The organism is Streptomyces sp. NPDC001828 (assembly GCF_042892175.1).
GTDB lineage: Bacteria > Actinomycetota > Actinomycetes > Streptomycetales > Streptomycetaceae > Streptomyces.
Map to the genome: position 1 here is coordinate 223,861 of NZ_JBIATV010000010.1, position 56,875 is coordinate 280,735.

49 protein-coding genes (2 of these 49 running past the window's edge) are annotated in these 56,875 nt (G+C 72.1%); 22 read left to right on the forward strand and 27 right to left on the reverse strand.

Annotation, left to right across the window (positions count from 1 at the left end):
• From ACFYZA_RS26740 to ACFYZA_RS26760, 5 genes are all read right to left on the reverse strand, one after another.
• Positions 1 to 1,092 carry the 5' portion of a lysine N(6)-hydroxylase/L-ornithine N(5)-oxygenase family protein gene (locus tag ACFYZA_RS26740; protein ID WP_382588986.1) on the reverse strand. 318 nt of this gene lie to the left of the window's left edge, so the window shows 1,092 of its 1,410 coding nt (coding positions 1–1,092); its start codon is at positions 1,090 to 1,092; its stop codon lies off the left edge, out of view.
• A complete protein-coding gene (locus ACFYZA_RS26745) occupies positions 1,089 to 2,504 on the reverse strand; it encodes a pyridoxal phosphate-dependent decarboxylase family protein (RefSeq protein WP_388493124.1) in 1,416 nt (471 codons plus the stop codon). The genes ACFYZA_RS26740 and ACFYZA_RS26745 overlap by 4 nt, the downstream gene beginning before the upstream one ends.
• Before the next feature lie 213 nt (positions 2,505 to 2,717).
• Positions 2,718 to 5,246: an aminopeptidase N gene (gene pepN / locus ACFYZA_RS26750; protein WP_382588992.1), complete on the reverse strand. Its 2,529-nt coding sequence runs from the start codon at positions 5,244 to 5,246 to the stop codon at positions 2,718 to 2,720.
• A gap of 355 nt (positions 5,247 to 5,601) precedes the next feature.
• Complete coding sequence (locus ACFYZA_RS26755) at positions 5,602 to 5,910, reverse strand: chorismate mutase (RefSeq protein ID WP_382588995.1); 309 nt, start codon at positions 5,908 to 5,910, stop codon at positions 5,602 to 5,604.
• Positions 5,911 to 5,915: 5 nt separating this feature from the next.
• A complete protein-coding gene (locus ACFYZA_RS26760) occupies positions 5,916 to 6,803 on the reverse strand; it encodes a helix-turn-helix domain-containing protein (protein WP_382588998.1) in 888 nt (295 codons plus the stop codon).
• Between the two features lie 127 nt (positions 6,804 to 6,930).
• Here ACFYZA_RS26760 and ACFYZA_RS26765 point away from each other — a divergent pair, with 127 nt between their 5' ends.
• Positions 6,931 to 8,691: a beta-galactosidase family protein gene (locus ACFYZA_RS26765; RefSeq protein WP_388493125.1), complete on the forward strand. Its 1,761-nt coding sequence runs from the start codon at positions 6,931 to 6,933 to the stop codon at positions 8,689 to 8,691.
• Positions 8,692 to 8,868: 177 nt separating this feature from the next.
• Here the strand turns inward: ACFYZA_RS26765 and ACFYZA_RS26770 are convergent, their stop codons facing one another.
• On the reverse strand, positions 8,869 to 11,961 hold the full coding sequence (locus ACFYZA_RS26770; RefSeq protein WP_388493126.1) for an endo-alpha-N-acetylgalactosaminidase family protein: 3,093 nt from the start codon (positions 11,959 to 11,961) through the stop codon (positions 8,869 to 8,871).
• Between the two features lie 1,224 nt (positions 11,962 to 13,185).
• Between ACFYZA_RS26770 and ACFYZA_RS26775 the strand changes: the two genes are divergently transcribed.
• From ACFYZA_RS26775 to ACFYZA_RS26800, 6 genes are all read left to right on the forward strand, one after another.
• Complete coding sequence (locus ACFYZA_RS26775; protein ID WP_388493128.1) at positions 13,186 to 14,781, forward strand: pyridoxal phosphate-dependent decarboxylase family protein; 1,596 nt, start codon at positions 13,186 to 13,188, stop codon at positions 14,779 to 14,781.
• A 40-nt stretch (positions 14,782 to 14,821) separates the two neighbouring features.
• Positions 14,822 to 16,378 (forward strand): hypothetical protein, encoded by a 1,557-nt coding sequence (locus ACFYZA_RS26780; RefSeq protein ID WP_388493130.1) that lies wholly within the window; start codon positions 14,822 to 14,824, stop codon positions 16,376 to 16,378.
• 67 nt (positions 16,379 to 16,445) lie between these two features.
• Positions 16,446 to 16,955 (forward strand): hypothetical protein, encoded by a 510-nt coding sequence (locus ACFYZA_RS26785; protein WP_388493131.1) that lies wholly within the window; start codon positions 16,446 to 16,448, stop codon positions 16,953 to 16,955.
• Between the two features lie 43 nt (positions 16,956 to 16,998).
• The gene (locus tag ACFYZA_RS26790) at positions 16,999 to 17,799 is read left to right on the forward strand and encodes a hypothetical protein (protein ID WP_382589016.1); all 801 of its coding nucleotides are present in this window, start codon (positions 16,999 to 17,001) and stop codon (positions 17,797 to 17,799) included.
• A gap of 33 nt (positions 17,800 to 17,832) precedes the next feature.
• A complete protein-coding gene (locus tag ACFYZA_RS26795; RefSeq protein WP_382589019.1) occupies positions 17,833 to 18,270 on the forward strand; it encodes a hypothetical protein in 438 nt (145 codons plus the stop codon).
• 23 nt (positions 18,271 to 18,293) lie between these two features.
• Positions 18,294 to 18,848 (forward strand): hypothetical protein, encoded by a 555-nt coding sequence (locus ACFYZA_RS26800; RefSeq protein ID WP_382589022.1) that lies wholly within the window; start codon positions 18,294 to 18,296, stop codon positions 18,846 to 18,848.
• 94 nt (positions 18,849 to 18,942) lie between these two features.
• Here ACFYZA_RS26800 and ACFYZA_RS26805 read toward each other — a convergent pair whose 3' ends face one another.
• Both ACFYZA_RS26805 and ACFYZA_RS26810 read right to left on the reverse strand, forming a co-directional pair.
• Positions 18,943 to 20,103 (reverse strand): sensor histidine kinase, encoded by a 1,161-nt coding sequence (locus ACFYZA_RS26805; RefSeq protein ID WP_388493134.1) that lies wholly within the window; start codon positions 20,101 to 20,103, stop codon positions 18,943 to 18,945.
• 7 nt (positions 20,104 to 20,110) lie between these two features.
• Entirely contained in the window at positions 20,111 to 20,764 is a 654-nt protein-coding gene (locus ACFYZA_RS26810) for a response regulator (protein WP_388493135.1), read from the reverse strand.
• Positions 20,765 to 20,887: 123 nt separating this feature from the next.
• Between ACFYZA_RS26810 and ACFYZA_RS26815 the strand changes: the two genes are divergently transcribed.
• From ACFYZA_RS26815 to ACFYZA_RS26845, 7 genes are all read left to right on the forward strand, one after another.
• The gene (locus ACFYZA_RS26815) at positions 20,888 to 21,817 is read left to right on the forward strand and encodes a hypothetical protein (protein WP_388493205.1); all 930 of its coding nucleotides are present in this window, start codon (positions 20,888 to 20,890) and stop codon (positions 21,815 to 21,817) included.
• Between the two features lie 373 nt (positions 21,818 to 22,190).
• Entirely contained in the window at positions 22,191 to 23,402 is a 1,212-nt protein-coding gene (locus ACFYZA_RS26820; protein WP_382589031.1) for an ABC transporter substrate-binding protein, read from the forward strand.
• A gap of 10 nt (positions 23,403 to 23,412) precedes the next feature.
• Entirely contained in the window at positions 23,413 to 24,309 is an 897-nt protein-coding gene (locus tag ACFYZA_RS26825) for an ABC transporter permease (protein WP_382589034.1), read from the forward strand.
• Complete coding sequence (locus ACFYZA_RS26830; RefSeq protein ID WP_382589037.1) at positions 24,297 to 25,166, forward strand: ABC transporter permease; 870 nt, start codon at positions 24,297 to 24,299, stop codon at positions 25,164 to 25,166. The genes ACFYZA_RS26825 and ACFYZA_RS26830 overlap by 13 nt, the downstream gene beginning before the upstream one ends.
• Positions 25,166 to 26,215: an ABC transporter ATP-binding protein gene (locus ACFYZA_RS26835; RefSeq protein WP_382589040.1), complete on the forward strand. Its 1,050-nt coding sequence runs from the start codon at positions 25,166 to 25,168 to the stop codon at positions 26,213 to 26,215. The genes ACFYZA_RS26830 and ACFYZA_RS26835 overlap by 1 nt, the downstream gene beginning before the upstream one ends.
• On the forward strand, positions 26,212 to 26,859 hold the full coding sequence (locus ACFYZA_RS26840; RefSeq protein WP_388493138.1) for an HAD family hydrolase: 648 nt from the start codon (positions 26,212 to 26,214) through the stop codon (positions 26,857 to 26,859). The genes ACFYZA_RS26835 and ACFYZA_RS26840 overlap by 4 nt, the downstream gene beginning before the upstream one ends.
• 11 nt (positions 26,860 to 26,870) lie before the next feature.
• Positions 26,871 to 27,623, forward strand: a complete 753-nt coding sequence (locus ACFYZA_RS26845) for a GntR family transcriptional regulator (RefSeq protein ID WP_382589046.1) — start codon at positions 26,871 to 26,873, stop codon at positions 27,621 to 27,623.
• Between the two features lie 32 nt (positions 27,624 to 27,655).
• On the opposite strand, the gene ACFYZA_RS26850 is transcribed toward ACFYZA_RS26845, so the two are convergent.
• The 5 genes from ACFYZA_RS26850 to ACFYZA_RS26870 all read right to left on the reverse strand — a co-directional run bounded on the left by ACFYZA_RS26850 (position 27,656) and on the right by ACFYZA_RS26870 (position 31,711).
• A complete protein-coding gene (locus ACFYZA_RS26850) occupies positions 27,656 to 28,219 on the reverse strand; it encodes a phosphonate degradation HD-domain oxygenase (protein ID WP_388493139.1) in 564 nt (187 codons plus the stop codon).
• Positions 28,216 to 29,286: a TauD/TfdA family dioxygenase gene (locus ACFYZA_RS26855; protein ID WP_388493141.1), complete on the reverse strand. Its 1,071-nt coding sequence runs from the start codon at positions 29,284 to 29,286 to the stop codon at positions 28,216 to 28,218. Before ACFYZA_RS26855 ends, ACFYZA_RS26850 begins: the two co-directional genes overlap by 4 nt.
• A gap of 159 nt (positions 29,287 to 29,445) precedes the next feature.
• On the reverse strand, positions 29,446 to 29,868 hold the full coding sequence (locus ACFYZA_RS26860; RefSeq protein WP_388493142.1) for a ribonuclease domain-containing protein: 423 nt from the start codon (positions 29,866 to 29,868) through the stop codon (positions 29,446 to 29,448).
• 142 nt (positions 29,869 to 30,010) lie between these two features.
• A complete protein-coding gene (locus tag ACFYZA_RS26865; RefSeq protein WP_388493143.1) occupies positions 30,011 to 30,925 on the reverse strand; it encodes an SDR family oxidoreductase in 915 nt (304 codons plus the stop codon).
• Between the two features lie 12 nt (positions 30,926 to 30,937).
• On the reverse strand, positions 30,938 to 31,711 hold the full coding sequence (locus tag ACFYZA_RS26870) for an SDR family oxidoreductase (RefSeq protein ID WP_382589060.1): 774 nt from the start codon (positions 31,709 to 31,711) through the stop codon (positions 30,938 to 30,940).
• A gap of 56 nt (positions 31,712 to 31,767) precedes the next feature.
• Between ACFYZA_RS26870 and ACFYZA_RS26875 the strand changes: the two genes are divergently transcribed.
• The 5 genes from ACFYZA_RS26875 to ACFYZA_RS26895 are packed head-to-tail and all read left to right on the forward strand — an operon-like array spanning position 31,768 to position 36,211.
• Positions 31,768 to 32,574, forward strand: a complete 807-nt coding sequence (locus tag ACFYZA_RS26875) for an enoyl-CoA hydratase family protein (protein ID WP_388493145.1) — start codon at positions 31,768 to 31,770, stop codon at positions 32,572 to 32,574.
• A complete protein-coding gene (locus ACFYZA_RS26880; protein ID WP_388493146.1) occupies positions 32,571 to 33,437 on the forward strand; it encodes a CoA transferase subunit A in 867 nt (288 codons plus the stop codon). Before ACFYZA_RS26875 ends, ACFYZA_RS26880 begins: the two co-directional genes overlap by 4 nt.
• A complete protein-coding gene (locus tag ACFYZA_RS26885; protein WP_382589069.1) occupies positions 33,434 to 34,180 on the forward strand; it encodes a CoA-transferase subunit beta in 747 nt (248 codons plus the stop codon). Before ACFYZA_RS26880 ends, ACFYZA_RS26885 begins: the two co-directional genes overlap by 4 nt.
• 23 nt (positions 34,181 to 34,203) lie before the next feature.
• Positions 34,204 to 35,253, forward strand: a complete 1,050-nt coding sequence (locus ACFYZA_RS26890) for an NAD(P)H-dependent flavin oxidoreductase (protein ID WP_382589254.1) — start codon at positions 34,204 to 34,206, stop codon at positions 35,251 to 35,253.
• A gap of 55 nt (positions 35,254 to 35,308) precedes the next feature.
• Positions 35,309 to 36,211, forward strand: coding sequence for a tyrosine-protein phosphatase (locus ACFYZA_RS26895; protein WP_388493148.1), 903 nt, complete (start codon positions 35,309 to 35,311; stop codon positions 36,209 to 36,211).
• 235 nt (positions 36,212 to 36,446) lie between these two features.
• Here the strand turns inward: ACFYZA_RS26895 and ACFYZA_RS26900 are convergent, their stop codons facing one another.
• The 5 genes from ACFYZA_RS26900 to ACFYZA_RS26920 all read right to left on the reverse strand — a co-directional run bounded on the left by ACFYZA_RS26900 (position 36,447) and on the right by ACFYZA_RS26920 (position 41,338).
• Positions 36,447 to 38,156 carry a DEAD/DEAH box helicase gene (locus ACFYZA_RS26900; protein WP_382589075.1) on the reverse strand — a complete coding sequence of 570 codons (1,710 nt, stop codon included), beginning with the start codon at positions 38,154 to 38,156 and terminating at the stop codon, positions 36,447 to 36,449.
• Positions 38,157 to 38,287: 131 nt separating this feature from the next.
• Positions 38,288 to 38,491 (reverse strand): cold-shock protein, encoded by a 204-nt coding sequence (locus tag ACFYZA_RS26905; protein WP_053727847.1) that lies wholly within the window; start codon positions 38,489 to 38,491, stop codon positions 38,288 to 38,290.
• 262 nt (positions 38,492 to 38,753) lie between these two features.
• The gene (locus tag ACFYZA_RS26910; RefSeq protein WP_388493149.1) at positions 38,754 to 39,911 is read right to left on the reverse strand and encodes an acetyl-CoA C-acetyltransferase; all 1,158 of its coding nucleotides are present in this window, start codon (positions 39,909 to 39,911) and stop codon (positions 38,754 to 38,756) included.
• Positions 39,912 to 39,937: 26 nt separating this feature from the next.
• Entirely contained in the window at positions 39,938 to 40,552 is a 615-nt protein-coding gene (locus ACFYZA_RS26915) for a TetR/AcrR family transcriptional regulator (protein ID WP_382589082.1), read from the reverse strand.
• 21 nt (positions 40,553 to 40,573) lie between these two features.
• A complete protein-coding gene (locus ACFYZA_RS26920) occupies positions 40,574 to 41,338 on the reverse strand; it encodes an SDR family oxidoreductase (RefSeq protein ID WP_388493207.1) in 765 nt (254 codons plus the stop codon).
• A gap of 120 nt (positions 41,339 to 41,458) precedes the next feature.
• On the opposite strand from ACFYZA_RS26920, the gene ACFYZA_RS26925 reads away from it, so the two are divergent.
• A complete protein-coding gene (locus tag ACFYZA_RS26925) occupies positions 41,459 to 42,628 on the forward strand; it encodes an acyl-CoA dehydrogenase family protein (protein WP_388493150.1) in 1,170 nt (389 codons plus the stop codon).
• The gene (locus ACFYZA_RS26930) at positions 42,625 to 43,605 is read left to right on the forward strand and encodes an acyl-CoA dehydrogenase family protein (RefSeq protein WP_388493152.1); all 981 of its coding nucleotides are present in this window, start codon (positions 42,625 to 42,627) and stop codon (positions 43,603 to 43,605) included. Before ACFYZA_RS26925 ends, ACFYZA_RS26930 begins: the two co-directional genes overlap by 4 nt.
• 220 nt (positions 43,606 to 43,825) lie before the next feature.
• Here the strand turns inward: ACFYZA_RS26930 and ACFYZA_RS26935 are convergent, their stop codons facing one another.
• From ACFYZA_RS26935 to ACFYZA_RS26970, 8 genes are all read right to left on the reverse strand, one after another.
• Entirely contained in the window at positions 43,826 to 44,362 is a 537-nt protein-coding gene (locus ACFYZA_RS26935) for a pyridoxamine 5'-phosphate oxidase family protein (protein ID WP_382589095.1), read from the reverse strand.
• A gap of 115 nt (positions 44,363 to 44,477) precedes the next feature.
• Positions 44,478 to 45,014, reverse strand: coding sequence for a HutD family protein (locus ACFYZA_RS26940; RefSeq protein ID WP_388493154.1), 537 nt, complete (start codon positions 45,012 to 45,014; stop codon positions 44,478 to 44,480).
• On the reverse strand, positions 45,011 to 45,730 hold the full coding sequence (locus ACFYZA_RS26945) for a vWA domain-containing protein (RefSeq protein ID WP_382589101.1): 720 nt from the start codon (positions 45,728 to 45,730) through the stop codon (positions 45,011 to 45,013). Before ACFYZA_RS26945 ends, ACFYZA_RS26940 begins: the two co-directional genes overlap by 4 nt.
• 359 nt (positions 45,731 to 46,089) lie before the next feature.
• The gene (locus ACFYZA_RS26950) at positions 46,090 to 47,217 is read right to left on the reverse strand and encodes a hypothetical protein (RefSeq protein WP_388493155.1); all 1,128 of its coding nucleotides are present in this window, start codon (positions 47,215 to 47,217) and stop codon (positions 46,090 to 46,092) included.
• Complete coding sequence (locus ACFYZA_RS26955) at positions 47,214 to 47,432, reverse strand: hypothetical protein (protein ID WP_382589104.1); 219 nt, start codon at positions 47,430 to 47,432, stop codon at positions 47,214 to 47,216. Before ACFYZA_RS26955 ends, ACFYZA_RS26950 begins: the two co-directional genes overlap by 4 nt.
• A gap of 221 nt (positions 47,433 to 47,653) precedes the next feature.
• Positions 47,654 to 49,114, reverse strand: coding sequence for a glutamate synthase subunit beta (locus tag ACFYZA_RS26960; RefSeq protein ID WP_388493156.1), 1,461 nt, complete (start codon positions 49,112 to 49,114; stop codon positions 47,654 to 47,656).
• Entirely contained in the window at positions 49,107 to 53,672 is a 4,566-nt protein-coding gene (gene gltB / locus ACFYZA_RS26965; RefSeq protein ID WP_388493158.1) for a glutamate synthase large subunit, read from the reverse strand. The genes ACFYZA_RS26960 and gltB overlap by 8 nt, the downstream gene beginning before the upstream one ends.
• A gap of 414 nt (positions 53,673 to 54,086) precedes the next feature.
• Positions 54,087 to 54,818, reverse strand: coding sequence for a VIT1/CCC1 transporter family protein (locus ACFYZA_RS26970; protein WP_382589113.1), 732 nt, complete (start codon positions 54,816 to 54,818; stop codon positions 54,087 to 54,089).
• A gap of 238 nt (positions 54,819 to 55,056) precedes the next feature.
• Here ACFYZA_RS26970 and rbsK point away from each other — a divergent pair, with 238 nt between their 5' ends.
• A complete protein-coding gene (rbsK, locus tag ACFYZA_RS26975; protein ID WP_388493159.1) occupies positions 55,057 to 55,944 on the forward strand; it encodes a ribokinase in 888 nt (295 codons plus the stop codon).
• 119 nt (positions 55,945 to 56,063) lie between these two features.
• On the opposite strand, the gene lgt is transcribed toward rbsK, so the two are convergent.
• Positions 56,064 to 56,875, reverse strand: partial view of a prolipoprotein diacylglyceryl transferase gene (gene lgt / locus ACFYZA_RS26980; protein WP_388493161.1) — the 3' portion only. 154 nt of this gene lie beyond the right edge of the window; 812 of the gene's 966 nt are visible here — the last part of the coding sequence; the start codon falls outside the window, past its right edge; the stop codon is at positions 56,064 to 56,066.

Here is a 56,875-nt window from a genome sequence, read left to right on the forward strand (position 1 = left end):
GGCGAGCATGCGGCCGAGGGGGCGTTCGCGGTAGCCGGTGGCGAGGACGACGGCGTCGGTGGTGATGCGGTCGCGTACGCCTTGCTGGGTGTGTTCGAGGTGGAGTTCGACCTTGGTGGTGGCGACGCGGCCCGCGGTGCGTACGGAGACGCCGGGGGTCATGGTGATGTCGGGCCAGCCGCCGTGCTGGGTGCGGCGGTAGAGCTCGTCGTGGATGGCGGCCATGGTGTCGGCGTCGATGCCTTTGTGGAGCTGCCATTGGCGGGGCAGCAGCTGGTCGCGTACGGGTTCGGCGAGGGCGTGGAAGTAGCGGGTGTAGTCGGGGGTGAAGTGTTCGAGGCCGAGCTTGGAGTACTCCATGGGCGCGAACGCTTCGGTGCGGGTGAGCCAGGCGATCTTCTCGGCGCCTTCGGGGCGGTTGCGCAGGAGGTCGAGGAAGACTTCGGCGCCCGACTGGCCGGAGCCGATGACGGTGACGTGTTCGGCGGTGAGCAGCCGGGTGCGGTGGTCGAGGTAGTCGGCGGAGTGGATGACGGGGACGGTGGGGGCGTCGGCGAGGGGTTTGAGGGGTTCGGGGACGTGGGGCTGGGTGCCGACGCCGACGGCGAGGTTGCGGGCGTAGGAGCGGCCGAGTGCTTCGGCTTCGCCGTGGAGGTCGAGCTGGGTGAAGTCGATCTCGAACAGGGCGCGTTCGGGGTTCCAGCGGACGGCGTCGACCTGGTGGGAGAAGTGGAGGTCGGTGAGGTTTTCGCTGACCCAGCGGCAGTAGGCGTCGTATTCGGTGCGCTGGATGTGGAACTTTTCGGCGAAGTAGAACGGGAAGAGCCGTTCGCGGTGCTTGAGGTAGTTGAGGAAGGTCCAGGGGTTGGTGGGGTCGGCGAGGGTGACGAGGTCGGCGAGGAAGGGGACTTGGAGGGAGGCGCCTTCGATGAGGAGTCCGGGGTGCCAGTGGAAGGCGGGGCGTTGTTCGTAGAAGGCGGTGTCGAGTCCGCCGGGTACGGCGTGGGCGAGGGCGGCCAGGGAGAGGTTGAAGGGGCCGATGCCGATGCCGACGAGGTCGTGGGGTTGGTCTTCGGGGGTGTGGGTGGTCATCGGGGGGTGCCTTCCGTGGGGGGTGCGGTGGTGGCGTGGAGGGTGGTGTCGAGGAGGGTGTGCAGGTCGTGGGGGGTGAGGTGGGGGTTGAGGAGGGTGGCTTTGAGCCAGAGGCGGCCGTCGGCGCGGGCGCGGCCGAGGACGGCGGTGCCGTCGGTGAGCAGGGTGCGGCGGATGTGGGCGACGGTGTGGTCGTCGGCGCCGTGGGGGCGGAAGAGGACGGTGGAGATGGTGGGGTGTTCGTAGAGCTCCAACTGGGGTTGTTCGTCGATGAGTTGGGCGAGGGCCGTGGCGTGGTCGCAGACGGTGTCGATGAGGTGGGCGAGGCCGTCGCGGCCGAGGGCTCTTAGGGTGACGGCGATTTTGAGGGCGTCGGGGCGGCGGGTGGTGCGCAGGGAGCGACCGAGGAGGTCGGGCAGTCCGGCGTCGGTGTCGTCGTCGGCGTTGAGGTAGTCGGCGCGGTGGCCGAGGGGGGTGAGGCGGGTGGGGTCGGCGACGGCGAGGAGGCCTGCGGCGACGGGTTGCCAGCCGAGTTTGTGCAGGTCGAGGGTGATGGTGTGGGCGCGTTCCAGGCCGGCGAGCTGGGGGCGGTGGCGGTCGCTGAACAGGAGGGGCCCGCCGTAGGCGGCGTCGATGTGGAGTTCGGCGTGGTGGGTGGTGCACAGGTCGGCGATGGCGGGCAGGGGGTCGATGGCGCCGGTGTCGGTGGTGCCCGCGGTGGCGACGACGAGGGTGGGGTGGGGGCGCGGTTCGGCGAGGGCGGCGGCGAGGGCGGTGAGGTCGGTGGTGCCGGTGGGGGCGGGCACGACGACGGGTTCGGGCAGGCCGAGGAGCCAGGCGGCGCGGTGGATGGAGTGGTGGGTGTGGGCGCCGCACACGATCTGGACGGGTCCGTGGTGTTCGCGGGCCAGGAGGAGGGCGAGCTGGTTGGACTCGGTGCCGCCGGTGGTGACGAGGGCGTCGCCGGTGGTGCGGAGGGCGCCGCCGCCGTGGGGCCAGATCTCGTGGGCGATGGTCTGGGTGAGGTGGGCTTCGAGTGTGGCGGCGGCGGGTGCCTGGTCCCAGGAGTCCAGGGAGGGGTTGAGGGCGCCGGCGGCGAGGTCGGCGGCGGTGGCGAGGGCGAGCGGCGGGGTGTGGAGGTGGGCCGCGCAGTGGGGTTCGGCGGGGTCGGCGGAGCCTTCGGCGAGGGCGCGGACGAGGGTGGCGAGGGCTTCTTCGGCGCCGGTGCCGTGGGCGGGCAGGAGGGTGGGGGCGGCGGCGTGGACGCGCTGGGTGACGGCTTCGGGCCCGCCGGGGGGCAGGGGGCCGCCCCGGGTCTTCGCCCCTTGGTGGAGGGCGTCGAGGACGATGTCGAGCAGGGGGCGCAGGGCCGCGGGCCCTGCGGTGCCTCCGGCGAGGGGCGGCCTGTGCATGGGGTTCCTTCGGGGGTGCGGGCAGCGACTTCACCAGCGTGGTCCTGGACCGGCCGGTGAAGCCGCTGTGCACAACGATCTCAACCCGAAAGTGGTACTGCCTTGCGGTGGGGGCGAGTTGGGGAGGGTGGTTGCTGGTATGGCCGGTCGCCCGTTTCCCCAACTCGCCGGTGTGTCGGCCGAGTTCGGCCGGGTGTGCGGTGGTGTTCGGGCTCAGCGGGTGGTGTGGCCGCGTACGGTCAGGGCGCGGCGCAGGTCGTCGACCTGGTCGGCGAGTTTGCGGCGCAGGGCGGGCAGCAGGTCGGTGCGGGTGAGGGCGGCTTCGCCGAGGCGCAGGGCGGCGGCGTCGACGGGGGTCGGGAAGGCGTGGCGGCCGGCGGCCTCGGCGATGACGGGGCCGCGCCGGTCGGCGAGCGGCGGCGCGTCCTGGTAGTAGCGGGCGGTGTAGGCCGCCAGGAGTTCTTCCTGTTCGGGTTGCCAGAAGCCCTGGGCGGTGGCGGTGAAGAGGTAGTTGGACAGGGTGTCGCTGTGGAACATGGCGTTCCAGGCGGCTTCCTTGGCGGCGGGGGTGGGCAGGGCGGCGCGGCAGCGGGCGGCGCCTTCTTCGCCGGTGGCGCTGGGGTCGGCGGTGAGGTGGGCGGTGATTTCCCGTTCGTCGGTGGCGCCGAGGGCGGCGAGGCGGGTCAGGATGCGCCAGCGCAGTTCGGGGTCGAGGGCGGGTCCGCCGGGGACGTGGCCGTCGTCGAGCCAGCCTCGGATGGTGTCGGGCTGGGTGGCGGCGTCGATGAAGTGGCGTACGGCGGCGAGGCGCAGGCCGGGGTTGGTGCCGTCCTCGGTGCGGCGGATGAGGTCGCGGGTGAGGCCGGTGAGCAGGGCGAGGGCCGCGGGGCGTTCGACGGGGGTGAGGTAGCGGTCGGCGATGTGGGTGGCGGCGAAGGTGAGGACGCCCTGGACGATGGCGAGGTCGGCTTCTTCGGCGAGGTGGGCGCGGGCGGTTTCGAGGTAGGCGGCGGGGGCGAGTTCGCCGTCGCGGACCATGTCGCGCAGGGAGTTCCACAGGACGGCGCGGGTGACGGCGTCGGGGATGCCGGACAGGGAGCGCAGGGCGGTCTCGGTGGAGGTGTCGTCGAGGCGGACCTTGGCGTAGGTGCGGTCCTGGTCGTTGAGGACGAGGAGTGCGGGGCGTCGGCCGGGGCGTCGGGCCGGCTCGTCCTGGGGGACGTCGAGGTCGACGTGTTCGCGTAGGACGAGGGCGTTGCCGTGGCCGGGGTCGCGGTCGTAGGCGCCGACGGTGAGGCGGTGGGGGCGTTCGCCGTGCCGGGTGACGGTGAGGTGCCAGGCCCCGTCGGCTTCTTCGACGGTGGGGGTGAGGGTGTCGGCTCCGGTGGTGCGCAGCCACTGCTCGGCCCAGGCGTGGACGTCGCGGTCGGTGGCGCGGGCGAGGGAGTCGATGAGATCGGCGAGGGTGGCGTTGGCGAACTTGTGCCGGGCGAAGTGGGTGTTGATGCCGGTGAGGAAGTCCTTCTCGCCGAGCCAGGCGACGAGTTGGCGCAGTGCGGAGGCGCCCTTGGCGTAGGAGATGCCGTCGAAGTTGAGCATGGCGGACGCGGTGTCGGGGACGGCGTCGGGGGCGGGGGCGACGGGGTGGGTGGAGGGGCGCTGGTCGGCGTCGTAGCCCCAGGACTTGCGGGTGATGCCGAAGTAGACCCAGGTGTCGGTGCTGCTCCAGGCGGGGAGCGGGCCCGAACTGGCTTGCCGGGCGGCTTCGTTGAGGGTCTGGTAGCCCATGTATTCGGCGAAGGACTCGTTCAGCCAGATGTCGTCCCACCATTGGAGGGTGACGAGGTCGCCGAACCACATGTGGGCCATTTCGTGGGCGATGACCATGGCGCGGGTCTGTCGTTCGGTGGCGGTGACGGCGGAGCGGTACACGAACTCGTCGCGGAAGGTGACGAGTCCGGGGTTCTCCATGGCGCCGGCGTTGAACTCGGGGACGAAGGCCTGGTCGTAGGAGTCGAAGGGGTAGGGCTCGTCGAACTTCTCGTGGTAGCGGTCGTAGCAGTGCCGGGTGATCTCGAAGAGTTCGTCGGCGTCCGCGTCGAGGTGGGGGGCGAGCGAGCGGCGGCAGTGCAGGCCGAAGGGCAGGCCGGCGTGTTCGGTGGTGACCGAGTGCCAGGGGCCTGCGGCGACGGCGACGAGGTAGGTGGAGATGAGGGGGGTGGTGGCGGCCTTCCAGCGGCCGTCGGCCTGCCGCTCGGTGAGGCCGTTGGCCAGGACGGTCCAGCCGTCGGGGGCCTGGACGGTGAGGTCGAAGACGGCCTTGAGGTCGGGCTGGTCGAAGGCGGCGAAGACGCGCTGCACGTCGTCCATGAACAGCTGGGTGTAGGTATAGGTCTCGCCGTCGACGGGGTCGGTGAAGCGGTGGAGTCCCTCGCCGGTGCGGGAGTACGTCATGTCGGCGTCGACACGCAGTTCGTGCGGGCCGGCGGTGAGGCTCAGCGCGAGGCGGTTCTCGGTGAGGGCCTCGGGGTCCAGGGGTGTTCCGTCGAGGGTGACCGAGCGCAGCGTGGCGGGCTTGAGCTCGACGAAGGTGTCCCCGGCGGTGTGCGCGGTGAAGTGGATCGCGGTGCGGGAGGTGAAGGTGTCCTCGCCGCCGGTGGTGAGGTCCAGGTCGATGGCGTACCGCTGTACGTCGAGGAGTCGGGCTCGGGTCTGCGCTTCGTCGCGCGTCAGTACGGACATGGGGCCATGCTGCCCGACGGGCCGGGGGCCCGGAGGGGGTGGGGGCCGGAAGGGGCGCCCCCCAACCCCCTTTTTGGGCCTCGCACCGTGCGTGGCTGGTCGCGCAGTTCCCCGCGCCCCTGAACCCGTTCTTGTCCGCGGGCGGCGGTCGCTTCTCGCGCAGTTCCCCGCGCCCCTAAAGGCCCTGGTGCTGGCCCGCGCGAGCACCTTCAGCGCGCTCGCCTTGGTGCGGGCCCGCAGCAAGGCATTTCAGCCCGTCATGGGGGTCCCCCCTGGCCCTTGAGGCCTTGGGGGAGATTGAGGACGAGCGCCCTCAAGGCGCGAACGGGGGTCTGGGGGCGGAGCCCCCGGGGCTTCAGGACGACTTGGCGATGGTCTCGTGGTGCCTGATGACCTCGGCGATGATGAAGTTGAGGAGCTTCTCGGCGAAGGCCGGGTCGAGCTTGGCGCTCTCCGCGAGACGGCGCAGGCGGTCGATCTGCTCGGCCTCGCGCGAGGGGTCGGCCGGGGGCAGCTTGTGTTCGGCCTTGAGGTGGCCGACCTGCTGGGTGCATTTGAAGCGCTCCGCCAGCATGTGCACGACGGCGGCGTCGATGTTGTCGATGCTGTCGCGGAGCCTGCCCAGCTCAGCCTGCACGGAGGGGTCGATCGTGGTCATGGTCATCGAGCTTACGTGGCGTGGCCCGCGATGGTCGGGGGGTGTTCAGGATCCGGGATCCGGTGGCTCCAGCCGCCGGGTACGGCCCGGCCCTGCTGCTCGCGGAAGCGTACGGGTGCGATGCCGACGCGGCGCGTGAACAGGCGGGAGAAGTAGGCGGGGTCGTCGTAGCCGACGCGGCGGGCTATGGCCGCGACCGGCAGGTCCGTGGCGGCGAGGAGTTCCTTGGCGCGGCCCAGGCGGATGCCGAGGAGGTAGTCCTTGGGGCTGCATCCGGCGGCCCGGCGCACGGCGGTGCGCAGCTCGGCGGGGGTCATGCCGTGCCGGGTGGCGTGTTCGGCCACGGACAGGGGCTGGAAGGCGTCGCGGGCCAGGGCGTCGAGGACGGGGTCGCCGTCGGGGGCGACGTCGGCGCGGGCGCGGCGCAGCGCGACGAGGAGTTCGTGGACGGCGGCGGCGGTCTCGACCTCCAGGAGCGGGTTGCCGCGCCGGGCGGCCCTGGCGATGCGGCCGACGGCGGCGCGGGCGCCGACGGTGTCGCTGAGCGGCACGACGGGACGGTCGGGGTCGATGTAGCCGAGTTCGGTGTACGTGGTGGTGGCGGGCCCGCTGAAGTCGACGAACGACTCGTCCCAGCCGGTGGCGGGGTCGGGCCCGTAGTGGTGGGGGACGCCGGGGGTGAGCCAGATCAGGGCGGGCGCGGTGACGGCGACCTCGCGGCCGTCGGCGCCCCGGAACCAGCCGCTGCCGGCGCCGATGACGACGGCCACGTGGTGGTCGAGGGTGCGGGGGCCGACGGTGGGCAGGGTGCCGTGCTGGAGCCCGACCCCGAGGCAGACCAGGCCGAGCCGGTGGTGGGCGGGGCTCGGGGTGAAATACCGCATCCAGGTGTGATACATGCCCATTTCCGTTCTGTGCCGTTCCCCCTTGCGTCCAATCAGCGCCGATCTTTGTCCATGGACCGGCACCGCGCCAGGGGCGAGAGTGGCCGGGCACAGTGACCGAAACAGATGGGCGGGGCGGCCGGTGGGCGACTTCACCGTGGGGGACGAGGACTTTCTGCTCGACGGGCGGCCGGTGCGGCTGCTGTCGGGGGCGCTGCACTACTTCCGGGTGCACGAGTCGCAGTGGGGGCACCGGCTCGCGATGCTGCGGGCGATGGGTCTGAACTGCGTCGAGACGTATGTGCCGTGGAATCTGCACGAGCCGCGGCCGGGCGAGTACGAGGACGTGGCGGCGCTCGGCCGGTTCCTGGACGCGGCGCGGGCGGCCGGCCTCTGGGCAATCGTGCGGCCCGGTCCCTACATCTGTGCCGAGTGGGAGAACGGGGGGCTTCCGCACTGGCTGACGGGTCCGCTCGGCCGGCGGGCCCGCACGAACGACGCGGAGTATCTGGCGCACGTGGACCGCTGGTTCCGGGTGCTGCTCCCGCAGGTCGCCGAGCGGCAGATCGACCGGGGCGGGCCGGTGCTCATGGTGCAGGTGGAGAACGAGTACGGCAGCTACGGCACCGACCGGCGCTATCTGGAACACCTGGCGGGGCTGCTGCGCGACTGCGGCATCGCGGTGCCGCTGTTCACCTCGGACGGGCCCGAGGACCACATGCTGACCGGCGGCTCGCTGCCCGGTGTGCTCGCCACGGCGAATTTCGGCAGTGGGGCGCGCGAGGGTTTCGAGGTGCTGCGCCGGCACCAGCCGTCGGGGCCCCTGATGTGCATGGAGTTCTGGTGCGGCTGGTTCGACCACTGGGGCGCGGAGCATGTGGTGCGGGACGCGGCGGACGCGACGGCGACGCTGCGGGAGATCCTGGAGTGCGGGGCGTCGGTCAACATCTACATGGCGCACGGCGGCACCAACTTCGCCGGCTGGTCGGGGGCGAACCGGGCGGGCGAGCTGCACGTGGGCGCCCTGGAGCCGACGGCGACGTCGTACGACTACGACGCGCCGGTCGACGAGGCGGGGCGGCCGACGGAGAAGTTCTGGCGGTTCCGTGAGGTCCTCGCGGAGTACCAGGACGGCCGAACGCTGCCCGAACTCCCGCCCGCGCCGGTCGAGTTGACGGGCTCGTATGTGGTCGGCGCGGACGGCTGGGCGTCCCTGCCGGAGGTGATGGACGTCTTGGGCGGCGAGGAGCGGGAGGGGCCGGTGCCGCCGACGTTCGAGGAGGTGGGCGTCGACCGGGGGGTGGTCCGCTACCGGGTCGACGTCCCCGGGCCGCGTCAGCCGTACGCCCTCGGGGTGCTCGGGCTTCGCGATGTGGCGACGGTGTACGTCGACGGCGTACGCGCCGGGGTCCTGGACGCCGAGGACGCGACGCTGCCCGGGCCGGTGCCGGGGGGTGTCGCGGTCGAGCTGTGGGTGGAGTCCCTCGGCCGGGTCAACTACGGGCCGCGCGGCGGGGAGTCGAAGGGGATCACGGGCGGGGTGCTGCACGAGCGGCAGTACTTGCACGGGGTGCGGGCGCGGGGCCTGCGCCTGGACGCCCTCTCCGTCCCCGGGGTGACGAAGGTGCCCTTCGGGCCGGCGGGCTCGGCGGGTTCCGCCGGGCTGCACCGGGGTGCCGTGGACCTGCCGTCGGCGGGGGCCTCGTTCGCGTGGCTTCGGCTTCCGGGGTGGGGGCGGGGGTTCGTGTGGGTGAACGGGTTCTGTGTGGGCCGGTATTGGGGGGTCGGGCCGCAGCGGGGGCTGTACGTGCCGGGGGCGGTGTTGCGGGGTGGGGGCAATGAGGTGTGGGTGCTTGAGCTTGCGGGCGCGGAGGGGGCGGGGCCCGTCACCCTGGGCGCGTGACGCGTCCCGCCCCGGCGGGGCCGGTGCGGCCTCGTTCGGCTGCGGGCCGGGGGGGCTCGCGCGGTTCCCCGCGCCCCTAGCGGCGCCGGGTGCTGGGGCATCTTCAGCCCGTCCGGCGTTTGAGGACGAGCGCCCTTGAGGCGCGAACGGGGGTCTGGGGGCGGAGCCCCCAGGGGGTTACAGTTCGCGGGCCTCGAACGTGTCCAGGACGCATTCCGCCGACCCGTCGTCCCCGACCTTCCGCAGCCCCACCCACGCCACCCCCGCATCCGGCGCCGTGAACTCGTACGCGAACAGCGACGGCTCCGACACCGGGGCAAGCGCGACGCGGGTCAGTTCGCGAGGAGCCGGGGCGTCCACCCCGGTGATCCAGGCGTACTGGCCCGCCAGTTCGCACTCGTACCGGAAGGACACCCGGTACCGGCGCCCGGGCACGAAGCGGACCGTGTGGTCCACCGTCCGGTAGACCAGCCCCTCGTTCTCGCCCCGCGACTTCAGCGACTCCGTGCCGTCGACCACGTCGTCGATCGCCTTGCCGTTCCAGCCCCGCTGGGTGAACGGCGCGTGCCGCTGGGCGATGTGCGTGCGCGGGTCCGTGGAGCCGCCCGCGTCGCCCTTGACGAAGACGCCCCAGCCGGACGGCACGTTCTGGAAGTCCTCGTACGCGAGGGCCCCCGGCTTCGCGGTGGGCCGGGCCCGTACGACGCGGACGTTGTCGAAGCGGACCCGGGCCTCCCCCGCGTCGGCCCGCAGCGTGAGGGTGACGGGTCCGCCGCCGGACGGGACCGTGAAGGGGAGCGACATGCGCTGGAAGCGGGTGTCGTGCTTGCGGTCGGCGGCGACGTAGTTGCCCGCGGTGGAGGTGTCCGTCCAGTTCGTGGCGGTGACGCCGTCCGCGGTGCGGACGTCGAGCGCGGCCCGGCGCCGCTGCCCCGCCGTCTCGCCGACCTCGACCTGTACGGAGGCGGAGTACGTGCCGGGTGCGAGGCGGGCCAGGCGCTGGCTGACGGTGGCCGCTCCCCCGGCGGGCAGGACGAGTTCGTAGTCGCCGAGCGCGCTCAGGACGACCTTCGCGGTGCCCGTCACCCGCCATCCGTCCAGCGTGCCCGAGTTGAATCCGGGGTCGTGGAGCGGGGTGAACTGGCCCCAGGACGGCTCGGCTTGGGGGCGGGCGGGCCGGCGGAGCAGGACGTAGGGCTGTCCTGGGGCGGCGTCCGGGATGGTGACGGCGCCCGCGCGGACGGGGAGGTCGGCGACGTGCGCGCGGCCCTGGTCGGTCAGGCGGTAGAGGTAGGCCGTGCGCAGCCCGGTCCAGCCGCGCGGCAGGCGCCAACTGGTGCTGCCACCGGCCGGGTTGTAGTGGTAGAGCTTCGCCGGGTCGGTGGCGTCGCGGGGCTCCCAGGGCAGGAGGTAGGTGCCCGCGTCGTACACGAGACGGCCGTCGGTGGTGATGCGGCGCGCGCCGGTCGCGTCGGAGACGGAGGTGCGGGTGGGCCCGGCGAAGGTGATCTCGTGGTCGCTCCAGCGCACGATGGGCTGGGCCTGGAGGTATTTGGCGGGCAGCGACTCGGTCCAGATCAGCTCGTAGAACGTCTTCCAGTCGGTCTTGCCGGTCCAGCCCTCGAAGTTGCCCATGTGGGCGTGCCCGAGCAGGGTGGGCCACTTGTTCGCGAAGACGTCCTTCTGGTGGTGGCGGATGAAGCGGATGAGGCGGGAGTTGATGCCGCGCGAGGTGTCGGGGCCGTAGTCCGTCTCGTTGGCCCAGTGCGACCACAGCGAGGAGCGTTCCAGGCCGTGGGCCCATTCGGAGGCGACGAGCCAGCCCTGGTCGCGCAGGGCGCGCTGGAGGCGGTCGGAGGTCCAGCCGGATTCGCGGAACACGTCGAGGTAGATCGCGTTCAGGCCGCCGTCGGTGTCGCGGCGCAGGTCGGCGAAGCGCTTGACGATGTCGCCGGAGACCAGGTCGCGGCGCTGGTCGATGCGGTAGGACTGGTCGAGCCAGTCCCACTGCTGGTTGGCCTTGTCGACGAGGGTGTCGGAGAAGGCGTGGGCGACCGGGTAGGACTCGGTGGCGTTCACGTGGACGGCGAAGTCGCTGTTCCACTTCTTGCCCTCGCGGACCAGGGAGTTGAGGTCGTCGAGGCCGCCGGCCCGCTTGTTGTAGTTGCCCGCGTAGTCGGGGTGGGCCGAGTCGTGGCCCTCCGACTGGTAGCCCTTGAGCAGGGTGTACTGGCGCAGCCCGTCGGTGGCGAGCGAGATCCGCTTGACGTTGTCGAGGGTGGCCAGGAACGGGTTGGTGGCCTGCGAGGCGAAGTTGAAGGGGATGTGCGGGACGACCCTGAGGTGCTGGTCGTCGGCGCCGAGCGGGGTGACCATGATGTCGCGGAACGCGATGGCCGCGTCCTGCCAGTCGACGGCGCCGTCGCCGTTGCGGTCCCCGGTGACGATGACGGTGGCGTACGGGAGGGGTTCGGTGGCGCCGGTGGGGGCGGTCGCGGCACGGTGGGTCCACTGCCCGGGTGCCAGCTGCGCCTTGACGTAGCCGTCGCGCTTCAGGGTCTGGCGCCACAGCCGGCCGTTCTCCCAGGTCGCTCCGGGGGTGGCGTCGGGCTTGTCGTAGACGGTGTTGGTCTCGATGGCGCCGCCGAGGCCGTGGTGGGCGACGACCGCGTAGGCGCAGCCGGTGGGCTTGACGTCGGGGGCGGTGTCGGCGGCGGGGGTGATCAGGGTGTCGCCGCTCTTCGCCTTGTCCAACTGGAGCTGCGCGGCGAGGAGTTGGGCGCCGGGCTGGTCGCTGCGTACGGACAGCAGGGCGAGGCCGGGGATCCGCAGGGTGCCGACGCGCAGGGTGGCGGTGTCGTCGATGCGGGTGATGCGCCAGTCGACGCGGTGGCCGCTCACCCGGATCTCGGCGCCGATCTCGGTACCGCCGTCGAAGGCGAGTGTGTAGGTGACGCGGTCGCGTCCGGCGTGCGAGGTCACTTGGGGGGTGTGCGGGGTGTTGTCGATGAGGACGTCGGTGACGGGGTCCTCCTGGCCGTGCAGGACGGCGCCGGTCTCGCGGTCGGTGTACGACACGACGCGGGGGAAGGCGCTGTCGACGCGGACGTCGAGCGCGGAGGAGCGCAGCACCGTCTCCCCCGTCGGCCGGGTGGCGGCGAGCGCCGCCGAGGGGATGCCCAGGGCGGCTCCGGCCCCGGCGAGGGCGGTGGCCGCGACCACCGTCCTCCGGTTCGGCCCGTGCTGGTCCCCGTGCTGTTCGGCGTTCACGCTCGCTCCTTGTCGTGGCGGGTTCCGGTGGGGGCCAACGATGTTCCGCTGGGTGCGGGTGGGCCCATGGACAAAGGGGTGGGACGTGTTGGACTAACGGGTCGCGGTGGCCGGTGGGACGGAGGCCCGTCCGGGGCGGGCCGACGGATACCGGCCGCGCCCGGTGGCGTCCGGCGGACGCGCGGCACGACGTAAAGGATCTGCCGCTGGCCTATGCCACCGGCCGAACCGCCTGCTTCCCGCCGCGCGCCCCCGGAGAATTGCGGATTCGGCGTCGTCCGTAATGCGTTCCGGGCATCATCGAGCGCCTTGCTCCTTTTCGGACAGACTCCCCGAAACGACACGACTGGCGAATGCGAGCCCCTACCGTTGTTTCTGCGAAGCGCTGAACAGGGCAGGATCAGGACGCGGTCGGACCACCGCACACCTGACCGAACAGGAATTCGGTAAACGGTCGTGGAGTTCTTCGCGTCGGCGAGCGCTAGGGGGTGGGAGCCGGTGGTACGGGTGAAACGGAAGGGCACGAATGGGGGCGTTGCCCGGCAGGGCGCAAGGCGGCCCCGGGCTCGCGAACACCCCACGGACAGATGTCGCAACAGGGCAATGCCCGGCCCCGTCACCTGACGGTGAGCGCGGGGACCTTCCACCTCATCAGGCCGTGATTTCCTCCGCCGCACGAGCAGCACGGCCCGGACGAACCACCTGAACCGCCCGGGACTGTCCGGCTTTTCGGGTCTGGACGCACCACACGCCCCGTACGCACTGCACGCGACGCACGCCCCGTCCGAACCGCACAGCGCACAGCGCACACGAGCCGAACAGAATTCACCGGGATGTGGTCCGTCGCACCATTGACACGTGACGGTCCACTGGAGCGGCCCGGCCCTTCCTCGCCGGCGGGACATCTGCCGGATTCCACGGATTCCACGGCGGCGTTGTGGCCGCCCACCGACCCTCCGTTTCCCTTCGGTCTGCCATTCCGTTCCCCCCGCCCCTCTCCCCCCTCTCCCTTTCGATTTCCCTTTCGCATTCCCGCCGCGCCGTGCCGGCCCGCGGTCCCGCCTCTACCCCGCGGGCCCCGCGCATCGTCCCGCGACCGCGTCTCGACCAGACGCGTCCGGACCTTCCGGCCCTTTCCCGCGATCCTCGACGCTTGTCATTCGCCCCTTCAGCCTCTGGCCATCGCCATGCCCAAAAACGTCACCTTCTTCAGAGGAGATCCCGTTGACGGAATACCGGTCGGAGTATCCCTTCGGTGTGCGGAACGACGGCGCGGAGTCCGCCTCCGCGCAGGCGGCGCCCGGGTCCTCGCCGCCGCGTGCGACCGGAACGCTCGAAAGCGGCCTGCTGCTCGACGCGTTCGACGCCCAGCTCTTTCGCGAGCAGTCCGAGACCGTCGTGGCCAGGCTGGAGAAGCATCTGTCCGACGTGTCGATCAGAGGGCTGGACCTGACCGACCCCGCGGCGCTCACGGACGCGGCGCGGGCGCTGATGACGGCGGAGCGCACCAGGATCGAGGCGTTCGACGAGCGCAGACTCGCCGGGATCGTCGACCTGTACATCAAGACCGGCATCCAGGTGCATTCGCCCGGCTACATGGGGCGGCAGTTCTCGGGAGCCGTGCCGCTGTCCGGGGTGATCGACTTCGTGAGCTCGGTCGTCAACCAGCCGTCCTCGTTCTACGAGGCCGCCCAGCTCCCCAGCGTGGCCGAGCGGATCATGGCGGAGGAGCTGAACGCCTTCATCGGCTGGGAGCGGGACGGCTTCGCGATGGTGACGACGTCCGGAGGCTCGCTCGCCAATCTCACGGCGCTGCTCGCAGCCCGCAACCGGGCCTTTCCCGGATTCTGGTCCGAGGGCGGGGCGGGGCTCGCGGGCCGGCCGAGGCCCGCCGTGGCGGTCGGGGACGACGTCCACTACAGCGTGGCACGGGCGGCCGGGGTGATGGGCATCGGCGATGCGGGGATCGTGCGGCTCCCCCTGAACGAGCGGCACCAGATCTGTGTGGAGCGGGCGCGCGGGGTGCTGGACGCGGCCGAGCGACGGGGCCTGAAGGTGTTCTGCCTGGTGGCTTCGTCGGGCACTACCGCGATGGGCGCCTTCGACCCGCTGGACGAGCTCGGCGACCTCGCCCGCGAACGGGGCCTGTGGCTGCACGTGGACGGCGCCCACGGAGCGAGCCTGCTGGTGTCCGACGAGCTGCGGCACAAGCTGCGCGGGATCGAGAAGGCGGACTCCCTGACCTGGGACGCGCACAAGATGCTGTTCACGCCCGCGCCGTGCACGCTGCTGTTCTACCGGAACAAGGAGAACAGCCTGGGAGCGTTCCGTCAGCGGGCGAGTTACGTGTTCGACGAGGAGCCCGACATCTATACGGCGCTCGACAGCGGCGAGAAGAACTTCGAATGCACCAAGCGCCCGATGATCATGCCGTTGTGGACGCTGTGGGCCGTGTACGGCAGGGCACTGTTCGCGCGGAAGATCGAGTATCTGTGCCGGCTGACGGCCGACGCCCATCATCTCCTGCTACGGGAAAGCGACTTCGAGACGCTGCACCGCCCGGAGGCGAACATCCTGTGCTTCCGGTATCGGCCCCCGGGGCTCGACGACGAGGATGTGCACGAATTCCAGGTGGAGATCCGCGACCGGATCAAATCCGAGGGGAACTTCTTCATCTCGAAGGTCGACGTGGGCGAAGTCGCCGCTCTGCGCGTCGTCATGATGAACCATCAGGTCACTTCCGAGCACTTCCGCATGCTGCTCGGCGAAATCCGCAGGGTCGGACGGGATCTGCTCCGTCAGGAACGGCCGTCCCGGTGAAGAGGAACGGAATGCACCCGTGAGGAAGGAAGGGCCGTCAATGACATCAGTGTACGAGCCGCAGTCCCAGGTGGCGCCCTCGGATGCCGCGGAGCTGGCGGGCCGGCTCATACCGGACTGGGAAGTGAAGCCGGGGTCCGCGGCGGTCGTTCCGCATCTCGACTCGTTCGCCGGGAAGATCCGCGCATGCGAGCAGATCTGCCGGACCCCGTACAGCGAGATCCCGCACGACATGCAGAACGCGCTGACGCTGCGCCGGCTCCAGCAGATGGTCAACACATGCCTGCTGAATCCTCTGTGGCGGGACCGGCTCACCGAGGGCGGCGTCACGGGCGCGCCGGCCACCTTCGAGGAATGGCAGCGCATTCCGCTGTCCGACAAGGACACCCAGCGCGACTTCTTCATGGGAGAGCGCCCGGGAATGGTGGTACCGCTCGGCCACGGCGGATTCGAGGTCGTGGCGAGCGGCGGCACCAGTGGCGGCCGTCCGCTGGAAATCGTTTACTCCCTGCGGGAGTTGCGCGACACCTATGAGATCGCCGGCCATTTCATGGGGACCTATCAGCTCGCGGCGTATCTGCGGGGCACCGACCCCAAGTGGCTGTACACCACGCTGGCCGACTACCAGATGTGGAGCAGCGGCACCATGGTGGGCGGTGTTCTGCAGAACGTGCCGGGCGTCAACTACATCGGGGCGGGGCCGGTCTCCGCCGGGGTGCTTGAGCACATGTTCTCCTACCCGGGACCCAAGGCCCTGATGGGCATCACGGCGGGCATCGCGATCCTCGGCGAACTGGGCGCAGGGCTGAGCCGTGAGGCCCGGGACAGCTTCCGGGTGGCTCTGTACGGCAGCGGGGTGCTGCCGCAGCGCAAGCGGGCCGAGCTCCAGGCGATGTATCCGAACCTGGCGATCCTCAGCTATTTCGCGGCCACCCAGGCCGAGACTATCGGTCTCCAACTGCGCGCCGAATCACCGTACTTGGCGTCGGTCCCGGGCCTGCACCTGGTGGAGATCGTGGACGAGGAGGGCCGCTGGGTCGACGACGGCGAGGAGGGGGAGCTCGTCGTGACGCGGCTGCACGCCCATGAGGCGCCGTTCCTGCGGCTCAAGCTCGGCGACCGGATGATCCGCCGGCCCCGTCTGGACGGGCCGGGGCCCAAAACGTCTCAGTTCGAGTTCGCGGGGCGCACCGGTGACGTGCTGCACCTGGCCGACAGCCAGTACTCGGCGGCCCGCGCCTATGACGCGCTGCGCGAGGAGCTGAGCGCGGCGACCGGGGTCGACCTGGACGAGGCGGCGCACGAGGTGCAGTTCGTCAACCACCGCGAGGAGCGCCTCATCACGCTGTTCGCCGCGGTGGACGACGTGCCGGGGCTGAGCTTCCGGTTCGACCGGGCGCTCGGGCCGTACGGGCTCCAGCGCGTGTTCGTCAACGCGGTGCCGCGGGCGCTGTCCCTCTTCAACCAGGGCGAGGCGAACCCGCAGTCGGTCGAGCGGACCGGCTACCGCTTCCAGGTCGTGTTCGTCCCGCGCTCCTCCCCCGAGATCGAGCGGACGGCGGTCGGAAAGGTGCCGCTGGTGCGGGACCGGGGCTAGGACACGGCGCACGCGCGCGGCGCACGGCGCACGGACGTATCGGCAGGACACGAGAACAGGAGTGAGGATGAACCCGAAAGTCAGCATCGTCGTGGTGGTGGACGTCATCGGGGCGCTCTCGGACGGCACCCTGCGCAACGGCAACCTCTGCATGATCGACGACGGCGAGCAGAGCACCGGTCAGGGGACGCCCGAGCTGTGCACGGTCGTCCAGCCCGGCCAGGTCGTCACCTGGTCGGCGCTCGCGGTCGACCTGCAGACCCCGGTCGAGATCAAGAGCATCACGTTCCTCGACCCGGATGCGGAGGACGGTGACGCGGACGCCGCACCGGCCCCGGAACGCACCGAAGACGTGGCGGGCACCCGGAACACGGGCGCCGGAAGCGAGCGGAACGGGCACGGCCCCGAACGGAACGGGCACGCCCCCGAGCGGCACAACCCCGAGCTGGAGGTGTGGAGCGGGGTGGTGCCCCATCTGGCACCGGGGGTGGCCCACCAGTACCGCCTCGAAGTGCAGATGTACGAGGGCGAGCACAGCACCCTGCACATCGCGTCGCCCGCACTGATGTGCCGGTGACCGCGGGTCCGGCGAGCGGAAATCCAAAGAGGAAGGTGGGCTCATGCCCCAGCAGTTAGCGGTCATCGTGCTCGTGGACGTCGGCAACGCGCTGGAGTCCAGGACGCTGGAAGGCAACACGTACCTGTTCGACAACATGAAGTTGCAGGGCTCCGAGAACCAGGGCACCGGCGAGCTGGTCACGGCGATCAACGGTTCCTACTGGAGCGACGGTTCACAGGCCAGCGAGCAGGTCCTCAACTGGCTTCCCTACAGCCTGGGTTCGATCCCGCCGACGGTGCCGCGCGGCTACGAGGCGGAGCGGGCCCGGCAGACGGACGAGCAGGCGCTGACCGAACTCGACCGCTTGGCGGCGACGTCGGGCACGACCGGTGTGGACGCGGCGACCGAGCTGAGCCGCATCCGGCAGAGCGCGGGCCGGCGCGTGAAGACGACCCGGCGCACCCGGGGCCGGCTCTCGGGCCAGAAGGTCCTGGACGTGACGGGCAACGTGGTGTCCGACGGCGGTACGCAGGCGCACAGTTACCCGGCGCCGGTGATCACCGACATCTACGGGCAGGCCGTCGACGAGAAGGTCATCTATCCCGCCGAGTACGGCTCCCCGGACCTGGTGACCGACGGCTGGTACTGGTCGGCGACGGTCGACACCTCCCGGCCGGGCACCTACGCGTACACGATGCGGATCCAGCTCCACCAGCTGGTGGAGCAGGGCGGCGAGACGCTGTGGGAGCCGGTGAACCTGACGTGCGAGTCGAAGATCCGGGTCACCACGGAGCCCAAGCGCAACGCCTTCACCAAGGCGGGCCTCGGTCTGCTGCCCGTGCCGCCGCGCGCGTTCTCGTAGACCCCCCTGACCGGCAAGGACGAGGAGGAGCAGATGACGACGAAACCGAGGCCTAGGCAGAGCGTGGCCACCGCCGGGCGGCCGATCTCCATCACCGCCGTGGTGGACTGCGTGGGGGCACTGGCCTCCCACAGCGTGCACGGCCACCTGTATCTGTACGACACCAACAAGGCGGGCGGCTCGACCGGGTTCGGCACCGAGGAGCTGCGCACCAAGGTGCGCCGCGGTGACAAGCTGCTGTGGAACGTGCTGGCCCTGGAGTGCGAGGCGTTCGTCAGCATCGACGACATCGTGATCGACCGTGCGGTGGTCGAGCCGGAGCGCAGGACCTATCCGGGCACCGATGTCGCGTACTGGATCGGCACGGTGAAGCGGGACGCCGTCCTGGACACGCCGTACCGGATCAAGTTCCGGGTGGGCACGAGGAGCGAGCCCATCACGACCACGCTGTCACCGGCCCTGTTCGGCTGAACGCCGTGTCCGAAGGAGGAGCGTTGAGCACCAGTACGCGCACCAGCGAGGTGGAGAAGCAGAACCCCGGCCAGCTGAACTCCGTGCAGCTGAACATCGTGACGCTCGTGAACATGGAGCGGGCCGTGCGGACGGGTTCGCTGACGGACTCCCTGTTCATGATGGACAACAGCGTGGGCGGCACCGGCCAGGGCACCCACCGGCTGGAGACCGTCTGCAAGCAGGGCCAGGTCCTGAACTGGATCATCCGGCCGGTCGACATGGAGAAGCGCCTCGACGGCACCTGGCCGCCGATGCCGAAGATCAGCAGCCTGGTCTTCCTCGACACCGAGAAGGGGGACGAGGAGGACGTCAGCGAGCGGAAGATCTGTACCGAGCTGAAGATCTACGGGATGCCGGACCGGATGCGCGACCCCTTCACCCCCGTCTACTACTACTGGGCCGGCACGGTTCTGAGCACCACGCGGCCCGGGGTGTACCGCTACCGGCTCGTGGTGGAGCTGGAGCAGGACGGCAAGAAGGAGAAGGTGTATCTGAACACCGTCGAGCATCCTTCGATCCGGGTGCTCGCGGTCTGACCGGCCCCCCTGCCGCCCCGGCCGCCCCCGCACCGGTGGCCGGGGTACGGGCGGGTCCGACGGGTCCGGTCGCCCCGGCCCGCCGGGCCCTCCCCTAGAGCCGTGCGCGGGGGTCGTCGTCGAGCGGGAGGACAGCGGTGATGTGCCAGCCGCCCTCGGGCGCGGGGCCGGCGGCGAGCGTGCCGCCCATCGCGGTGACGCGTTCGGTCAGGCCGGCCAGGCCGAAGCCGCCGCCACGGGCCTGTTCCGCGAGGGCGACCGCGCTGGATCCGTCGTCGGACACGCGCACTTCGAGGCCGCTCCCGGTGGTGCGGATGCCGATGCGTACGGCGGTGGCGTCCGCCGCGTGCTTGCGTACGTTGGTCAGCGCTTCGCGCACCACGCGGTGGGCGAGGGCCGCGGCGTCCCCGGGCAGCCGCTCCTCCAGGCCGGTTTGGAGGTAGAGGACGGCCGGGGGTCCGGCCCGGGAGAAGCGGGCGGCGAGTTCGCGGACCTGGGCGATGCCGGCGACCGGCTCGGTCTCGGGGTCGCCCTCGCGCAGCACCCGCACCAGGCGGCGCATCGCGCCGAGCGCCTCGCCGCCGGCCTCCTCGATGCGGGCGAAGGATTCGGCGGCGCGTTCGCCGGAGGCGGCGGTGAAGCGGGCGGCCTGCGCCTGGACGACGATGCCGGTGACGTGGTGGGCGATCAAGTCGTGCAGTTCGCGGGCGAGTTCGATGCGTTCGGCGGTGCGCACGGCTTCCAGGTCGCGGACGCGCTGGCCCGACTGGGCGCGCATCAGGAGCGAGAACGCGCTGACCACCACGGCGAGGACCGCGAAGAGCAGCGTGAACCGGCCGGGCTGGGCGTCGCGTACCGGGGCCGCCACACAGCCGAGGCCGAGGACCGGGCCGAGGACGGCGGCGGTGCGGGCGGGCGCGTACAGCAGGACGGAGGAGAGCAGCACCAGGAGGGCGATCGCCTCGCCCATGCCCCAGACGGCCTGGGGCCGGTCGGCGAGGAGCAGGGCGGTGCCGGTCCAGCTGACGGCGGCCGCGGTCCAGGCGCGCGGGACGAGCGGGACCTTCGCCCAGGGCACCGCGCACAGGCACACCACGATCCCGGCGCTCCACACGATGGCGTGCGGCCGGGTGGGCTGGCGGGCGAGGGCGATGCCCTCGTAGGTGACGAGGGCGACGAGGACGGCGGCGAGCAGCGGGCGGGCGCAGGCGGCGGCCCGGGGGTGGCGGCGCAGCCAGCCGCGTACGGGGCTCACGCGGGCCTCACGCGGCGCTCGTGGCGAGTCCGCTCTCCCAGGCCCAGGCGGCGATCTCGACGCGGTTGCGGGCGCCGAGCTTGCCCTGGACGTTGGCGAGGTGGGTCTTCACGGTGGACAGGGAGACGTACAGTTCGCCGGCGATCTCGGCGTTGGTGGCGCCACGGGCCAGGCAGCGTACGACGTCGCGTTCGCGTTCGGTGAGCGGCTCGACGGGTTTGCGTGCGCCGTCGGCGGGGCGGGCGGAGGCGAGTTCCCTCAGGAGCCGCACGGTGATGGCGGGCGAGACGAGGGAGTCCCCGGCGGCCGCGGCGCGTACCGCTTCGACGAGCATTTCGGGGCTGGCGTCCTTGAGGAGGAAGCCGCTGGCGCCGCCGTGCAGCGCGGCGTGGACGTATTCGTCGAGGTCGAAGGTGGTGCAGATGACGATGCGGGGGCGGTCGCGGCCGGCCAGGCGGCGGGTGACTTCGAGGCCGTCGAGGCCGGGCATGCGGATGTCGAGGAGCAGCACGTCGGGCTGGAGGCGTTCGACGGCTTCGAGGGCGGCGTGCCCGTCGACGACGTCGGCGAGGACCTCGATGTCGGACCTGCTCTCCAGGATCATGCGGAACCCGGTCCGGACCATTTCCTGGTCGTCCGCGATGACCACTGTGATCGACATGCCCCTATATGACCAGGTTCGGCCGGAGGCCCGCAAATTCGGGGCGCCCGGCCGGGCCGGGGCGGGCGGCGTGCGGTCCCTTGCGCGGAGGGCCCCCTGCGCGGACGGCCCGCTTACAGTGGAATCCGGTCCGTGGTCCGCAACGGGGGTGGCAGCGTGGGTGTCGCGTCGAGCCCGGTCGTGCACGGCTATCCGCACCTGGCCACGGTGCGTGCGGCCATCACCGCGCTGCACCGGCGCCTCTCCTACGACGGGCTGCACGGGTACGCGACGAGCGTGCTGCCCGCCGATGTGGCCTTCGCCGACGACGACGACCTGCATCTGGGTGCCCAGCGGGTGGCCCACGCGCTGGTGCGGCACCTGCATCTGCCGGATGCCCGGATGATCGTGGGGTTTCGCGAGATGCGGCACGCGGCGAGCGTCGAACTGGCCGCGGGGCCCGAGTACTTCATCGAGCTGAACGACCGGTTCCGCAGCCATCGCCGGGACGTCGGGGCGGCGCTCGCGCACGAGATCACGCACGTGCTGCTGCACCGCCTGAACCTGACGTTCCCGGGCACCCGCGACAACGAGATCCTCACGGACACCGTGACCACGTATCTGGGCGCGGGCTGGCTGCTGCTCGACGCGTTCCGCGAGGACGGGGTGTCCAGCCAGAAGCTGGGCTATCTGACCCCGGAGGAGTTCGGGTACGTGCTCGCCAAGCGGGCCGAGCTGTTCGGCGAGGATCCCTCGCCGTGGTTCACCAGTCCGCAGGCCTGGCCCGCGTACACGGCGGGTGCGGTGCTGGCCCGCCGGGACGGGCAGCAGCCCCCGCTGACCGCGGCGGGCTGGGCGGGCCGCCGGCGCTACGCCAAGGACCGCCGTCACGCCCAGGAGCACGGCTCCGCACCGGCGGACCCCGGCACCCCCTACTCCTTCGAGCCCGGCCCGGACGGCCTACGGGTCCGCTTCGCCTGCCCGACCTGTCACCAGCGGATCAGGGTGGCGGTGCGGGGGCGGGTGCGGGTCCGCTGCGGGCTGTGCCGCACGGTCCTGGAGTGCGACACGTAGCCCCTCGCGGGGGTGCGGGGCCCCTGCGGGGGTGCGCGCCCCCGGGCTTTCCCCCACCCCGCCCCTTCCCGAGACCCTCCGGGGGAATAGTGCGTCGGCTGCGGACCGTGCGTGGCTGGTCGCGCAGTTCCCCGCGCCCCTGTAGGTGACCCCGAATGACTCAGTGCTGGCCAGCACGAGCACCTTCAGCCCGTCCGGCGTTTGAGGACGAGCGCCCTTGAGGCGCGAACGGGGTCTGGGGCGGAGCCCCAGGGGCCGGAACCAGCCAACGCCGGGTCACGGGCGGCCGGGCAACCCCCCGCCCGGATCCGTCCGCCAACCGCATCACCCCCGCCGCCCGGCGTTAACCGGCCAGACACCCACCCCCTCCGTAATGGAGTTGTCTGTACAACAGTTGTCCGTACAACTTGGAGCTCCCGTGATCGCCCCCCGCATACGCACCGCAGGCCTCGCCGTGACCCTGGCCGCCTCCGCGTTCGCCCTCGCCGCCTGCGGCGCCAAGTCCGGGGCGTCCAGCGCCGCGGCCGACTCAGGCAAGGGCGGCCAGAGCCTCGCGACCGCCGCCTCCGCGCAGGACGCGGGCGGCATGGACGCCCTGGTCGCCGCCGCGAAGAAGGAGGGCACGCTGAACGCGATCGCCATCCCGCGCGACTGGGCGAACTACGGCGCGGTCATCGACGGCTTCCAGAAGAAGTACGGCGTGAAGGTCTCCGTCGAGAACCCCGACGGGGCCAGCGCCGACGAGATCAACGCCGTCAAGACCCGCAAGGGCCAGGACCGCGCCCCCGACGTCCTCGACCTCGGCGCCTCCTTCGCGCAGTCCGCGGGCGAGCAGGGCCTGACCGCCCCGTACAAGGTGGCGGGCTTCGACAAGATCCCCGCGGCCCAGAAGGACGCGCAGGGCCGCTGGTTCAACGACTACGGCGGCTATGTCTCCATCGGCTGCGACGCCGGCCGCGTCAAGGTGTGCCCGACGACGTTCGCCGATCTCCTCAAGCCGGAGTACAAGGGCCAGGTCGCGCTGAACGGCAACCCCACCAAGTCCGGTTCGGCCTTCGCCGGGGTGTACGCGGCGTCCCTCGCCAACGGCGGCTCGCTCGACGACATCCAGCCGGGCCTCGACTTCTTCGCCAAGCTGAAGAAGGCCGGGAACTACAACCCGGTGGAGTCGACCCCGGCCACGGTCGAGAAGGGCGAGACCCCGATCAGCATCGACTGGGACTACCTGAACGCCGGCTACGCCGACCAGTTCAAGAGCAAGGGCCTCGACTGGAAGACCGCTGTCCCCTCCGACGGCGTCTACGCCCAGTACTACTCGCAGGCCATCAACAAGGACGCCCCGCACCCGGCGGCCGCCCGCCTGTGGCAGGAGTACCTGTACTCGGCCGAGGGCCAGAACCTGTGGCTGAAGGGGTACGCCCGCCCGGCGCTCATGGCCGCCATGGACAAGGACGGCACGCTCGACAAGGCCGCCGCCGCCAAGCTCCCGCAGGTCTCCGGTACCCCGACGTTCCCCACCGAGGCGCAGAACACCAAGGCGAAGACGACCCTCGCGGGCGGCTGGGCCAAGGCGATCTCGGGCTGATCACTCCATCATGACTGTCGCCACCACCACCTCAACGCCCGCTGCGGCGACGGCAGTTGAGCGGCCGAAGGAACGCCGGGGCCGCAGGCGCCCCGGCGCCTGGCTCGCCGCGCTCCCGCTGCTCGCCTTCGTCGCGCTCGCCTTCGGCCTGCCGGCCCTCGCCATGCTGAACGGCGCGCTGTCCGTCGACGGCTCGTACGGGCTCGGCAATCTCAGCCAGTCCGTGCACGGCGCGTACTGGACGGCGCTGCTCGGCAGCGTGAAGCTCGCCGCCACGACCGCCGCCATCGCGGCCGTGCTCGGGCTGCTGCTCGCGCAGGCCGTCGTCACCTCGCGCGGCAGGGCGCTGCGCGAGGCCGTGCTCACCGCCTCGGGGGTGCTCGCCAACTTCGGCGGGGTGCCGCTCGCCTTCGCGTTCGTCGCCACCCTCGGCAACGCGGGCGTCCTGACCACCAAGCTGGGCCTGGCCGACCACGGCTGGAGCCTCTACAGCTTCTGGGGGCTGGCCCTGACCTATCTGTACTTCCTCATCCCGCTGATGGTGCTCACGGTGGCGCCGGCCCTGGACGGGCTGCGCCCGCAGTGGCGCGAGGCCGCCCGGAGCAGTGGGGCGAGCACCTGGCAGTACTGGCGCCACGTCGGTGTCCCCGTGCTGCTGCCGACGCTGCTCGGCGGCTTCGTGCTGCTGTTCGGCAGCGCGTTCGCCGCGTACGCCACGGCCGCCTCGATGGTGGGCAGTTCGGTGCCGCTCGTCACCATGCAGATCGCGGACGCGCTGTCCGGCAACGTGCTGGTGGGCCAGGAGAACGTGGCGCTCGCGCTCAGCCTCGACATGGTGATCGTCGCCCTCCTGGTGATGGCCGTCCATCTGCCCCTCCAGCGAAGGAGCGCCCGATGGCTCGCCTGACGCATCCCCTGCGCCCCTGGCGCGGCGCGGTCCTGCTGGTCGCCGGGGCCTACTTCGCGGTGCCGCTGCTCGCCTCGCTCGTGTTCACCGTGGACGTGCCCGGGCAGGGCTTCACCCTGGACTCGTACACGCAGATCTTCGGCGCCGACGGGTTCACCGCGGCCCTGCTGCGATCGCTCGGGCTCGCGCTCGCCACGGTCGCGCTCGCCCTGCTCCTGACGGTGCCGGCCGCGCTCGCGGTGCGGCTCTCCGGCTCGGGGCGGCTGCGCGCGGTGCTCGAAGTGGTGTGCACGCTGCCGCTCGTGGTGCCGCCGGTCGCGCTGGTCGCGGGCCTCGGCACGGTCCTCAAGTGGGGCCCGGACCATTTGGCGACGACCCCGCTGTACGAGACGTTCGTGGCGATCCAGAACCCGTCGTTCCCGCTGGTGCTCGTCTTCGCGTACGTCGTGATGGCGCTGCCGTTCGTGTACCGCTCCCTGGATGCGGGTCTGCGGGCCGTGGAGGTGCGCACCCTCGTGGAGGCGGCCCGCGATCTGGGCGCGTCCTGGCCGCGGGCGCTGTTCGCGGTGGTGCTGCCGAATCTGCGCACCGCGCTGCTCAACGCCTCGTTCCTGGCGCTGGCCCTGGTGCTCGGCGAGTTCACGGTCGCGTCGCTGCTCGGGTTCCAGCCGTTCGCGGTGTGGATCGTGCAGGCCTCCGGCGCCAACGCCCAGCTGTCGGTGGCCGTTTCGCTGCTCAGCCTGCTCCTCACCTGGGGGCTGCTGCTCGTCCTGACCGGCCTCGCCCGCACCCGGGGCAGGCGCGGCGCCCGCACGACGGGCGCGACCCGCACGATTCGTAAGAAGGAAGCCGTCTGATGACCACCGCACCGCCGCGCACCGGCACCGCCCTCACGATCCGGGGCCTGCGCCGCACGTTCGGGCCGACCGTGGCCCTGGACGGGCTCGACCTCGATGCCGCGCCCGGTGAACTCCTGGCGCTGCTCGGCCCGTCGGGCTGTGGCAAGACCACCGCGCTTCGCGTTCTCGCTGGCTTCGAGCGGCCCGACGCGGGCGAGGTGCTGCTCGACGGCGAGGACATCGTGCCGGTGCCGGCCAACCGGCGCGACACCGGGATGGTCTTCCAGTCGTACAGCCTCTTCCCGCATCTGAGCGCGGCCGACAACGTGGCGTTCGGGATGCGCATGCGCAAGGTTCCGGCGCCCCAACGCCGTTCCCGGGCGGCCGAGTTGCTGGAGCTCGTCGGCCTGCCCGAGCACGGCGACCGCTTCCCGCACCAGCTGTCCGGCGGGCAGCAGCAGCGGGTCGCGCTGGCCCGTGCGCTCGCCCTCCAGCCGAGGCTGCTGCTCCTGGACGAGCCGCTCTCCGCCCTGGACGCCAAGGTCCGCGTCCAGCTGCGCGAGGAGATCCGACGGCTCCAGCTGGAGCTCGGCATCACGACCGTGTTCGTCACCCACGACCAGGAGGAGGCCCTGTCGATGGCCGACAAGGTCGCGGTGATGCGCGGCGGACGGCTCGAACAGTGCGCCGCCCCGGCCGAGTTGTACGACCGTCCGGCGACCGCGTTCGTGGCCTCGTTCATCGGCACGATGAACCGGGTCCCCGGCACGGTCACCTCCGACGGCCTCGCCGAGGTCCTCGGCGTACGCCTGCCGGTGGACGGACCGGCGACGGGCTCGGTGTTCCTGCTGCGCCCGGAGGCCCTGGAGGTGACGGAGGGCGGCCCCGACACGGTGCTCAGCAGCGCCTTCCACGGTGCGAGCACCCGCCTCTCGGTGCGCCTCGCGGACGGCACCGAGGTCAAGGCCGACCTGCCCTCGCACGCCGCCGGTTCGTTCGGCGCGGGCGCCCGCGTCACCGTGGCACCGCAGCGGCGGCCCGTGCTCGCGGCCGGTGAGGCGGCATGAGCGGGCTGCGGGCGGTCCTGTTCGACATGGACGGCACCCTCGTCGACACCGAGGAGGCGTGGGTCGAGGTGGTCGAGCAGGTCGCGGCCCGCTACGGGCACGCCCTGGAGGGCGAGCGGCGCCGGTCGGTGTACGGGCGCTCGGTGGAGGACACCGCCGAGCTGCTGCACGTCTTCCTCGGCGTCCCGCGCGAGCGGCTGGCCAAGGAGCTGGGCGCCGGCTTCACCGCGCGCCTCGCCGACGGCGCCGAGCCCCGGCCCGGAGCGCTCCAACTCCTGCGTGCTTTGCGGGAGTCGGGGGTTTTGACCGCTCTGGTGTCGGCGTCGCCCCGGGCGATCGTGCGCCGGGTGGCGACCTCCCTGGACGGCCACCGCTTCGACGCGGTGTACGGCGCCGAGGACACCGCGCGCACCAAGCCCGCGCCCGACCCGTATCTGGCGGCGGCCGCGGCGCTCGGCGCGGACCCGGCGCGCTGTGTCGCGGTCGAGGACACCGCGACCGGCGTCGCCTCGGCGGAGGCGGCGGGCTGCGCGGTGCTCGCGGTCCCGTCGGTGGAGCCCATCGCGCCCGCGGCGGGCCGCACGGTGGTGACTAGTCTGGAGGAGGCGGACCTGACCTTGCTCCGCTCACTGATTGGCAGTTGAGGGGGGCCGGGGTGTCCAGCAAGTCGCCGCTCTACCGGAAAGTGGCCGGGGATCTGCGGACCGCCATAGCGGCGGGCGAGTACGGTTCGGGCGCGCGGCTGCCCGCCGAGGACGAACTCGCCCGCCGCTACGGCGTGTCCCGGGGTACGGTCCGCCAGGCGCTCGCGGCGCTGCGCGCGGACGGTCTGGTGACCTCGCGGCGCGGCGCGCGGCGGGTGGTGCTCGGCGGGGCGGCCCGGCTGCAGAGCTTCGCGGAGCTCAGGTCGTTCTCGCGGTGGGCCCGTTCGCTGGGCGAGGAGCCCGGCGGGCGCACCGTGGCCGTCGACCCGGCGCGCGCCACCGAGGAGGAGGCGCACCATCTCCAAGTGCCCGCTGAGGCACGGGTGTTCAGGGTGCGCCGGGTGCGTACCCTGTCCGGCGCGCCGGTGATGGTGGAGCGCACCACCTACCCGGAGCGGATCGGTGAGCTGGTGGCCGCGCTGCCGGTGGACGCGGTGTCGCACTCCGAGCAACTGGAGCTGCACGGCGTGCTGTTCACCGATGCCCATCACACCATCGACGTGCTGCCCGCGGACCCGGACGACGCCGAGCTGCTCGGCTGCCCGCCCGGTCTGGCGCTGCTGCGCGAGCGCCGCCGCTCCACCGATCCGGCGGGCACTCCGGTGGAGTGGTCCGAGGACCGCTATCTGCCGGGGACGGTGGCGTTCACGGTGCACAACTCGACGGCGACCAGCGCCCTCGGGCGCCGGCTCGGCGAGGACTGAGCGCCCGCCGGGCCGGGCGGGCGCCCGGTCGTTCAGGCCGGTGCGTGGTCCGGTTTCAGGAGGCCTTCGAGCAGCGGCCGGAAGTGCCCGAAGCCGGGCGTCGGGCGGTCCGGGTCCTTCGCCCGTTCGTCCCAGCGCCGCACCGCGACGGCGTCGCGGGCACCTGGGTGGGCCGCGAACTCGCGTGCCTGCTCGGGCGACATGGGGCCGCCCTGTACCTGAAGGGTGTGCACGGAGGCCTCGGACAGCAGGGCGAGGTAGCCGGGTTCCACCGTGCACAGGTAGCGCTTGGCGGCGACGTGGAGCCGTACGGGTTCGGTGACCTCGGGTCCGAAGAACCGCCCCAGCCAGTCGGCGCCGGTGTGGCTGTGCCGGTTGTCGAGGCCGTCCTCCATGAGGTCGCGTCCGGTCACGGCGCCGTGGAAGTGCCCGATGTCGTGCAGCAGGGCCGCCGCCACCAGGTGCGCGGGTGCGCCGGCCTCCTCGGCGAGCGCCCCGGCCTGGAGCATGTGCTGGGCCTGGGTGACGGCCTCGCCGAGGTATTCGGCGCTGCCCTCGCCCGCGAAGAGGTCCGCGAGCCGGTCGAGCGGGTTCACGCGGCGGCCTCCTCGCGGCGCAGCACGGCGAGGGTCGAGGCGAGGCCGTCGAGGTCGGCGTAGGTGCCCTGGAGGTGGCGCTGCCCGGACTCCTCGAAGGCCGTACGGGCGTGCAGCAGGCGGGTGTTGTCGAAGACGAGGCAGTCGCCGGGCGTGAGGCGGAAGTCCAGCTGGAGCTCGGGCCGCAGCAGGATCTCGCCGAACCGGCGGTAGGCGGCGTAGAACGCGTCGAGCCGTTCGGGTCCGTAGGAGAGCGTGGCGATGGAGCGGTTGTTGAAGCGGATCTCCCGGATCCGGCCGAGCGGGTCGGTGGCGATCAGCGGCCGGTCGGCCCGCAGCTCGGTGTGGGCGTCGGCGAACGTGAACGGGACCGGTGTGCGGGTCAGTACGTCGAAGTCGGCGGGCGACTCCTCGCGCAGCAGGGCCGCGGCCCGGAAGCCGTCGACGAGCCCCGAGTCGCCGCCGCGGGCGTCGTTGGCCAGGCAGTGCAGGAGCTGGAGGGTGGGCACCGGGTCGCGGTAGGGGTTGTCGGTGTGCGGGGTGATGCGGGCGCCGGTGAAGGCGAGGTTGTTGGGGTCGGCCTCGACGCGCACCTCGAAGAGTTCGCCGTAGTTCGTCTCGCGCACGTAGCCGAACGTGCGGGCCACGCCGAGGACTTGGCGCTCGCGTCGCGGTACGTCGCGCAGCAGCACGAAGCCGAGCCGCACGACTTGTTCCAGGGCGCGGGCCCGCACCCGGGGTTCGGCCGTGTAGGCGTCCCAGTCGGCCTCGGGGAGCCGGCCGTGCAGCTCGGATGCGGCCCACAGGTCCTTGGCGTCCTCGGTGCGGCCGTCGCCGTCCGGCCCGCCGGGTTCGTCCAGCCAGGCCTGCGCGTACACCGAGACGTGCCCGTCCGGCGCCCAGACCACCTCGCGGGCCGGGGTTCCGTCGGCGGCGCGCACCGTGCGTTCGGCGGCGATGGCGAGTGTCGCGGGGAGCTCGGTGATCTGGAAGAGCTTCTGGCCGTTGCGCGGGTCCCGGCATCGCGTACAGGGGCAGTTGTCGCGCAGCCAGACGAGGTGGTGCATGGGTGGTCTCCCGTCGGATTCGGCAAAGTTGTACAGACAACTTCGGATGGATCCGAGCCTGGCAGCCGGGGGTGACGCGGCGGTGGCCGAGAGGTGGACAGGCGAAAACCCGCGCCCCCGGGGAGGGAGCGCGGGTTTGCGGTGCCGCGAAGTGCCGTGTCAGCAGCCGAAGTCGACCAGCCGGAACGTGGCGTAGTGGTCGGCGGTGTAGTAGTCCTCCTGGGACTTCTGGCCCGTGATGATCCGGCGGGTGCCGCGCGTCGGCGCACCCGGGGTGATCACGGTGTACTCGTGGTAGTAGCTGCCGCTCTGCTGCGGCAGCACACCCTCACGGTTCTGGAAGACGACGCCGTCCTGGGAGTACGGGAACGGGCCGCCCTCGGCGATGAGGTCCAGGGTGTCGTGCGCCTGGGAGGGCAGCGCCGAGTAGCAGACGCTGCCGACCGACTTGACGGTTACGGAGGAGACGGTGGTGGCGGCCGTGGGGGTGGCCGACGCGGTGCCGGCGACGGGCCCGGCGAGGAGGGCTGCGGCGATCGCGAAGGCTCCGCCGAGGGCTTTGATGCGTGGGGGGATCGTCATGTCCGCCATGATGACGCGCGTAGAGCGGGGCCCGTCAACGCCAACTCCGTTGATTTTTCTACCTGTTAACCCGGGCCGCAGGACGCGTAACGAGGGGGCCACGAGGGGTTAAGGCGTACGCAACCCAAGATCGCCCGCCGCCCTACCGGGACCCGTACACCACCCCCGGGGGCTCGGCCTCCGCGAGGAGTTTCAGGGCTGCCCCGCCCGCCTCGCGAGGGGTCCAGCGGGCACCCTTGTCGCTGGTCGGCCCAGGCCGCCAGCCCTCCATCACGGTGATGCGGCCCGCCTCCGCCTCGAAGACCCGGCCGGTGACGCCCTCGCTCGCGGCCGAGCCCAGCCACACCACGAGGGGCGAGACGTTCTCCGGGGCCATCGCGTCGAAGGCGTCCCGCCCCTCGGGCGCGGCCATGGTCTCGGCGAAGGTCCCCTCGGTCATCCGGGTGCGGGCCGCCGGGGCGATCGCGTTGACCTGGACGCCGTAGCGGCCCATCTCGGCCGCGGCCACCAGGGTGAGCCCGACGATCCCGGCCTTCGCGGCGCTGTAGTTGCCCTGTCCGACAGAGCCCAACAGACCCGCTCCGGAGCTGGTGTTGACGACCCGGGCCGCGATCTCGCGACCCGCCTTCGCCTCGGCGCGCCAGTGGGCGGCGGCGTGCTTCAGGGGCAGGAAGTGGCCCTTGAGGTGGACCCTCATCACCGCGTCCCAGTCGTCCTCGTCGAGGTTGACCAGCATCCGGTCGCGCAGGAACCCCGCGTTGTTGACCAGGGTGTGCAGCGCGCCGAACGACCGTACGGCCGTCGCGACCAGGGAGGCCGCGCCTTCGGTCGTGGCGATGTCGCCGCCGTGTGCCACGGCCTCGCCGCCCGCCGCGCGGATCTCGTCCACCACCGCCTGCGCGGGCCCGCCGGAGCCGCCCGCGCCATCGACGGAGACGCCCAGGTCGTTGACGACGACCCGCGCCCCCTGCTCGGCGAACGCCAGCGCGTGCGCCCGGCCGAGCCCCCGCCCCGCGCCGGTCACGACCACGACCCGCCCCTCGCACAGTCCGCTCATCTTCCGTTCCCCTCAGGCTCGTTGATCACGTCGGTTGACCGTGGCGGCGTCCAGGAAGGCGGGGCGTTCGCCGCCGCCGTGGACGAGCAGGGAGGCGCCGCTGATGTAGGCCGCCCCGGGTGAGGCGAGGAAGACCGCGGCCGCGCCGACCTCCTCGGGCTCGGCGAGCCGGCCGAGCGGCACGGTCGCGCCGACCCGCGCGAGGCCTTCCGCGTCGCCGTAGTGCAGCGCGCTCAGTTCGGTGCGGACCATCCCGAGCACGAGGGTGTTGACGCGCACCTCGGGCGCCCACTCGACCGCCATGGACCGGGCGAGGCTCTCCAGGCCGGCCTTCGCGGCGCCGTAGGCGGCCGTGCCCGGCGAGGGCCGCGCCCCGCTGACGCTGCCGATCATCACGACCGAGCCGCGCGTGGCCCGCAGCTGGGCCCTGGCCGCGAGCGAGGCGGTCAGCGGAGCCACCAGGTTCAGCTCGACGACCCGCGCGTGACGCTCCGCCCCGCCCTCGTCGAGCGGCCGGTAGGGCGTGCCGCCCGCGTTGTTGACCAGCACGTCCAGGCGCCCGTAGTCCGCCGCGACCCCGGCGAAGAAGTCCCGTACGGCGTCGGGTTCGCGCAGGTCGAGCGGCCGGAACTCGGCCTGGCGGCCGCCGAGTTCGACCGGCTCGTCGGGTGGTCTGCGGGCGCACACGACGACGTCGGCGCCCGCCGCCAGGAACGCCCTCGCGATGCCCGCCCCCACGCCCCGGGTGCCACCGGTGACGACGACTGCCTTCCCGGCCAGCTCCATCCGCTGCTACCTTCCTCACCTAACAAATGTTTGGTGGAAAGGTAGCTGATCCGCCCATGGGTGTCTCCACCTCAAGCCCCGAGAAGGGCATTTGCCTCGTCACGGTCGACTTCCCACCCGTCAACGCCCTTCCCGTACAGGGCTGGTACGACCTCGCCGACGCGGTCCGCGCGGCCGGGCGCGACCCCGGGAACCGGTGCGTGGTGCTCGGCGCCGAAGGCCGGGGCTTCAACGCCGGGGTCGACATCAAGGAGATGCAGCGCGACCCCGGCCACACCGCCCTCATCGGCGCGAACCGGGGCTGCCACGAGGCGTTCGCCGCCGTGTACGAGTGCGAGGTGCCGGTCGTCGCGGCGGTCGGCGGGTTCTGCCTCGGCGGCGGCATCGGCCTGGTCGGCAACGCGGACGCGATCGTGGCGAGCGAGGACGCCGTCTTCGGCCTGCCCGAGCTGGACCGGGGCGCGCTGGGCGCCGCCACCCACCTCGCCCGCCTGGTCCCCCAGCACCTGATGCGGGCGCTCTACTACACCTCGCGCACCGCGACGGCCCAGGAGCTGCACGCCCACGGCTCGGTGTGGCAGGTCGTCCCGCGCGGCCAACTGATGGACGCGGCACTGGAGTTGGCGGCCGAGATCGCCCGCAAGGACGGCACGCTCATCCGTCTCGCGAAGGCCGCGATCAACGGCATCGACCCGGTGGACGTACGCCGCAGCTACCGCTTCGAGCAGGGCTTCACCTTCGAAGCGGCCCTCAGCGGCGTCGGTGACCGCGTCCGCGACACGTTCGGCACGGGCGGCCCGTCCGGCACTCCCGACCCACTCCATCCGGCGACAGCAGCGGCCACCGAGGAGGCCTCTTCGTGACGGACAAGACCATGACGCCGGAGGACGTCGTCGCCCGGCTGAGCAGCGGCATGACGCTCGGCATCGGCGGCTGGGGCTCGCGCCGCAAGCCGATGGCCCTGGTGCGCGCCCTGCTCCGCTCCCCCGTCACCGACCTGACGGTGATCTCGTACGGGGGCCCCGACGTCGGCCTGCTGGCGGCCGCCGGAAGGATCCGCAAGCTGGTCGCGCCCTTCGCGACGCTCGACTCGATCCCCCTGGAGCCGCACTTCCGCGCCGCGCGCCAGGCGGGCGCCTTCGAGCTGGTCGAGGTCGACGAGGCGATGTTCATGTGGGGGCTGCACGCGGGCGCGAACCGGCTGCCGTTCCTGCCGGTGCGCGCGGGCATCGGCTCGGACGTGATGCGGGTCAACCCCGGCCTGCGGACGGTCACTTCACCGTACGAGGACGGCGAGACGTTCGTCGCGATGCCCGCCCTGCGCATGGACGCGGCGCTCGTCCACCTCAACCGCGCCGACCGGCTCGGCAACGGCCAGTACCTGGGCCCCGACCCGTACTTCGACGACCTGTTCTGCGAGGCCGCCGACAGCGCGTACCTCTCGTGCGAGCGGATCGTGGACGGCTTCGGGGACGACGGCGGGGGCGGCCCCGGGGGCGTGGTGCCGCAGTCCCTCCTGGTCGGCCGGTACGCGGTCACCGGCGTCGTGGAGTGCCCGAACGGCGCGCACTTCACGTCCTGCGTGCCCGACTACGGGCGCGACGAGGCGTTCCAGCGGCTGTACGCGACCACGCCCTGGGCCGAGTTCGCCGAGCGGTTCCTGTCCGGGCCCGACGAGAAGTCCTACCAGTCCGCGGTGCAGAGCTGGCACGAGGAGCAGAAGTGACGACGAGCGCCGTGCGGGTGACCCGCGCCGAGTACTGCGTGATCGCCTGCGCCGAGGCCTGGCGGGACAACGGGGAGGTGCTCGCCAGCCCCATGGGTCTGATCCCGTCGGTCGGGGCCCGCCTCGCCCGCCGGACCTTCGCGCCCGACCTGCTGCTCACCGACGGCGAGGCCATGCTGGTCGGCCTCGACGGGAGGCCCGAGGGCTGGCTGCCCTACCGCAAGCACCTGGCGATGGTCACCGGCGGCCGACGGCACGTCATGATGGGCGCGAGCCAGATCGACCGGTTCGGCAACCAGAACATCTCCTGCATCGGAGCGTGGGAGCGGCCCGCCCGCCAGCTCCTCGGGGTGCGCGGCGCGCCCGTCAACACCCTCAACAATCCGGTGAGTTACTGGGTGCCGAAGCATTCGACGCGGGTGTTCGTGCCCAAGGTCGACATGATCAGCGGGGTGGGCTACGACAGCGCGGCGGCGGCGGGCCCCTCCGCGACCCGCTACCACCGCATCCCCCGCGTCGTGAGCGACCTCGGCGTCTTCGACTTCGCGACCCCGGACCACTCCATGCGCCTGGCCTCGCTGCACCCCGGGGTCACGCTCGACGAGGTCCGCGCGGCGACGGCGTTCGAGCTGGCCGTGCCGGACGGGCCGGCGTACACCCGCGAGCCCTCGCCCGAGGAGCTGCGACTGATCCGGGAGGTCATCGACCCGGACGGGCTGCGCGAACGCGAGGTCCGCCCGTGACTCCCCACCAAGGCGCGCCCCGCATCGAGACGGCACTGACCAAGCTCGTCGGTGTCCGGCATCCGATCGTGCAGACCGGCATGGGCTGGGTTGCGGGCCCCCGTCTGGTCTCGGCCACCGCGAACGCCGGCGCCCTCGGCATCCTCGCCTCCGCGACGATGACGACCGCCGAGCTGGAACGGGCGGTCCGCGAGGTCAAGTCCCGTACCGGGGAGCCCTTCGGGGTCAATCTGCGGGCCGACGCCGCCGACGCCCGCGAGCGGGTGCGGATCATCATCGACGAGGGCGTGCGCGTGGCGTCCTTCGCGCTCGCCCCCTCCCGGGAACTCATCGCCGAACTCAAGGACGCGGGGGTCGTCGTGATCCCCTCCATCGGCGCCCGGCGGCACGCGGAGAAGGTCGCGGCGTGGGGCGCGGACGCGGTGATCGTGCAGGGCGGCGAGGGCGGCGGCCACACCGGTGAGGTCGCGACCACCGTGCTGCTGCCGCAAGTCGTGGACGCCGTGGAGATTCCGGTGATCGCGGCGGGCGGCTTCCACGACGGCCGGGGCCTGGTGGCGGCGCTCGCCTACGGCGCTGCGGGCGTGGCCATGGGCACCCGCTTCCTGCTGACCTCCGACTCGACGGTGCCGGACGCGGTGAAGGCGAAGTACCTGGCGGCGACGGTGAAGGACGTCACGGTGACCACGGCCGTCGACGGCCTGCCGCACCGCATGCTCCGCACGGAACTCGTCAGGTCCCTGGAGGGGGCGGGCCGCGCACGGGCTCTCGCGCACGCGGTGCGCCGGGCGTCCGGATTCCGCAGGATCTCCGGACTGAGCTGGCCCCAACTGGTCAGGGACGGCCTCGCGATGAAGCACGGCAAGGACCTGACGTGGAGTCAGACACTCCTCGCCGCGAACACGCCGATGCTCCTGAGGGCGTCCATGGTCGAGGGCCGTACGGACCTCGGGGTGATGGCCTCGGGCCAGGTGGCCGGCCTCATCGAGGACCTGCCGAGCTGTGCGGAGCTGGTCGGCCGGGTGATGGAGGAGGCGGCGCGCGTACTGGGTGCGCTGCGGAGCGTGCAGTAACAGCCCGCTTTCACAAGGGAGTTGATGGATCACCATGAACCACTCCACCCGAAGGGTGACACGAGTAGTCCGGGGCGCTGTCGCCGCGGCCGCCGCGGCCCTGGCGATGGGTGCGCTGCCCGCGACCGCGCCGACGGCCGCGGCCGCCGCGCAGCACCGGACCGCCTCACCGATCCACCAGGTCGTACTCCAGGGCGCGGTGAACGTCCGCGATCTGGGCGGCTACGCGACGTACGACGGCGAACGCGTCCGGTACGGGGTCGCCTACCGGGCCGACGCGCTGAACAAGGTGTCGGACACGGACGTGGCGGCGCTCGGGCGGCTCGGGCTGCGCGAAGTGGTCGACTTCCGGACGCCGTTCGAGCTGCAGTACGACGGCCCCGACCGGCTGCCGACGGGGCTCGCCCCGACGTCGCGCCCGGTCACCGACAGCGGCCTGTACGCGCAGATGCTGACCGCGATCGGGTCGAGGGATCCCGCGACGCAGGACGCGATGCTGGGTCACGGCAAGGCGGAGGCGCTGATGCGCACGGTGTACGGGGCCTTCGTCTCCGACCCCACCGCCCGCGCGCAGTTCGGGGCGACCCTGAAGGACCTGGCCACGGCGCGCGGCCCGCTGCTCTTCCACTGCACGTCGGGCAAGGACCGTACGGGGTGGCTGAGTTACGTACTGCTGCGCGCGGTGGGCGTACCGGCGGGCACGGCGCAGGAGGACTACCTGGCGTCCAACACCTTCCGGGCGGCGGCGGACGCGGCACTCCGGGCCGGCCTGAAGCAGTCCGGGGTGATGCGGAACCCCGATCTGCTCATCCCGCTCCAGGAGGTGCGGGTCGACTACCTCGACGCGGCACTGTCCCAACTGTCCGCCCAGTACGGGGACTTCTACGACTACCTGACGGGAGGCCTCGGCCTCTCACTCCACGACCTGGCCGCGCTCCGATCCCGCCTGGTCCCCTGACCCCACCGTCACCGCCAGGCTCGCTCGCGCAGTTCCCCGCGCGCCTGGCGGGATCGGTGCCGGCCGGTGCGGGCATCTTCAGCCTGTCATGGGGGTGCCCCCTGGCCCTTGAGGCCTTGGGGGAGTTTGAGGACGAGCGGCCTTCAGGCGCGAACGGGGGCCTGGGGGCGGAGCCCCCAGGATGCCGCCCCCAGACCCCCGGAGGGTCTGGGGAAGGGGCGGGGTGGGGAAAGGATCACGCCCCCGCTCGACCCCGGCCCGCACCGCCCTGTCCGCGCCCACGCCCGCCCGCGGAGCGAGCCGCCGACCCGCCCTGGGTGCGGGGTGCGCCGCCACCCTGGGTACGGGAAGCCGAACCACCCTGAGTCCGGGCGGCGCCGCCACCCTGCGTACGGGAAGCCGCAGCACCCTGCGTACGGGAAGCGCCCCCTTGCGCGCGGGCACCACCCTGGCTCCGCCCGCCCTGGGCGCGGGAGGCGGCACCGCCCTGGGCCGAGCCCTGGGCGCGACCGCCCCGGGCGCCCCGGCTGCGGCCGCCGGAGGCCTTCTTCGGCTCGGGCTGGGCCGGGACCTCGATGACGACCGGCACGCCGGACGGCTCGCGCGCCCCCGTGACCCGCACGAGCTCCTCGGAGCTCGACTTGATCTCGGCCGTGCGCGGACGGATCCCCGCGAACGACATGAGCTTGGTCATCTCGCGCTTCTCGTCGGGCAGGACGAGCGTGACGACGCTGCCCGACTCGCCCGCGCGAGCGGTGCGCCCACCCCGGTGGAGGTAGTCCTTGTGGTCCGTCGGCGGGTCGACGTTCACGACCAGGTCGAGGTCGTCGACGTGGATGCCCCGCGCCGCGACGTTCGTCGCGACCAGCGCGGTGACCTGACCGTTCTTGAACTGGTCGAGCGTGCGGTTGCGCTGCGGCTGGGAGCGTCCACCGTGCAGACCGGCCGCCCGAACCCCGCTCGCGAGGAGCCGCTTGACCAGCCGGTCCACCGAGCGCTTGGTGTCCAGGAACATGATCACGCGGCCGTCGCGGGCCGCGATCCGCGTGGTGACGGCCTTCTTGTCGGTCTCGTCCATGACGTACAGGACGTGGTGTTCCATCGTGGTGACCGCGCCCGCCGACGGGTCGACGGAGTGCACCACCGGGTCGGTGAGGAACATCCGGACCAGGCGGTCGATGTTGGCGTCCAGGGTCGCCGAGAAGAGCATCCGCTGACCGTCCGGCTCGACCTGCTTGAGCAGCGCGGTGACCTGCGGCATGAAGCCCATGTCGGCCATCTGGTCGGCCTCGTCGAGGACGGTGATGCCCACGTTCTCCAGCGAGCAGTCACCCCGCTCTATGAGGTCCTTGAGCCGGCCCGGGGTGGCGACCATGACCTCGGCGCCGCGGCGCAGCGCGTTCGCCTGCTTGGTGATGGAGAGGCCGCCGACGACGGTGGTCAGACGCAGGTTCACGGCCGTGGCGTACGGGGTGAGCGCGTCGGTGACCTGCTGGGCGAGCTCGCGCGTCGGCACGAGGACCATGACGAGCGGCGCCTTGGGCTCGGCGCGCCGGCCCGCGGTGCGGGCGAGCAGGGCGAGGCCGAAGGCGAGGGTCTTGCCGGAGCCGGTGCGGCCGCGGCCGAGGATGTCGCGGCCCGCGAGCGAGTTCGGCAGGGTGGCGCCCTGGATCGGGAACGGCTCGGTCACGCCTTGCGCGTCGAGCGTCTTGAGGAGCGCCGCGGGCATGTCCAGGTCGGCGAAGGCCTCGACGGCGGGCAGCGCGGGGGTGAGGGTCTCCGGCAGTTTGAATTCGCCCTGCGGCGCCATCGTCCGGCCCTTGACGGGCTTCGCGGACTTGGCGGCGGGCCGGCCGGATCCCCTGCGGGCACCGGAACTGGAACCGGAACCGGAACGGGAGCCGGTACCGGCACCGGAACCGGCACCGGAGCGCTTGCTGGTCATGCGCGTCATACGGAATTTGCCTTCCTGGGACAAGACAGCACAAGCCGGGACCCGCACCTGAGGGTGCGGGCCCCGGCTGCGAAATTCGCGAGCCACGGAATCCGTGGCTGCAAAATACGCCTCGTCGGCGATTAGGCGGGGAGGATGTTCTCCGCCTGCAGGCCCTTCTGGCCCTGGGTGACCTCGAAGGAGACCTTCTGGCCCTCGAGGAGCTCACGGAAGCCGGAGGAGGCGATGTTGGAGTAGTGGGCGAAGACGTCGGGGCCGCCGCCGTCCTGCTCGATGAAGCCGAAGCCCTTTTCCGAGTTGAACCACTTCACGGTGCCAGTAGCCATGTCATTTCTCCTAAGACAGGGGCAGTTCCGGAAATCCGCGGATTTACGGATTCCTCGTCGCCGCATTGAGCCCATCCGGAGAAACCCCGGAAACAAATAATGCGCCTGAGGATCATTCCCGTCAGGCGCACATAAAGTATATGGGTACCAAAACTGCAACAGCCACCACGATAGCACGCCCCCCTGCGGCCCGTCCGTGGGGCAGGTCACCGCGGGGGACGCCGCCGGTGGTGGCGCCCCCTGGACGGCCCGCCGTCTCGCGTCAGAGCCGCTCGATGATGGTCACGTTGGCCTGGCCGCCGCCCTCGCACATCGTCTGGAGGCCGTAGCGGCCGCCGGTGCGCTCCAGCTCGTGCAGCAGGGTCGTCATGAGCTTCACGCCGGTCGCGCCCAGCGGGTGGCCGAGCGCGATCGCGCCGCCGTTGACGTTGACCCGGGCCGGGTCGGCGCCGGTCTCCTTGAGCCAGGCGAGCGCCACCGGGGCGAAGGCCTCGTTGATCTCGACCAGGTCGATGTCGTCGATCGTCAGGCCGGTCTTCTTGAGGGCGTACGCGGTGGCGGGGATGGGCGCGGACAGCATGCGGATGGGGTCCTCGCCGCGTACCGAGAGGTGGTGGACGCGGGCGCGCGGGGTCAGGCCGTGCTCGGCGACGGCGCGCTCGGAGGCGATGAGCAGGGCGGCCGCGCCGTCGGACACCTGGGACGAGCAGGCGGCGGTGATGGTGCCGCCGGGCAGGACGGGCTTGAGGGCCGCCATCTTCTCCAGGGTGGTGTCCCGGCGCGGCCCCTCGTCGGTGGTGACGTCTCCGTACGCCACGATCTCGCGCGCGAAGCGGCCCTCGTCGATGGCGGTGAGGGCCCGCTGGTGCGAGCGGAGGGCGAACTCCTCCATGGCGCGGCGCGTCACGCCCCACTTCTCGGCGATCAGCTGCGCGCCGTGGAACTGGTTGACGGGGGCGTCGCCGTACCGGGCCCGCCAGCCCTCGCTGCCGAGGTAGGGGCCGTCGGTCAGGCCGAGGGGTTCGGCGGCCTGCCGGGAGGCGAAGGCGATCGGGATCATCGACATGTTCTGGGTGCCGCCCGCCACCACCAGGTCCTGGGTGCCCGACAGGACGCCCTGGGCCGCGAAGTGGACGGCCTGCTGGGACGAGCCGCACTGGCGGTCGACGGTGACGCCGGGCACCTCCTCGGGCAGGCCGGCCGCCAGCCAGGACGTACGGGCGATGTCGCCGGCCTGGGGCCCGACGGTGTCCAGGCAGCCGAAGACGACGTCCTCGACGGCGGCCGGGTCGATGCCGGAGCGCTCGACGAGCGCCTTCAGTACGTGTGCCCCGAGGTCGGCGGGGTGGGCCGCCGAGAGCCCCCCTCCGCGCCGGCCCACCGGAGTGCGTACCGCTTCGACTATGTAGGCCTCGGCCATGTCAACTCCCCATGTACGTATGTGAGTTATTCGCGTACGGCGATTCCGTCCAGGACCATCGAGAGGTACTGGCGGGCGATCTCCTCCGGGCTGTGTCCACCGCCGGGCCGGTACCAGGAGGCGGCGACCCACACCGTGTCGCGCACGAAGCGGTAGGTCAGGCGGATGTCCAGGTCGGTGCGGAAGGCGCCGGCGGCGACGCCGCGCTCCAGCGTTCCCAGCCATGCCTTCTCGAACTTCTGCTGGGATTCGGTCAGATAGTGGAAGCGGGGCAGCGCGGCCAGGTGCCGGGACTCCTTCTGGTAGATCGCGACGGCGGCGCGGTGCCGGTCGATCTCCCGGAAGGACTCGGTGACCAGGGCCTCGATGGTCTCGCGGGGGCCGAGCCCGGCGGCGAGCACGGCGTCGTAGCCCTCCCAGAGCTCGTCAAGGAAGGCCGAGAGGATCTCGTCGAGCATCGACTCCTTGGAGTCGAAGTGGTAGTAGAGGCTGCCCGCGAGCAGGCCCGCCTCGTCGGCGATCCGGCGCACGGTGGTGGCGTTGTAGCCGTGGGCGGCGAACACCTCGGCCGCCGTGGCGAGGAGTTCGCGCCGCCGCTCGGGCGAGGCGGTCACCTGCGTCTTCTTCTTGTTCGTCGGCACCTGACCATTGTGCTGCCCCGGCTAGGCGTGCTGGCTGCTGACGGAGACGACCTCGCCGGTGAGGTACGAGGAGTAGCCGCTGGCCAGGAACACGATGACGTTGGCGACCTCCCACGGTTCGGCGTAGCGGCCGAACGCCTCGCGGGCGGTGAGCTCTTCGAGCAGTTCGGCGGAGGTGACCTTCACCAGGTGGGGGTGCATGGCGAGGCTGGGCGCGACCGCGTTGACCCGTACGCCGTACTCGGCGGCCTCGACGGCCGCGCACCGGGTGAGCGCCATGACGCCCGCCTTGGCGGCGGCGTAGTGGGCCTGCCCGGCCTGGGCGCGCCAGCCGACGACGGAGGCGTTGTTGACGATCACGCCGCCCCGGCCCGAGTCCTTGAAGGCGCGCAGGGCGGCCCGGGTGCAGCGGAAGGTGCCGTTGAGGGTGACGTCGAGGACCTTGGACCAGGCCTCGTCGGTCATGTCGACGAGGGAGCAAGTGCCGCCCAGGCCCGCGTTGTTGACGACGACGTCGAGTCCGCCGTGTTCGTGTGCGGCGAGCGCGAGGAGGTCGGTGACCTGGTGTTCGTCGGTCACGTCGCAGGGGACGGAGGCGACGCGGTCCGCGCCGAACTCGGCGGCGAGCGCCTCCTCGGTCTCCTTCAGGCGGCGGGCGTGGGCGTCGCCGATGACGACGCGGGCGCCCTCTTCGAGGAGCCTGCGGGCGGTGGCCCCGCCGATGCCGGCGCCGGCCGCCGCGGTGACGACGGCGGTGCGGCCGTCGAGCAGGCCGTGGCCCGGCACGTACGGGGCCTTGTTGTCCGCCGCCCGGGCCGGGCCGGCCGATGCCTGAGCCTTGTTGTCCGTCACGGCGCCACGTTAACCTACCAAACACTTGTTAGGGAAGGATGGTGTGCCGCACCCATGGACCTGGACCCCACGCCCGACCAGGAGGCCTTCCGGGCCGAGGCGCGCGACTGGCTCGCCGCCCATATGCCGTCCGCGCCGCTCCCCTCCCTGGAGACCGCGGCCGGTTTCGCGGCCCACCGCGAGTGGGAGGCGCGCCTCTTCGCGGACCGCTGGTCGGTGGTGTCGTGGCCCGCGGAGTACGGGGGCCGGGGCGTCGACATCTTCCGGTGGCTCGCCTTCGAGGAGGAGTACTTCGCCGCGGGCGGCCCCGGACGCGTCTCGCAGAACGGCATCAACCTGCTCGCGCCCACCCTGTTCGACCACGGCACGCCCGAGCAGCGGGCGCGGATCCTGCCCGACATGGCGAGCGGCGCGACGATCTGGGCACAGGCCTGGTCCGAGCCGGAGGCGGGCTCCGACCTCGCCTCGCTGAGGTCCAAGGCGGTCCGCACGCAAGGGGGTTGGCTGCTCTCGGGGCAGAAGACCTGGTCCTCGCGGGCCGCGTTCGCCGACCGCGCCTTCGGCATCTTCCGCACCGGTCCCGGGGCCGCCAAGCCCCACCAGGGCCTCACCTATCTGATGTTCGACCTGCGGGCGCCGGGCGTCGGCGTCCGCCCCGTCGGACGCCTCGACGGCAAGCCCGCCTTCGCCGAACTCTTCCTCGACAACGTCTTCGTGCCGGACGAGGACGTGATCGGGGAGGTCGGCGCGGGCTGGCGGATCGCCATGTCGACGACCGGCAACGAGCGCGGCCTGATGCTGCGCTCCCCCGGCCGCTTCCTGGCGTCCGCCGCACGGCTCGTGGATCTGTGGCGCACGGCGGGCGACCCGGCGGACACCGCGCTGCGCGACCGGGTCGCGGACGCGGTGATCGGGGCGCGCGCCTATCAGCTCTTCACCTGCGCGGGCGCCTCCCGTTTCGCCGAGGGCGGTGCGATCGGCGCCGAGTCCAGCCTGAACAAGGTGTTCTGGTCGCAGTACGACATCGCCCTGCACGAGTGCGCGCTCGATCTGCTCGGACCGTACGGGGAGCTGTCGGACGAGGCCGACGAGGCGCCGGGACAAGGCAGTTGGGCCGAGGGCCACGTCTTCTCGCTGGCCGGTCCGATCTACGCCGGGACGAACGAGATCCAGCGCGACATCATCGCCGAGCGGCTGCTCGGCCTCCCGAAGGGCCGCCGATGAGGTTCCTGCTCACCTCGGAACAGCTCGACTTCGCGCGTTCCCTGGACGCGATGCTGAGCGCGGCCGACACGCCCGCGGCGGTACGGGCCTGGGGCGCGGGGGACACGGGGCCCGGCCGGGCCGTCTGGTCGCGCCTCGCCGACGCGGGGGTCTTCGCGCTCGGGGTGCCCGAAGCGTACGAAGGGCTCGGGTCGCTGCCTGTCGAACTCGCCCTGGCCTGCGTCGAGTTGGGGCGGCATGCGGTGCCGGGGCCGGTCGTGGAGACGGTGGCCGCGTCCGCCCTGCTCACCCGGCTCGCGGACCTCGGCGAGGAAGGGCCGGCCAAGCGGCTGCTGCCCGCCGTCGCGTCGGGCGCGTGCGTGGCGAGCGCCCTGTTCCCCGGCGCGGGCCCGTACGCCCTGGACGCGGACGCGGCGGACGCGGTGCTCCGCGTGGCGGGCGGGGAGCTGCGGCTCGCCCCGGGCCACGGCCCCGTCCAGCCGTCGGCCGATCCGGCCCGGCGCCTCTCACGCCCGCTGCCCGGGGGTGAACTCCTCTACGCAGGGCCCCAGTTGAGGGAGGCCGTCGCGCGGGCCACCGTGTGGGCCCGGCTCGCCGCGGCCGGGCAGTGTCTCGGACTCGCCGAGGCGCTGCTCGCCCGGACGGTGGCGTACGTCAAGCAGCGCACCCAGTTCGGGGCGCCGATCGGCTCCTTCCAGGCGGTCAAGCACCGGCTCGCGGACACGCTGGTCGCGATCGAGTTCGCGCGGCCGCTGCTGTACGGGGCCGCGCTGTCGCTCGCGCCGGGCGAGGTGGCCGCGGCGAAGGTGACGGCCGGGGAGGCCGCGTACGCCGCCGCCCGCACCGCGCTGCAACTGCACGGCGCGATCGGCTACACCCAGGAGCTCGACCTGTCGCTGTGGCTGCGCAAGGCGCGCCCGCTCAGGGACGCGTGGGGCACGCCCGCCGAGTGCCGGGCCCAGGTCCTGGCGGGCTGAGGAGGCCGGCGGCGAGCGACTCTCCCCACCCCGCCCCTTCCCGAGAACACCCGGGCCTTCAGGGGCGCGGGGAACCGCGCGACCAGCCACGCACGGTCCGCAGCCGAATCGAATCCCCCCGGAGGGTCTCGGGAAGGGGCGGGGTGGGGGACGGATCAGTTCTCGCGCGCCTCCCGGATCAACCGGACCGGCGGCCCGCGATGCCCGCGATGCCCGCGATTCAGGCGTCCTCGCGCACCGGCTCGTCCCCGTTGCCGCGCCGGAGCGTGCGCAGCGCGGTGCCGGGCCGCCAGACCCGTAGGACCACTTCGTCGTTCTCGACGCCGGTGTACACCACCTCGGTGAGCTCGACGCGGAAGAGGAGGAACGGCTCGGGCGGGCTCACCTGCTCGACGAAGGACGCGAGCGCCGCCGGGTCGGTGATCCGCACCGCACGTCCGCCGACCCGCACGTCGCCGTCCGCCATCTCGGCGTCCGGGCCCGGGTTGGCCTGGAGCGAGAAGCGCGGGTCGCGCAGCACGTCGCGCGCCTTCATCGAGCCGGGCATCATGCCCAGCAGCAGCTCACCGTTCCGGAACTCCACCTCAAGGCCGGTCACCCGGGGCGAGCCGTCCTTGCGCAGGGTGCCCAGGACGTGGTGCCTGTACTTCTTGAAGCGGGCCTCGGCGAGGGCGGCGAACTGCGGCTCGGCCTGGTGGAACGCGCTCCAGGCCGCCGCCGCGGGCGCCGTGGGTGGTGCTGTCTCGTTGATCGTCATGGTTCAAGGAAAGCGCAGATACCCGACATCTTCTGTCCGGATTGCGGGCGCGGATTGCGGGCGTGGATTCCGGGCGCGGAGTGCAGGTTCCGGACTGCGGAACACGGACTGCGGGCTACCGGGCCGGGAGAGCGACCACGGCCGTGTGCCCCTCGGCCCGTACCGCCGTCGCGCCCCGGTCGGTGAGGTGTGCGTCGTACGGGTCGAGGCGTACGCCGTCCACGTGGGCGGGCGCGTCCAGGGCGACGACCAGGGCGGGCCCGGCGATCGTCAGATCGCCCCGCACCACGGCGACCGTCGGGGCGGGGGTGCCCCGGCGGAACATCACGTTGAAGTTGACGACCGGGCCGGCCAGGAGGCGGCAGTCGGTGGGGGCGTCGCCCGGGAAGTGCTGCGGCACGAACCGCTCGTCCACCAGGCGGCGTTGGCCGCCCACCATCAGGTCCATGCCGGCACCCTCGACGACGGTCAGGATCCGGTCCACCCCGGGGAACCCGGAGAACGGGCCGTCCGCGCCGACGTCGGCGAGGCTGACCCGCCACACGAAGTCGGCGGTCCCGGCGCCCTCGGGGTGCGCCACGATGTTCCGGGTCACCCCGCCGCCGTTGCGCCACGGCACGGCTCGCCTGTCGGCGGCTCGCAGCGTCCTCACCGTACGATCCCTTCCGCCCGGGCGGCGCGCAGCCACTGCGGGAACTCGCCGAGCAGCCGGTCGTAGAGCTGGGCGTCGGTCACCCGGCGCGGGTCGGTGCCGGCGGCGAAGAAGCCCGCGTTGTCGACGCGGCGGCGCTCGGGTACGGCCAGCTCGTCGAGCCTGCGCAGGAAGTCGAACTGGTGGCCCCGGGGGTCGCCGAAGCCGACGAACTGCCAGAACATCGGCAGGGTCGCCGCCTTGCAGACGTAGCGCTCCGCGGCGAGCCTGCTGCTGGGGCCGCCGTCGGTCTGGAACACGACGAGCGCGGGGGCGCTCGCGCCGCTCTCCAGGTAGTGGTCGATGACCGCGTCCATCGCCACGTGGTAGTTGGTGCGGCCCATGTGGCCGAGGTTGGCCACGATCCGCTCGATGCGGCCCTGGTGGTTGTTCAGGGCGATCTCCGTCTCGGCGTCGATGCCCGTGGAGAAGAACACGACCGGGACGCGGCCGTCGTCGTCGAGGTGGGCGGAGAGGCCGAGCACGCGGTCGGCGAGCGCCTGCACGCTGCCGTCCCTGAAGTACGGGCGCATCGAGCCGGAGTGGTCGACGACGAGGTAGACCGCGGCGGTCTCGTCGTCGAGTCCGTGCTTCTCCAAGGACGTGGCGGCGTGCTTGTAGAGGGAGACGAGGGCGGGCGCGCGCTCTTCCACGGTCTGGAGGGTCAGGGCGGGCATGCGTCTCCGTTCACTCGCCGGGGGTGTGTCCGGGGGCGGGAGTGATGAGGGTACGCCGGTTTGCGGGCGGGCGGTTTGGTCCGGGGTCGGCTCCGGCCGGGGGTGTGCCGTGGCGCCCCGGCGCCGGGGGGTCAGGCTCCGCCTGGGGGTGGGTCGTTCGGGTGCGGGGCGGCTGCGCCGGGCGGAGGTGTTTCGGTGGCGCCCGGCGCCGGGGGGTCAGGCTCCGCCTGGGGGTGGTTAGTTCGGGTGCGGACCCGCTGTGGCTGGTCGCGCAGTTCCCCGCGCCCCTGGCGGGGTGCACTTCAGCCGAATCGCCCACGCGGCGGAGCCGCGCGATGTCGCAGTCCCGCGCTCACCGGCTAGGCATCCCCCTGGTCCTGGAAGGACGGCAGGGCGAAGATGCGTTCCTTGGACGGGTCGTCCATCAACTCGACCAGGGGGAGGACCAGTTCCCACAGGTTCTGCTTGTCGACCTCCCGGGCCAGTGCGTCGAGGTCCTGGTCCGCCAGTGCGCCCGCCGCGTCGGCGACGACCTTGCGGGACGGGTCGGGCAGCAGCTCGACCAGGGGCAGGAATTCCGCCCACAGCGCCGTCGCCACGACCGCGGGGACGATGCCGGACAGGACCTCGGGGTCGGTGAGGGACGGCAGGAGCGCCACCGCCCGGCGGTCCTCTTCCGACAGGAGGGCCACCAGGGGGAGCAGGGACTCCCACAGGTCCTGCTCCGCCGTGGTGCGGACCAGCGTGTCGAGGCGGGCCTCGGGCTGGCGGGCGGCGAGGGTGGCGATGCGGGCGCGCTGCTCCCCCGTCACCATGCCGGCCACCGCGAGCGCTTCGGGCCACAGGCCGTCGGCGGCCGAGGCGATGACCTGGGCCAGCCGGTCGTTGCCCATCAACTCGACTATGCGGCCCAGGCGTTGGGGCTGGTCCACGGCGAACCCGGTGCGCAGCACCACCGCGTCGTCGACCTGCGGCAGGATCCGGGTGAGCGCCGAGTCGCGCAGGTGGCCGACGAAGCGGCCCATGGTGAGGTGGTCGCCGCGTTCGGCGAGGGCGACCGAGATCCGTACGAGCAGGTTCTCGTCGAGGCGGTCGACGATGCCCGCGATGCGCCGCGGGTCCAGGTGGGCGCAGGACGCGGCCGTGAAGGCGACGGGCAGCTTCTCGATGATGTCGGCGGCCCGGGCGGGTTCGAGGCGGCCGGCGACGGCCGCGGCGAGGCGTGGGCCGAGGGCCTTCTGCGAGATGGCGGCGGCGACCCCGGCCGGTACGAGTCTGGTGGCCTTGGCGATGCGGTCGAGCATGTCGGGCATGCCGTCGAACAGGGCGGCCACGGCCTGTTCGCGCAGGGTGCGCAGATCGTCGGCGGGCAGGTCGGCGAGGAAGGCAAGGCGCTCGGGGCGCTCGTCGAGCAGGGCCGCGAGCTTCTCGATCTCGGCGCGGCCCCGGAGGGTGTCGCGGGTGTCCATGGCAGTCACCGGCCTCACTTGAAGAGGATGCGGCGGACGGGGCCGCGGGCCAGGGCGGGCACGAGCCCGAGGGCGGCTTCGGCGGCCTCACCGAGACCGGCCGCGCGGCTTTCGCGTTCCTTGCTCAACGCGCCTGCCAGGTAGGTGAGTTGATCCTCTGTCAGGTGTGCGAGGGAGGACGGCGGCGGCGCCCCCAGCTCCGTACTCAGGTGTGAAAGCGCTTCGTTGCTCACGGGACCTCCCGGTGACGGACGCGGCGGTTCGTCCCGAGACTGAGGCGCAATTGACTATTAGTCAATACGTGGCGCGGACCGGGCCCGCACACGAGCGAACCGGGTCCGGACATCACGTGCCGGCTCCCGGGCATGCCGCGGCGCCCGCCCAGTCGTCCGGTCGGGGACAGTGGGGCGGGCGCCGGTCAGTTCCGTACGTCGTTGTACGGGACGATGAGGGGTCAGACCGTCAGGGCGCGGTCCGTGGGGCGGATCGGGGCGGGCAGGTCGCTCGCGCCGGTCAGGTAGCGGTCGACGCCGCGCGCCGCCGAGCGGCCCTCGGCGATGGCCCAGACGATCAGGGACTGGCCGCGGCCCGCGTCACCGGCGACGAACACGCCGTCGACGTTGGTCGCGAAGTCCGCGTCGCGCGCGACGTTGCCGCGCTCGTCGAGGTCCAGGCCGAACTGGGCCACCAGGCCGTTGGCCTGGTCGGTGCCGGTGAAGCCCATGGCGAGGGTGACCAGCTGCGCGGGGATCGCCCGCTCCGTGCCGGGCTTCGGCGTCAGCTTGCCGTCGATGAACTCGACCTCGGTCAGGTGCAGGGACTGCACGTTGCCGTCCTCGTCGCCCTCGAAGTGGGTGGTCGAGACGGAGTAGACGCGCTCGCCGCCCTCCTCGTGCGCGGAGGTCACCTTGTAGAGCATGGGGAACGTCGGCCACGGCTGGCCCGGGTTCCGCTCGTCGCCCGGCCTCGGCATGATCTCCAGCTGGGTGACGGAGGCCGCGCCCTGGCGGTGGGCGGTGCCCACGCAGTCCGCGCCGGTGTCGCCGCCGCCGATGACCACGACGTGCTTGCCCTCGGCGGTGATCGGCGGGGTGACGAAGTCGCCCTCCTGCACCTTGTTCGAGAGCGGCAGGTACTCCATCGCGAAGTGGATGCCGTTCAGTTCGCGGCCCGGCACCGGCAGGTCGCGCGAGACGGTGGCGCCGGCCGCGATGACGACCGCGTCGTAGCGCTTGCGCAGCTTGGCGGCGTCGATGTCGCGGCCGATCTCGACCTCGGTGCGGAACTTGGTGCCCTCCGCGCGCATCTGCTCGATGCGGCGGTTGATGTGCACCTTCTCCATCTTGAACTCGGGGATGCCGTAGCGCAGCAGGCCGCCGATGCGGTCGGCGCGCTCGTAGACGGCGACCGTGTGTCCGGCCCGGGTCAGCTGCTGGGCGGCGGCGAGGCCCGCCGGGCCCGAGCCGATGACCGCGACGGTCTTGCCGGACAGGCGCTCGGGCGCCTGCGGCCTGACGTCGTTGCTGTCCCATGCCTTGTCGATGATGGAGACTTCGACGTTCTTGATGGTGACGGCGGGCTGGTTGATGCCGAGCACACACGCCGACTCGCAGGGAGCCGGGCACAGCCGCCCGGTGAACTCCGGGAAGTTGTTGGTGGCGTGCAGGCGCTCGGAGGCGGCCTGCCAGTCCTCGCGGTAGGCGTAGTCGTTCCACTCGGGGATCAGGTTCCCCAGCGGACAGCCGTTGTGGCAGAACGGGATGCCGCAGTCCATGCAGCGCCCGGCCTGCTTGCTGATGATCGGCAGCAGCGAACCGGGAACGTAGACCTCGTTCCAGTCCTTGACGCGCTCGCCCACCGGACGGGTCTTGGCGACCTCGCGCCCGGTGGTCAGGAAGCCCTTGGGGTCAGCCATTGGTCGCCGCCTCCATCATCTTCTCGGTGGTCTCCTGCTCGGAGAGACCGGCGAGCTCAGCGGCGTCCTTGGCGGCGAGCACTGCCTTGTACGTGGTCGGAATGATCTTGCTGAAGCGTTCCACGGCGACGGGCCAGTCGGCGAGCAGCTTCTCGGCGACCGTCGAACCGGTCTCCTCGAAGTGGCGGCGCACGACGTCGTGCAGCCACTGCTTGTCGCTGTCGCCGAGCGCCTCGACGGCGCCCAGGTTCCCGGAGTTGACGTTGTCGCGGTCCAAGTCGATGACGTAGGCGATACCGCCGGACATGCCGGCCGCGAAGTTGCGCCCGGTCTCGCCGAGGACCACCGCGTGGCCGCCGGTCATGTACTCGCAGCCGTGGTCGCCCACGCCTTCCGAGACGACGGTGGCACCCGAGTTGCGGACGCAGAAGCGCTCGCCGGTGCGGCCGCGCAGGAACAGCTCGCCGCCGGTCGCGCCGTAGGCGATGGTGTTGCCCGCGATCGTCGAGTACTCGGCGAGGTGGTCGGCGCCCCGGTCCGGGCGGACGATGACACGGCCACCGGAGAGGCCCTTGCCGACGTAGTCGTTGGCGTCGCCCTCCAGACGCAGGGTCACACCGCTCGGCAGGAAGGCGCCGAACGACTGGCCGGCCGAGCCGGTGAAGGTGATGTCGATGGTGTCGTCGGGCAGGCCCGCGCCGCCGAACCTCTTCGTCACCTCGTGGCCGAGCATGGTGCCCACGGTCCGGTTGATGTTGCGGATCGCGATCCGCGCGCGGACCGGCTGGGCGGCCTCGGCGGAGTCGGCCTCAAGGGCGTCGGCGGCGAGCTTGATGAGCTCGTTGTCCAGCGCCTTCGCCAGGCCGTGGTCCTGGGCGACCACCGCGTGGCGCACGGCGCCCTCGGGCAGCTCGGGCACGTAGAAGAGCGGCTCCAGGTCGAGGCCCTGGGCCTTCCAGTGCGTCACGGCCCGGTCGGTGTCGAGGAGTTCGGCGTGGCCGACGGCCTCCTCGATGGTGCGGAAGCCGAGCTCGGCGAGGATCTCGCGGACCTCTTCGGCGATGAACTCGAAGAAGTTCACGACGAATTCGGGCTTGCCCGAGAAGCGGTCGCGCAGCACCGGGTTCTGGGTGGCGATGCCGACCGGGCAGGTGTCCAGGTGGCAGACGCGCATCATGACGCAGCCGGAGACGACGAGCGGCGCGGTCGCGAAACCGAACTCCTCGGCGCCGAGCAGCGCGGCGATGATCACGTCACGGCCGGTCTTGAGCTGGCCGTCGGTCTGCACCACGATCCGGTCGCGCAGGCCGTTGAGCAGCAGGGTCTGCTGGGTCTCGGCGAGGCCGAGCTCCCAGGGCCCGCCCGCGTGCTTGAGCGAGGTGAGCGGGGAGGCGCCGGTGCCGCCGTCGTGGCCGGAGATGAGGACGACGTCCGCGTGCGCCTTGGAGACACCCGCGGCCACGGTCCCGACGCCGACCTCGGACACGAGCTTCACGTGGATGCGCGCGGCCGGGTTGGCGTTCTTGAGGTCGTGGATCAGCTGAGCCAGGTCCTCGATGGAGTAGATGTCGTGGTGCGGCGGCGGTGAGATGAGGCCGACGCCCGGGGTGGAGTGCCGGGTCTTGGCGACCCACGGGTAGACCTTGTGGCCGGGCAGCTGGCCGCCCTCGCCGGGCTTGGCGCCCTGCGCCATCTTGATCTGGATGTCGTCCGCGTTGACCAGGTACTCGCTGGTGACACCGAAGCGGCCGGAGGCGACCTGCTTGATGGAGGAGCGGCGCGCCGGGTCGTACAGGCGGTCCGCGTCCTCGCCGCCCTCACCGGTGTTGGACTTGCCGCCCAGCTGGTTCATGGCGATGGCGAGCGTCTCGTGCGCCTCGCGCGAGATGGAGCCGTACGACATGGCGCCGGTCGAGAAGCGCTTGACGATCTCGGAGACAGGCTCGACCTCGTCGATGGAGATCGACGGGCGCTCGCTGTTGAAGCCGAACAGGCCACGCAGCGTCATGAGCCGCTCGGACTGCTCGTTCACGCGGTCCGTGTACTGCTTGAAGATGTCGTAGCGCTTGTTGCGGGTGGCGTGCTGGAGGCGGAAGACCGTCTCCGGGTCGAACAGGTGCGGCTCGCCCTCGCGGCGCCACTGGTACTCGCCGCCGATCTCCAGGGCGCGGTGCGCCGAGGGAACGCCGGAGGCCGGGTAGGCCTTGGCGTGCCGGGCGGCGACCTCCTTGGCGACGACGTCGAGGCCGGCGCCGCCGATCTTGGTGGCGGTGCCGATGAAGTACTTCTGCACGAAGGCCTCGTCGAGACCGACGGCCTCGAAGACCTGGGCGCCCCGGTAGGAGGCGACCGTGGAGATGCCCATCTTGGACATGACCTTCAGGACGCCCTTGCCGAGCGCGTAGATCAGGTTGCGGATGGCCTGCTCGGGCTCCAGGCCCTCGATGAAGGTGCCGGCCCGCACGAGGTCCTCGACGGACTCCATGGCGAGGTACGGGTTGACCGCGGCGGCGCCGTAACCGATGAGCAGCGCGACGTGGTGCACCTCGCGGACGTCACCGGCCTCGACGAGCAGGCCCACCTGGGTGCGCTGCTTGGTGCGGATGAGGTGGTGGTGGACGGCCGCGGTGAGCAGCAGCGACGGGATCGGCGCGTGCTCGGCGTCGGAGTGCCGGTCGGACAGGACGATCAGGCGGGCGCCGCCCTCGATCGCGGCGTCCGTCTCCTGGCAGATGGCCTCGATGCGGGCGGCGAGCGCGTCGCCGCCGCCGGAGACCCGGTAGAGCCCGGAGAGCGTGGCGGCCTTCATGCCCGGCATGTCGCCGTCGGCGTTGATGTGTATCAGCTTCGCCAGCTCATCGTTGTCGATGACCGGGAAGGGCAGCGTGACGCTGCGGCACGAGGCGGCGGTGGGCTCCAGGAGGTTGCCCTGCGGGCCGAGCGTGGAGCGCAGGCTGGTGACCAGCTCTTCCCGGATCGCGTCCAGCGGCGGGTTGGTGACCTGCGCGAACAGCTGGGTGAAGTAGTCGAACAGCAGCCGGGGGCGCGCGGAGAGCGCGGCGATCGGCGAGTCGGTGCCCATCGAGCCGAGCGGCTCGCCGGCGGTGCGGGCCATCGGCGCGAGGATGACGCGGAGCTCTTCCTCGGTGTAGCCGAAGGTCTGCTGGCGGCGGGTGACCGAGGCGTGGGTGTGCACGATGTGCTCACGCTCGGGCAGGTCCTCCAGCTCGATCTCGCCGGCTTCCAGCCAGTCCTTGTACGGGTTCTCCGTGGCGAGGGACGCCTTGATCTCGTCGTCCTCGATGATGCGGTGCTCGGCGGTGTCGACGAGGAACATCCGGCCGGGCTGGAGGCGGCCCTTGCGGACGACCTTCGCCGGGTCGATGTCGAGGACGCCGACCTCGGAGGACAGGACCACCAGGCCGTCGTCGGTCACCCAGTAGCGGCCCGGGCGAAGCCCGTTGCGGTCGAGGACCGCGCCGACCTGGACGCCGTCGGTGAAGGTGATGCAGGCCGGGCCGTCCCAGGGCTCCATCATCGTGGCGTGGAACTGGTAGAAGGCACGGCGTGCCGGGTCCATCGACTCGTGGTTCTCCCACGCCTCGGGGACCATCATCAGGACCGAGTGCGGCAGCGAGCGCCCGCCGAGGTGGAGGAGTTCGAGCACCTCGTCGAAGGACGCGGAGTCGGAGGCGTCCGGCGTACAGACGGGGAAGATGCGGTCGATCTTTCCGGCGCCGGAGTTGAACAGGTTGGACGCGAGCTGGGACTCGCGGGCCACCATCCAGTTGCGGTTGCCCTTGACCGTGTTGATCTCGCCGTTGTGCGCGACGAAGCGGTAGGGGTGGGCCAGCGGCCAGCTCGGGAAGGTGTTGGTGGAGAACCGCGAGTGCACGAGGGCGACGGCGGTGGCGCAGCGGCGGTCGGAGAGGTCCGGGAAGAACGGCTCCAGCTGGCCGGTGGTCAGCATGCCCTTGTAGACGATGGTCCGGGCGGAGAGCGACGGGAAGTAGACACCGGCCTCCCGCTCGGCGCGCTTGCGCAGCACGAAGGCCTTGCGGTCCAGCGCGATGCCGGCCGATTCGCCGTCGGCGACGAACAGCTGGCGGAAGGCGGGCATGGTGGCGCGGGCGCCGTTGCCGAGCAGTGCGGGGGTGACGGGGACCTCACGCCAGCCGAGCACGGTGAGCCCCTCTTCACCGGCGATCGTCTCGATCTTCGAGACGGCCTCTCCGGTCTCCTCCAGGGGCAGGAAGGCGATACCGACGGCGTACGAGCCTGCCTCGGGCAGCTCGAAGTCACTGACCTCGCGCAGGAACGCGTCCGGGACCTGGAGCAGGATGCCGGCACCGTCGCCGGAGTCCGGCTCGGAGCCGGTGGCACCGCGGTGTTCCAGATTGCGCAGTACGGTCAGGGCCTGCTCGACCAGCTCATGGCTGGCAACCCCGGTGAGGGTGGCCACGAACCCGACGCCGCAGGCGTCGTGCTCGTTACGGGGGTCGTACATCCCCTGCTGGGCGGGGCGACCGTCCATGGGCGACCAGGCGTCGGAACGCATCGGCTCTCCCGTCGTCGTTGTGGCATTGGGGTCTCCCCTGCTCGATCGGGATCCGAGAGCGTTGGGAGGCGTTTACCGAGGGACGACGCTGGCCCTCTTGAAATTTCGTGCAGGTTACATGATGGAACGTATCTCGGGAACCGGATAGCGCATTCCAACATGCGGACACCCCGGCGCGAGCTTCGTTGCCCACGGGGGCGCACAGGAGTGCGGTTTTCGGGTGTGTACGGCCTATGCCCGGCAGTTGAAGATCCGAAACCGCCGAGTAACGATTAGTTATTCGGGCCGCCGCATACTCCGCCATTCTACGGCTTGGGGCGGGCCCGCGCGCAGGACGTATGTCACACGGGGCGGCGCCGATTGGCACCGCCCCGTGTGATGACCTCGGCGTTTCGCCCGCCGAGTGCTGTCGCGTCAGCCGATGGCCGCGCCGAAGAACGAGCCGATCCCGAAGGTGAGGGCCGCCGCCGCACCGCCGAGGACCAGCTGGCGCATGCCGCTGAACCACCACGAGCGGGCCGTCACCTTGGCGACCACTGCGCCGCAGCCGAAGAGACCCACGAGGGCGAGCAGCACGGCCGGCCACAGCGCGGACGCGCCGAGCAGGTAGGGCAGCAGGGGAAGGAGCGCGCCGAGCGCGAAGGAGGCGAAGGAGGACACCGCGGCCACGGTCGGCGAGGGCAGGTCCGAGGGGTCGATGCCGAGCTCTTCGCGGGCGTGGATCTCCAGGGCCTGCTCGGGGTCCTGCGACAGCTGCCGGGCGACCTCGCGGGCGAGGTCCGGCTCGACGCCGCGCGACATGTAGAGCTCGGCGAGCTCGCGCTCCTCGTCGGCCGGGTGCTTGCGCAACTCCCGCCGCTCGATGTCGAGTTCGGCCTCGACGAGCTCGCGCTGCGAGGCGACCGAGGTGTACTCGCCGGCCGCCATCGAGAAGGCGCCGGCCGCGAGACCGGCGAGCCCGGTGATGATGATCGTGCGGTGCGAGACCTCGCCGCCGGCGACTCCGGTCATCAGGGCGAGGTTGGAGACCAGACCGTCCATCGCGCCGAACACGGCCGGGCGCAGCCAGCCGCCGTTGACGTCACGGTGGGTGTGGTTGTCGCGGTGCGCCTCGTGCAGCGTCGCTTCGGTCTCGATGATGGCCACGGTGGTCCCCTCACATTCAGCAGCGGGCAGCAATCACGTCCCGCTCCCCCTCAACACCGTTGAACATACGCTCGATGTAAGGGCCCCGCCAGCAAGTAAGGCCTTACTCAGTGAGGGTGTACTCAGTAAGCCAGGCCTTGCTGAACAGCAGGTCAGGAGCCGTTTCGCCCGTTCTGCGCCGAACGCGCCGGGCCAGGTGCGGTCACCGAACCGGCCGCCCTCGGGAGACAATCCCGGCATGACCCGGATCACCGTGCTCGGCAGCACCAACATGGACCTCGTCGCCTACGTCACGACCGCCCCGCGCAGCGGCGAGACGGTCACCGGCCACGAGTTCCACACCGTCCCCGGCGGCAAGGGCGCCAACCAGGCCGTCGCCGCCGCCCGGGCCGGCGCGGAGGTCGCGATGATCGGCGCGGTGGGCACGGACGAGTTCGGCGGGCGGCTGCGCGCCACGCTCGAAGCCTCGGGCGTCGACATCGATCTGCTGCGCACCACCGAGGGCCCCTCCGGCACCGCCCACATCGTGGTCGACGGCGACGGGGCCAACTCGATCGTCGTCATCCCCGGCGCCAACGGCTCCCTCACCTCGCTCAGCCACGCGGACCGCGCGGTGATCGCCGAGGCCCGGTCCCTACTGCTCCAGCTGGAGCTTCCGATGAGCGCGGTCGTCGAGGGCGCCCAGGCCGCCCGGCGCAACGGGGTCCGTACGATCCTCACCCCCGCGCCCGCGCGACCGCTGCCGCCCGAACTCCTCGCCGCCACCGACCTGTTGGTGCCCAACGAGCACGAGGCCGCCACCCTCACCGGCATCTCGGGCGACCCGGAGCGCGCCGCCCGGGCGCTGCTCGCGCAGGTGCCCGAGGTCGTGATCACGCTCGGCGCGCGGGGCTGTCTCTACGCGTCGCGGGCGCAGCCGGAGCCGGTGGCGGTGCTCGCCCCGCCGGTCACCGCGGTGGACACGACCGGCGCCGGTGACGTCTTCGTGGGCGCCCTCGCGGTGGCACTGGCCGAGGGCCGCCCGATGACGGACGCGCTGGCCTGGGCGAGTGCCGCGGCCGCGCTCTCCGTCCAGCGGCCGGGTGCGGCCACCTCGATGCCGTACCGGTCGGAGATCGACGCGTAGGCCCTCCGGGGGGCGGGGTGCTCTTCGGGGCGGGCCGCGGTGGTCAGGCGTCCAGCGCCTCGGGGGCCCTGCCCCCGAGGCCCCGCTCCTCACAGCTCCTCACATGCCGGAGAGGCTGATCAGGCCTTCTCGGGCTCCGAAGCCACCGAATCCGGCCCCGACGTCACCGACTCCGCCTTGGGCTCGTCCGTCGGCTCGGCGGGGGCCTTGTCGGCCTTGCCGTCGTTGTCGGCCGCGCCGGACTTCTCCAGGGACACCGGCTCGTCGTCCTGGGCGCCGGGCTCGACGATCTCCTCGCGGCCGGGACGCAGCTTCGAGGAGATGACGATGTAGGCGACCGCCAGCAGGAAGACACCGCCGGCCGTCCAGTCGTTCAGGCGCAGGCCGAGGAAGTGGTGGGCCTCGTCGACCCGCATGTACTCGATCCAGAACCGGCCCACGCAGTACGTGGCGACGTACAGCGCGAACGCCCGGCCGTGGCCCAGCTTGAAGCGGCGGTCGGCCCAGATGACCAGGAAGCCGGCGGCGAGACACCACAGCGACTCGTACAGGAACGTCGGGTGGTAGGTGCCCGCGATCCGGTTGGGGCCCTCGCTGATCTTCAGCGCCCAGGGCACATCCGTGGGGCGGCCGTACAGCTCCTGGTTGAACCAGTTGCCCCAGCGGCCGATGGCCTGGGCGAAGGCGAGGCCGGGGGCCAGCGCGTCGGCCCAGGCGGGCAGCGGGATGCCCCGGCGGCGGCAGCCGATCCAGGCGCCGACCGCACCGAGCGCGACCGCGCCCCAGATGCCGAGGCCGCCCTCCCAGATCTTGAAGGCGCCGACCCAGTCCTCACCGTCGCTGAAGTACAGCTGGTAGTCGGTGATGACGTGGTACAGCCGGCCGCCGACGAGCCCGAAGGGCACCGCCCAGACGGCGATGTCGGCGACGG

Excerpts from the sequence above, each read along its gene's own strand:
- ACFYZA_RS26745 (WP_388493124.1), bottom strand. The coding sequence starts at position 2,504 with ATGCACAGGCCGCCCCTCGCCGGAGGCACCGCAGGGCCCGCGGCCCTG.
- pepN (WP_382588992.1), bottom strand. The coding sequence starts at position 5,246 with ATGTCCGTACTGACGCGCGACGAAGCGCAGACCCGAGCCCGACTCCTC.
- ACFYZA_RS26755 (WP_382588995.1), bottom strand. The coding sequence starts at position 5,910 with ATGACCATGACCACGATCGACCCCTCCGTGCAGGCTGAGCTGGGCAGG.
- ACFYZA_RS26760 (WP_382588998.1), bottom strand. The coding sequence starts at position 6,803 with ATGTATCACACCTGGATGCGGTATTTCACCCCGAGCCCCGCCCACCAC.
- ACFYZA_RS26780 (WP_388493130.1), top strand. The coding sequence starts at position 14,822 with ATGACATCAGTGTACGAGCCGCAGTCCCAGGTGGCGCCCTCGGATGCC.
- ACFYZA_RS26785 (WP_388493131.1), top strand. The coding sequence starts at position 16,446 with ATGAACCCGAAAGTCAGCATCGTCGTGGTGGTGGACGTCATCGGGGCG.
- ACFYZA_RS26790 (WP_382589016.1), top strand. The coding sequence starts at position 16,999 with ATGCCCCAGCAGTTAGCGGTCATCGTGCTCGTGGACGTCGGCAACGCG.
- ACFYZA_RS26795 (WP_382589019.1), top strand. The coding sequence starts at position 17,833 with ATGACGACGAAACCGAGGCCTAGGCAGAGCGTGGCCACCGCCGGGCGG.
- ACFYZA_RS26810 (WP_388493135.1), bottom strand. The coding sequence starts at position 20,764 with ATGTCGATCACAGTGGTCATCGCGGACGACCAGGAAATGGTCCGGACC.
- ACFYZA_RS26820 (WP_382589031.1), top strand. The coding sequence starts at position 22,191 with ATGGAGTTGTCTGTACAACAGTTGTCCGTACAACTTGGAGCTCCCGTG.
- ACFYZA_RS26825 (WP_382589034.1), top strand. The coding sequence starts at position 23,413 with ATGACTGTCGCCACCACCACCTCAACGCCCGCTGCGGCGACGGCAGTT.
- ACFYZA_RS26830 (WP_382589037.1), top strand. The coding sequence starts at position 24,297 with ATGGCTCGCCTGACGCATCCCCTGCGCCCCTGGCGCGGCGCGGTCCTG.
- ACFYZA_RS26835 (WP_382589040.1), top strand. The coding sequence starts at position 25,166 with ATGACCACCGCACCGCCGCGCACCGGCACCGCCCTCACGATCCGGGGC.
- ACFYZA_RS26840 (WP_388493138.1), top strand. The coding sequence starts at position 26,212 with ATGAGCGGGCTGCGGGCGGTCCTGTTCGACATGGACGGCACCCTCGTC.
- ACFYZA_RS26855 (WP_388493141.1), bottom strand. The coding sequence starts at position 29,286 with ATGCACCACCTCGTCTGGCTGCGCGACAACTGCCCCTGTACGCGATGC.
- ACFYZA_RS26860 (WP_388493142.1), bottom strand. The coding sequence starts at position 29,868 with ATGACGATCCCCCCACGCATCAAAGCCCTCGGCGGAGCCTTCGCGATC.
- ACFYZA_RS26865 (WP_388493143.1), bottom strand. The coding sequence starts at position 30,925 with ATGAGCGGACTGTGCGAGGGGCGGGTCGTGGTCGTGACCGGCGCGGGG.
- ACFYZA_RS26870 (WP_382589060.1), bottom strand. The coding sequence starts at position 31,711 with ATGGAGCTGGCCGGGAAGGCAGTCGTCGTCACCGGTGGCACCCGGGGC.
- ACFYZA_RS26875 (WP_388493145.1), top strand. The coding sequence starts at position 31,768 with ATGGGTGTCTCCACCTCAAGCCCCGAGAAGGGCATTTGCCTCGTCACG.
- ACFYZA_RS26900 (WP_382589075.1), bottom strand. The coding sequence starts at position 38,156 with ATGACCAGCAAGCGCTCCGGTGCCGGTTCCGGTGCCGGTACCGGCTCC.
- ACFYZA_RS26905 (WP_053727847.1), bottom strand. The coding sequence starts at position 38,491 with ATGGCTACTGGCACCGTGAAGTGGTTCAACTCGGAAAAGGGCTTCGGC.
- ACFYZA_RS26910 (WP_388493149.1), bottom strand. The coding sequence starts at position 39,911 with ATGGCCGAGGCCTACATAGTCGAAGCGGTACGCACTCCGGTGGGCCGG.
- ACFYZA_RS26925 (WP_388493150.1), top strand. The coding sequence starts at position 41,459 with ATGGACCTGGACCCCACGCCCGACCAGGAGGCCTTCCGGGCCGAGGCG.
- ACFYZA_RS26930 (WP_388493152.1), top strand. The coding sequence starts at position 42,625 with ATGAGGTTCCTGCTCACCTCGGAACAGCTCGACTTCGCGCGTTCCCTG.
- ACFYZA_RS26935 (WP_382589095.1), bottom strand. The coding sequence starts at position 44,362 with ATGACGATCAACGAGACAGCACCACCCACGGCGCCCGCGGCGGCGGCC.
- ACFYZA_RS26945 (WP_382589101.1), bottom strand. The coding sequence starts at position 45,730 with ATGCCCGCCCTGACCCTCCAGACCGTGGAAGAGCGCGCGCCCGCCCTC.
- ACFYZA_RS26960 (WP_388493156.1), bottom strand. The coding sequence starts at position 49,114 with ATGGCTGACCCCAAGGGCTTCCTGACCACCGGGCGCGAGGTCGCCAAG.
- gltB (WP_388493158.1), bottom strand. The coding sequence starts at position 53,672 with ATGCGTTCCGACGCCTGGTCGCCCATGGACGGTCGCCCCGCCCAGCAG.
- rbsK (WP_388493159.1), top strand. The coding sequence starts at position 55,057 with ATGACCCGGATCACCGTGCTCGGCAGCACCAACATGGACCTCGTCGCC.